This is a genomic window from Phycicoccus sp. Soil748 (genome assembly GCF_001428025.1).
Lineage (GTDB): Bacteria > Actinomycetota > Actinomycetes > Actinomycetales > Dermatophilaceae > Pedococcus.
Genome location: NZ_LMSC01000001.1, coordinates 76,637 through 132,162, shown reverse-complemented (window position 1 = coordinate 132,162; position 55,526 = coordinate 76,637). Strand labels below are relative to the sequence as shown.

Sequence of the window (55,526 nt, the reverse complement as noted above, 5' to 3'; positions counted from 1 at the left end):
TGCCCAGCGGCACCCTCGACCTCACCACCGCACACCCCGGCGGCCTCGCCATGCTCCTCGCCGGCCGCCCGACCCGCCTCTCCGACCTGGTCCGCGAGCCCGCGGCCCTCGACGAGGCACGGCGCCGCGCCCGCACCATCCGCTCCAAGACCCTCGAGCTGTCCGAGGAGCGCGGCATCGCGGCCGGGTTCATCGCGATCGGTATGGCGACGTGGACCGTCCGCGGCGCCTCCCGGCCCCCGGCCGCCCCCGTCCTGCTGCGCTCCTGCGTGCTCAGGCCCACCGGTGCCGCCCGCGAGGACTTCGACCTCGACCTCGGCAACGACGTCGAGCTCAACCCCGTGCTCGAGCACTACCTGCGGTCCGAGCAGGGCCTCGAGCTCGACAGCGAGGCCCTCGAGGACCTGGCCACCACGGGCGCCAACTTCGACCCCTACCCGGTCTACGAGCAGCTGACCAAGCTGTGCTCCGCCGTCCCGGACTTCCACGTCACCCCGCGGCTGGTCGTGGGCACCTTCTCCTACGCCAAGCTGCCCATGGTCGCGGACCTCGCGGCGCAGGGCAGCGCGCTCGCCGACCACGACGTCGTCGCCGCGCTCGCCGGTGACCCGGGGGCCCTGCGCGCGGTGCGCACCCAGGTGCCCGAGTCGCCCGCGGACGCCGACCCGTCGCACGAGCTGCTCATCCTCGACGCCGACTCCACCCAGCAGGCCGCCATCGACGCCGTCCGCTCGGGCGCCCACCTCGTCATCAAGGGCCCGCCCGGCACCGGCAAGTCGCAGACCATCGCCAACCTCGTCGCCAGCCTCGCCGGTGAGGGCAAGCGGGTGCTCTTCGTCGCCGAGAAGCGCGCCGCCATCGACGCCGTGCTCAGCCGACTCGAGGGTGTCGGCCTGGGTGACCTGGTCCTCGACGCCTACGACGGAGCCAGCAACAAGCGACGCCTGGCCCAGCAGTTCGGCGCAGCGCTGGAGCGGGGCACCGCCACCCGGGAGCCCGACACCACCGAGATCGAGCGCACCCTCGTCGAGCGCCGTGCCACCCTCGTCGACCACGCCGCCGCGCTCCACGAGGTCCGCCAGCCGTGGGGCGTCTCCGCGCACCAGGCGCAGGAGGCCATCGCCACCCTCAGCGACACCGCGCACCCGCCCACGTCCCGGGTGCGGCTGCGTGGTGAGCAGCTCGCCGGGCTCGACCGGCGCCGGGTGCAGGAGCTGGGGCGCGAGCTCACCGAGGCCGCCTCGCTCGGCGCCTGGTCGACCGGCGCCGACACCGACCCGTGGTTCGGTGCACGCATCGCCACCTCCGAGGAGGCCCTCCGTGCCCGCGACATCACGAGCCGGCTCAGCCAGGGCGAGCTGCAGGACGTCGAGCAGACCATGGTCGAGGTCTTCTCCGAGGTGAGCCTCCCGCAGGCCGAGCGCGTCAGCGACTGGGGTGCGGTCCTGGAGTCGGTGGGCCGTGTCCGCGACACCCTCGAGGTGTTCCGCCCCGAGGTCTTCGACATCCCGCTGGGCGACCTCGTCGCCGCCACCGGGTCCAAGGCCTACCGCGAGGCCGACGGCGTCGCGCTCGGTGCCTACGCCCGTTGGCGCCTTCGCCGCCAGGCCCGTTCGCTGCTGCGCCCGGGCCCCCCGCCGGCCGACCTGCACGCAGCCCTGCTCGACGCCCAGCAGCAGCGCACCTCCTGGCAGGCGATGGCCGGCGCCGGTGGGCGCCCCGAGATCCCGGTGGACCTCGACCGTGCCCGCACGGCATACCGCGCTGTCGCCGACGACCTCACCTGGCTCGGTGAGCGGCTGGCCACCACGCCCGCCGGGGGCGACCTCATGGGAGCGCCGCTGCCCGAGCTCAGGATGCGCATGGCCGAGCTCGACGCCCGGCCCGACCGGCTCACCGTGGTGCCGCGGGTCCTCGGCGTCCTTGACGACCTTCGCGCCTCCGGGCTCGGTGCCCTCGTCGACGACCTGGCCCGCCGCGGCGTCGAGCCCGACGACGTCGCCGCCGAGATGGACTTCGTCTGGTGGACCTCGCTGTCCGAGGACCTCGTCGTGCGCGACCCCCGCTACGGCGCCCACGACGGTGCACAGCTGCAGCGGGTGGCCCGCGAGTACGTCGCCGCCGACCACGCCCACCTGCAGGCCAGCGCCGAGCGCGTCCGCGCCGGTGCCGGTCGACGGCTGCGCGAGGTGCTCGCCGACCACCCCGAGCAGGAGGCGCTCGTGCGCGCCGAGGCGGGCAAGTCCCGTCGGCACCGCCCGCTGCGCGACCTGCTGCCCCGGGCGGGGGAGACCCTCACGGCTGCCAAGCCGGCCTGGGCGATGTCGCCGCTGGTCGTGGCGTCGGTGCTGCCGCCGGGACGCTGGTTCGACGTCGTGATCTTCGACGAGGCGTCCCAGATCCCGCCTGCCCAGGCCGTGTCTGCCATCTCGCGCGCCCACCAGGTCGTGGTCGCCGGCGACGAGCGTCAGCTGCCGCCCACGAGCTTCTTCACCTCCGCGGTCGACGAGGAGCTCGCCACCGACAACGACACCCTCACCGAGGGGTTCGAGTCGGTCCTCGACGTGCTCACCGCCGCGCTGCCGACGCGCCGCCTGTCCTGGCACTACCGCTCGCTCGACGAGCGGCTCATCGCGTTCGCCAACCGGGAGATGTACGACGGCTCCCTGGTCACCTTCCCCGGCAGGGGCACCGACCCGGTCGTCCGGCTCGAGCCCGTCGACGGCTCCGGGGTCGTCCAGCCGGGCGAGGAGGCCATCGAGTCGACGGAGGCCGAGGTGAGCCGGGTCGTCGAGCTGGTGCTGGAGCACGCGCGCACCCGGCCGCAGGAGTCGCTCGGCGTCATCGCCCTCGGCATCAAGCACGCCACCCGCCTCGACGACGCACTCCGCCGGGCGCTGCTCGAGGCCGACGGCGTCGGCGACTTCTTCGACGAGGACCGCCCCGAGCGCTTCTTCGTCAAGAACCTCGAACGCGTGCAGGGCGACGAGCGCGACGCCATCATCCTGTCCGTCGGCTACGGCAAGACGCCGCACGGCCGGGTGCTGCACCGGTTCGGCCCGCTCAACCTCGAGGGCGGTGAGCGGCGGCTCAACGTCGCCATCACCCGCGCCCGTCGCCGGATGACGGTTGTCTCGTCGCTGCTCGCCTCCGACCTCGACCCGACCCGGCTCAAGGCCCGGGGAGCGGTCATGCTGCGGGACTACCTCGCGTACGCCGCTGACGGCTCGCTCCCCGGCGCCCACACCGACGCTGGGTCCGTCGCTGACCCGGCAGAGACGGGTGAGGCCATGGCGCCCGCGGAGGTCGCGGACGCCCCCGCGGAGCTCCTCGACGCGCCCGACGAGGACAGCACGGCACCGGTCCCCGAGGCCGTCGCAGCGGAGGCGCTGCCGGTGGTGACCGGGGGACCGGTCCGCGCCGAGTTCGCCCGGCGACTGCGCCAGTCCGGCCTCGTGGTGCACGAGGCGTTCGGCGGGGCGGGCCACCCCATCGACCTCGCGGTCGAGGACCCGGAGCGTCCCGGTCAGGTGCTGGTCGCCGTGGAGACCGACGGCCTGGAGTACGCAGCGATGCACAGCACCCGTGACCGTGACCGGCTGCGGGGTGAGCAGCTCGAGCGCCTCGGGTGGGAGCACCTGCGCGTCTGGACGACCGACCTGTTCCGCGACCCCGCGCGGGACGTGTCGCGGGTGCATGCCGCGGTGCAGCGGGCTGCGGCGCGCCGCGCCGTCGAGGAGGCCGCTCGACCCCGGCGAGCCACGGCTGCCGCGACCCGACTCGAGCCCCAGCCGCCGGTCGTGGTCGAGCAGCAGCCCGCTCCGCCAGAGGCGCCGGAGGAGGCCCAGCTCACCTTCGACGGCCTCGAGGCTGAACCCGACGAGTTCACCCCGGCACCCGACGTCGGCGCCCGCAAGCGCCGGGTCCGCGGACGCCGGGCGACCTCCAAGCCCGAGCAGACCAAGGACGACACCGACGCCGGCTGGGGCGAGCGCGAGGACCTCTCGGCCCACGACCGGTGGCTGTTCGAGCAGCGGCCCCCGCACTGGGGCAGGGACTGACGTCCTACGCAGGTGCCGCTGGACGCCGAAGGCGCCGAGACCCGTCGGGGTCCCGGCGCCTTCGGCTTTGCTGGGTGGCTCAGACCGGCCGGTTCAGGGCGTCGCGGATCTCGCGCAGCAGGACGACGCTCTCGTCCGGTGCCTCGTCGACCTCCGGCGCCCGGGTGAACCGTGCCTTGGCCGCCTCGTACGGCTTGACCACGAAGAAGTAGACGACGAAGGCCATGAGCAGGAACGCGAACAGCGCGGTGAGGAACGGGCCTACCGACAGGAGGCCGCCCGGCTTGAAGTCGTCGAAGTTCTTGGCACCCCCGGCCTTGCCCACCAGCTCGATGATGATCTTGGTGAACGTGGTGACCACTGCGGCGAACGCAGAGCCGATGATGAAGGCGACGGCAAGCTCGACGAGGTTGCCCCGCATGATGAAGTCCTTGAAACCCTTCATGGAAATCCCGGCCCTTTCCTGGAATGAGGTTGACCAGACTCACGGTAGCGGCGCAGGCCGCCGGCGCGAACGTCCCGAGCGCCGGGCCTTCTGGCGGGGGTGCGTCAGCGAGGGCGCAGGACGAGGGACAGCTGGGGCCGTCCGAGGGCGTCCTGCTGGGCGGCGGCGAGGCCGAGGATGGTGGGCTGGTCGACCGCCACGACGACGCCGGCGTCCTTGAGGTCGTAGCCGCTGGAGGAGCCCGGGCCCTGCAGCACCGAGCCGAAGTCGGTCGTCACCACTGGGTCGACGCTGAGGACGGGTGCGCTGTGGGCGACGATGCCGGTCGGCCCCACGAGGTCGACCCGGTCGCCGGGACGCACCATGGACACGGCCCGGACGTCGGGGATGGTCACGTGGAAGGCGACCAGGTCGATCGGCTGACCGGCGAGCACGCTCTCGGGCCGGACCCGGCGCGTGGTGACGGCCTCGCCGGCGCTGAGCGCTGCCGTGACCGGCTTGCCCACGACCTGGGCGAGCTGGTGAGCGGCGTCGTCGGGGACCAGGTCGGCAGGGAACAGCACGGTGCGGACCGCCTCGGGGGTGGCGACCTCGCCGACGGCCAGCGGGCGGGCCGCCACGACGACGGCCACCAGCCGGCTCCGCTCGGGGGAGCGAGCCACCGCGACCAGACCCAGCACCGCAGCGCCCGCGCACAGGGCGGCCAGACCGCGTCGCAGGACCCGTCGACGCCAGGCCCGGCGCCGACCCGGGCCCTGCAGCCACCGCCAGGCTGCTGACAGCTCCACCCCGCTGGCCGGCCTGGGGCTCACGGCCGCGGGCCGGGTGTCGGCGAGGAGCCCATGGCTCAGGCCGGCAGCTCAAAGGGAAGGGTGATGCCGTCGAGAGCCCGGCGACAGGCGCACGTCGCGCTGTCGTCGGCTTCCGCCTCCGGCATCGCGCCCAGAGCCGACCGGAGGACGGACTTCAGGGCGTCGACGTTGCGGGCGAAGACGGCCAGCACCTCCTCGTGGGTGACCGCCTCACCGCCGTGCACGCCGGCGTCGTGGTCGGTGACGAGGGCGACGGTGGTGAAGCACATCGCGAGCTCACGGGCGATGGCCGCTTCCGGCATGGCGGTCATCCCGACGATCGACCAGCCCGCCTGCTGGTGCCAGAGCGACTCGGCCGTCGAGGAGAAGCGGGGACCGTTGATGACCACGAGGGTGCCCGAGTCGGCGACCTCGAGCCCGGCGTCGTGGACCGCCTTGGTGGCCACCTCTCGACCGCGGGGGCAGTAGGGGTCGGCGAACCCGACGTGGACGACCGAGCCCTCCGCGTCGTACACGGTGTGCTCGCGGCCCCAGGTGCGGTCGACGACCTGGTCGGGCACGACCACGGAACCGGGGCCGAGCTCGGGCCGCAGCGAACCGACCGCGCAGGGGGCGAGGACCTGCCGGACTCCGACCGAGCGCAGCGCCCAGAGGTTGGCGCGGTAGTTGACCTTGTGCGGCGGGAAGCGGTGGCCCTGGCCGTGGCGGGCGATGAAGGCGACCCGGCGGCCGTCGACCTCACCGATGACGACGTCGTCGCTGGGGTCACCGAACGGGGTGGTCACCCGCACCCGCTCGGCGTGGTCGAAGAACTCGTAGAAGCCCGAGCCGCCGATGAGGCCGAGGTCTGCGCGCGGATGCCCTGAGGTCATGCGGCCAGCCTACGCAGCGAGCGCGCTGCGGGCCGGGCGGTGAGGGGCGCTGTGGACAACAGGTGGGAGCGACGTCCCCTGTGGACGAGCGGGGCCCGGCCGGGCAGGTGAGGTCAGGCGAGTGAGACCAGGTAGGCGCGGGGCCGGGCGCCTGCGGGGTCAGGCGGCCGAACCGGCCGAGGAGCTCGAGGAGGAGCCGGAGCCCGACGAGGAGGTGGACTTCGACGCCGTACCGGTCCCCGAGGTGGACCCGGAGGTCGAGCTGCTGTCGGACGAGGAGGAGGACGACGACGAACCGCCCTCGCTCTTGGCGGCGGAGACCGAGGCGGAGGAACCGTTGCGCGAGTCGGTGCGGTAGAAGCCGCCGCCCTTGAACACGACGCCGACCGCGCTGAACACCTTGCGCAGGCGTCCGTCGCACTCGGGGCAGACGGTGAGCGAGTCGTCGGTGAACGACTGGACCGCGTCAAAGCGGTGCTGGCACTCGGTGCAGGCGTAGGAGTACGTCGGCACGGTTCCTCCAAGGGTCTGGCGGCCGGGTCTGGCCGGGACGGACGGTGGGCGGTGGGGTGCGGTCACGACCACGGTCGAGGACTGGCACTCCCACCTCTCGACTGCCAACTATAAGGCCGGGAGCGCCCTACTTCTTCCCGTCGCCGGCCCGCCCGTGCCTGCGGCCGGCCACCGCAGCGAGCGCCCGCTCCACAGCGGTGCCCGAGATCCGCTCGACCCCGGCGGGGCCGCGGTCCGCCACAGCGGCGGGTCCGCGCACGGGTCCCCGGTCCGGCCTGGGCTCGCGGCTGCGTACCGGGGTGGCCCAGCCGGCGAGCCGGCCGGCCTGGCTCACCTCGCGCACCCGCTTCTCAGCCTTGGCCCGGACGCCGGCGGTCGCGACGATGAGCAGCTGGTCGCCGCGCCGGACCGCGGTGTTGACCTCGGGGACGAATCCGTGGCCGTCGCGGACCACGAGGGTGACGTTGGCTCCCTGCGGGAGGCGCAGCTCGAAGATCTCGACGCCGTGGAGCTTGGACGCCGGCCCGACGGTGACCTGCATGAGCTCGGCGTCGAGCTCCTCCAGCGGCGTGGCCTCCACGGCGAGGTCGAGCGTGCGGTAGTCCTCGACGATCCCCAGGCGCTGGGCCACCCACGGCAGGGTCGGCCCCTGCACGACGGTGAAGATGACGACGAGGACGAAGACCAGCTCGAAGATCCAGTCGACGTTGCGGGCCCCGACGGTGAGGGGCACGGTCGCGAGCACGACGGGTACGGCGCCGCGCAGCCCGGCCCACGACAGGAACACCTGGTCGCGCCAGCCGAGGCGGAAAGGGGCCACCGACGCCAGGACCGACAGGGGCCGTGCGATGAGCAGCAGCACCAGGCCGATCACGGTCGCGGGCAGCACCTGGTCGAGCATCTTGCTGGGCGAGGCGAGCAGGCCGAGCAGGACGAAGAGCCCGATCTGGGCCACCCAGCCCAGGGCCGTCGACAGCCCCTGCACGGCCGGGCGGTGGGGCAGGTGGAGGTTGCCCAGGACGAGGGCGGCGAGGTAGCAGGCGATGAAGCCGCTGGTGTGGACCGTGGCCGCCGCGGCGTAGGCGAGGACCGTGAGGGCGACGACCCCGATGCTGAAGAGGCCCGAGGAACCGGTGGCGGCCCTCCGCATGAAGTGCGCACCGAGCCAGCCGACGGCCAGCCCGATCGCGGCGCCGACACCGAGCTCGACGACCGCCTTGAGTGCCAGCGTGAGCCAGCCCTCGGCCTCTGCCGGGTCGGCGCTGCGTGCCGCGAGGGCGGTCACGAGGATGACGACGGGGGCGTCGTTGAACCCCGACTCCGCCTCGAGCATGCCGGTGATGCGCCGGGGCAGCGGCACGCGACGCAGCACCGAGAACACCGCCGCGGCGTCGGTGGAGGACAGGATGGCGCCCACGAGCAGCGCGGTGTTCCAGTCGAGGTGCAGCACGAACCGCGCCGACAGCGCCACGACCAGCACCGACACGATGACGCCGACCGTCGACAGCACCGCGGCCGGGGCGACCGAGCGCCGGATCCCCTCCCACTTCGTGCTCAGGCCGCCCTCGGCGAGGATGAGGATCAGCGCGGCGTACCCGAGCACCTGGGTGAGCTCGTTGGAGTCGAACTCGATCCCGAACGGACCGGACTCGCCGATGGCCAGCCCGATGCCGAGGTAGATGAGCAGCGAGGGGAGCCCCGACTTCACCGACAGCCGCACGGCCGCGACCGCGACGAGCAGGACGAGGGAGCCCACCAGCAGCGCCGGGGTGAGGTCGTGCAGCGTGAAGGACGCGGACGAGCCGGCGTCCGAGGTGAGGGCGGACGCGACCGTGACGGGCGGTTCGGTGAAGCCTGTGCCCACGGCCCGTCACGTCCTTTCCCCGTCAGTGGTGCGGATAGTCTCGCAGGGTGTCTCGCGTCATCCTTGCCCGCCGCATCGCCATCGCGGTGGCGGCCCTGCTCGTCGTCGTCCTCGGAATCGTCGCGGTCCTGGCGGTGACCTGGGTCCGGCGTCCGTTCCCCGTCACCGAGGGCGAGCTGACCGTGCCGGGTCTGCAGGGCAAGGTCCAGGTCATCCGCGGCGACCACGGGATCCCGCAGATCTACGCCGACACCGCCGACGACCTGTTCCGCGCCGAGGGTTTCGTCCACGCCCAGGACCGCTTCTTCGAGATGGACCTGCGCCGCCACATCACCTCCGGCCGGCTCTCCGAGCTCGTCGGCAAGGGCGGCCTGGAGACCGACCGGGTGATCCGCACCCTCGGCTGGCGGCGCGTGGCCGAGGCCGAGCTGCCGACGCTCAAGCCCGAGACGCGGCGCTACCTGCAGGCCTACGCCGACGGCGTCAATGCCTACATCCACCAGCAGGGCACGCCGTCGAAGATGTCGCTCGAGTACGTCGTGCTCGCCCAGAAGGTGCCCGACTACCGCGTCGAGGACTGGACGCCGGCCGACTCCCTCGCATGGCTCAAGGCCATGGCGTGGGACCTGCGCGGCGACTACTCCGCCGAGCTGATGCGCGCGCGCCTGGCCGGCTCGATGCCGCTCAGCCAGATCAACGAGCTGTTCCCCGCCTACCCGTACACGGCCAACAAGCCGATCCTCTCAGGCGACGAGTGGTCGCCCACCACGGGCGCGCCCACGACCGCCACCGGTACGACGCCCACTGACGCCGGCTCGGCGATCCCCTTCTCCTCGGCGCCGGCCAAGGCCGCTTCCACCAAGGCCTCCGGCACCGACCCCGCCGTCGCCGCCGAGACGGGACCGGGGGCGCAGCGCGCGTATGCCGCCGTGTCCAAGGCGCTCGCCAGCGTCCCGGTCACGATGGGGCGGGGCGACGGCATCGGCTCCAACTCGTGGGTGGTCTCCGGCTCGCGCACGAGCACCGGGAAGCCGTTGCTGGCCAACGACCCCCACCTCGGCGTGAGCATCCCCGGCATCTGGTACCAGGTGGGCCTGCACTGCCGCACCGTCGGCAGCAGCTGCCCCTTCGACACCGCGGGCTACTCCTTCGCCGGGCTGCCGGGCATCGTCATCGGGCACAACCAGTCGATCGCCTGGGGGTTCACCAACCTCGGCCCCGACGTGAGCGACTTCTTCCTAGAGCAGGTGCGGGGGAGCACCTACCTGCGCGACGGCAAGCAGGTGCCACTGACCATGCGCACCGAGACCATCAAGATCGGTGGCGGTGGGGAGGAGACCATCACGGTGCGGTCGACGGCCCACGGGCCGATCCTGTCCGACGCGATCGACGGCGTCGCGAAGGCGGGCGAGGGACCGCCCGTCAACGGCAAGACCAGCCCCGGCGACTACGAGGTCGCCCTGCAGTGGACCGGGATCCAGGTCGGGCAGACGGCCGACGCGATCTTCGGCCTCAACAAGGCCACCAACTTCGCCGAGTTCCGCGCCGCCGCCAAGGACTTCGCGGTCCCCGCGCAGAACCTGCTCTACGCCGACACGGCAGGCAACATCGGCTACCAGGCCCCCGGAGTCATCCCGGTCCGCAGCCGCTACATGCAGAACGCCCCCGGTTACTGGATCCGCCCCGGCTGGGTCTCCTCGTGGGACTGGAAGGGCTACGTGCCCTTCGCCCAGATGCCGTACGCGTACAACCCGCCGAAGGGCTTCATCGTCGCCGCCAACCAGGCGGTCACCGAGAGCAGCACGCCCTTCCTCACCACGGAGTGGGACTACGGCTTCCGCAGCCAGCGCATCCGCGACCTGCTGGAGAAGGACCCGAAGGTCACGCCCGCGGCCATGTCGCAGATCCAGGGCGACACCCGAAGCCAGTTCGCGCCCACCCTGGTCAAGGCCCTGCTCAAGGTCGACCTCGGCAACGACGACTTCACCGAGCAGGCGCAGGACCTGTTGCGGCACTGGGACTTCACCACCCCGGCGGGCAAGAGCCCCGCGGGTGCTGCCGCCGCCTACTACAACGCCGTGTGGTCGAGCCTGCTCGACCTGACGTTCGACGACGAGCTGCCCAAGGACCTGCGCGCCAACGGCGGCGACCAGTGGATGGAGGCGATGAGCCAGCTCCTGGCCAAGCCGCGCTCGGCATGGTGGGACGACAAGCGCACCGCCGGCGTCACCGAGGGGCAGTCCGAGATCCTGCGCAAGGCCCTCGTCGACGCCCGCCTCGACCTGACCCGCGAGCTCGGCAAGGACCCCTCGGACTGGGAGTGGGGCCAGCTGCACACCCTCACGCTGACCCACCAGGTGCTCGGTGGCGACGACGTCCCCGGCATCGTGCGCCAGCTGTTCAACCGCGGGCCCATCGAGATGCCAGGTGGCTCGGCCATCGTCGACGCCAACGGCTGGGACGCCAGCAAGGGTCTCGACGACGCGAGCCGGTCGCAGGCGTTCAAGGTGGACTGGGCGCCCTCGATGCGGATGGTCGTCGACCTCTCGAACTTCGACAGGTCGCGCTGGGTCAACCAGACCGGCAACAGCGGCCACGCGTTCGCCGACCACTACAACGACCAGTCCAAGGCATGGGCCAAGAACGAGCTGTTCGACTGGCCATACAGCGCGGGCGCCGTCAAGGACGCGGGCGGCGACGAGCTCACGCTCGTGCCGGGCGGGTCCTCCAGCTAGGAAGGCGCCGGAGCCCCGTGGCCGCGGTGATGACGGCGTCCACGGGGAGGTCGTGCTCCTCGTGGGGCAGGGCCTCGCGGGCGACCTCCCACGGGTGCACGACCGCCACACGCACGCCGTCGGTGCGGGCGAGCGCCCGGTCGTAGCAGCCCTTCCCCTGGCCGATGCGCGTCCCGGCCCCGTCGACGGCGTGCGCCGGGACGAAGACCACCGCAGCGCGCCCGACCGCGTCCCTGCCCAGCGGCACGTCGGAGCCGGCCTCGCGCCAGTCGAGGTCCCAGTCGGGGAGCGTCACCGGGAGCAGCACCCGTACGCCGCGTCCCTGCAGCGCCGCGACCAGCGCCTCCGTCGGGGGCTCGGTGGGTGTCGACTCGTACGCCGCCACCCAGCCGCCGCGTCCCACCCCCGCCTCGTGGGCCACCTCCAGGGCGAGCAGCGCGATGGACTCGGCGTCGGCGGCCCGGTCGCGGGCAGGCACCCGCTCGCGCCGCAGCACACGAAGCCGTCTACGCAGCTCCGCCTTGTCACCGGTGATGGGCGGGAACGGCTCCGGGGGCGGGGTCGGGACGGACACGGGTCCATGGTGCAGCGCAGCGAACCCGAGCCGCGAGCGGGGTGTCGCGAATAGGGTGGGTCCATGAGCAGCGAGAACGCCCGACCCGTCACCAAGGCCGTGATCCCCGCCGCCGGCCTCGGGACCCGCTTCCTGCCCGCCACCAAGGCCACTCCGAAGGAGATGCTGCCGGTGGTCGACAAGCCGGCGATCCAGTACGTCGTCGAGGAGGCCGTGCGCGCCGGGCTCGAGGACGTGCTCATCATCACCGGCCGCAACAAGGCGGCCCTGGAGGACCACTTCGACCACCAGTGGGAGCTCGAGCAGGCGCTGGAGGCCAAGGGCGACCAGTTCCGCCTCGAGCGGGTGCGCGAGTCCGCCGCGATGAAGGTGCACTTCGTGCGCCAGGGCCAGCCCAAGGGCCTCGGCCACGCCGTCCACGTCGCCAAGGAGCACGTCGGCGACAACCCGTTCGCCGTCCTGCTCGGCGACGACCTCATCGACGCCCGCGACCACCTCCTCGAGGAGATGCTCAAGGTGCGCGAGGAGAAGGGCGGCAGCGTCATCGCCCTGATGGAGGTGCCGCGCGAGTCGGCCCACCTCTACGGCTGCGCCGCCGTCGACCAGCGGGAGGGCGACGTCGTGCGCATCACCGGCCTCGTCGAGAAGCCCGACCCCGCCGACGCCCCCAGCAACCTCGCCGTCATCGGCCGCTACGTGCTCGACCCGTCGGTCTTCGGCGTGCTGGAGAACACCCCGCCCGGCCGCGGCGGCGAGATCCAGCTGACCGACGCCCTGCAGACCCTCGCCGCGTCCACCGAGCCGGGCGGGGGTGTCCACGGCGTCGTCTTCGGGGGCCGCCGCTACGACACAGGCGACCGCCTCGACTACCTGAAGGCCGTGGTCCGCCTCGGCCTCGACCATGCCGAGCTGGGCTCCGACTTCGGCGAGTGGCTGGACGAGTTCGCCGCCGACCGGGCGGGTGCCAACGGCAGCAACGGCGCCGGCGCCGCTGAAGGCGCCGACGCGGCGGAGGCCACGTCGAGGTGATCTCGGTCGAGCAGCACCTCGACCGGATCCTCGGCACCGTCAGGGTCATCCGGCCCTTCGAGCAGGGCGTCCTCGACGCCCAGGGCTGCGTCCTCGCCGAGGACGTCACGGCCCGCGGCTCCCTGCCCGGCTTCACCAACTCGGCGATGGACGGGTACGCCGTGCACGCCCAGGACGTCGTGGGCGCCACCGAGGACGACCCCGTCGTCCTGCCGGTGGTCAACGACATCGCCGCCGGCAACACCAACGCCCTGTCGCTGGCCCAGGGCCAGACGATGCGCATCATGACCGGAGCCCCGATGCCCCGGGGTGCCGACGCCGTCGTCCCGGTCGAGGTCACCGACGGCGGGGTGGTCCGGGTGCAGGTCCGGGTGCCCTCCGTGGTCGGCCAGCACGTCCGCGAGGTGGGGGAGGACGTCGAGCAGGGCGTCACCATCCTGCGTCGCGGCACGCTGCTCGGCCCCGGCCAGATCGCGCTGCTCGCCGCCGCGGGCGTCGCCCGGGTGAAGGTGGTCCCGCGTCCGCGCGTGGTCGTGCTCTCCACCGGCGACGAGCTCGTCGACGTGGGCACCACGCCGGGGTTCGGCCAGATCGTCGACTCCAACTCGCTCATGCTCACCGCAGCCGTCACCTCGGTGGGGGTCACGCCGTACCGCGTGGGCGGGGTGCCCGACGACGCCCGGGCGCTGCTGGACACCCTCGAGGGCCAGCTCGTGCGGGCCGACGCCATCATCACGACCGGCGGCGTCTCGATGGGCGCGTTCGACACGGTCAAGGAGGTGCTGTCGCGGGTCGGGACGGTGCAGTTCGACAAGGTGGCGATGCGCCCGGGGATGCCGCAGGGGTTCGGCGTGCTCGGTGACGACCAGGTCCCGGTCTTCACCCTGCCCGGCAACCCGGTGAGCGCGCTGGTGTCGTTCCACGTGTTCGTCGCACCGGCGCTGCGGGCCATGGCGGGGCGGCCGGAGCCCGCCTTCCCGCCCGGCTACGTGCCGGCCGTCGCGGGGGAGGCGTTCAGCTCGGTGCCCGGGAAGATGGAGTTCCTGCGGGTCGTCCTGGACGACGACCGCGCGCGCCTCGCCGGTGGGCAGGGCTCGCACATGCTCGGGGCCCTCGCGGCGGCCGACGCGCTCGCCGTCATCCCACCGGAGGTGACGCAGGTCGAGGTCGGTGACGCCCTCGAGTGCCTGCCGCTGCTCGGGAGGGAGGGCCAGTGAGCGACGAGACGACGCGGGCGACCCAGAGGTCCGGGCTGACCCACGTGCGGGCGGACGGCTCGGCCCACATGGTCGACGTCTCGGCCAAGGACGTCACGGCCCGCCAGGCCAGTGCCGCCGGTCGGGTCCTGTTGTCCTCCAACGCAGTTGCAGCCCTGCGCGACGGCAACGTCCCCAAGGGTGACGCCCTCGCGGTGGCCCGCATCGCCGGCATCCAGGCGGTCAAGCGCACCCCCGAGCTGATCCCGCTCGCCCACCCGATCGCCGTGCACGGCGTGGCCGTCGACCTCGAGGTGGTCGACGACGGCGTCGAGGTCGTGGCGACCGTCCGGACCGCCGACCGCACCGGGATCGAGATGGAGGCCCTCACTGCGGTCGCCGTGGCCGCCCTCGCGCTCATCGACATGGTCAAGGCCGTCGACAAGCACGCCCGCATCACCGACGTCCGGGTCACCGCGAAGTCCGGCGGCCGGTCCGGCGACTGGGCGGAGCAGCCGTGAGCCCCCGGGCGGTCGTCGTCACCTGCTCGACCCGGGCAGCCACCGGCGTGTACCCCGACCGCGGGGGTCCCCTGGTCGTGGAGGCACTGCGGGGGTGGGGGTTCGAGGTCGAGGACGCGACCGTGGTCCCCGACGGCCCGGCCGTCGCGGAGGCGCTGGAGGCAGCGCTCGCGTCGGAGCCCGACCTGCTCGTCACCACCGGCGGCACCGGCCTCTCGCCCACCGACGGCACGCCGGAGGCGACCCGGGCCGTGCTCGACCGTGAGGTCAGCGGCATCGCCGAGGCCATCCGGTCGGCCGGCGTCGCCGCCGGGGTGCCCACGGCGATGCTGTCCCGAGGGCTCGCGGGCACCGCGGGCCCGACCCTCGTCGTCAACCTCCCCGGCTCGACCGGGGGCGTGCGCGATGGCCTCGCGGTCCTCGAGCCCGTCGTGCAGCACGCGCTGTCGCAGATCAGGGGCGGCGACCACTGATGGTCGTGTGGCCGGTTGAGCTCCACGGCACGACCCCTCATGGGGACGAGGTGGTCCTCGACGCGCTGCGCCGCAGCGACCGGCACGAGTGGACCCGGGTGCGCTCGCTCAACCGCGACTGGCTGGGTCCGTGGGAGGCCACCGCCCCCGAGCAGGACCCCCGGCCGGTGTCGTTCGCCGGCCTCGTCCGGCACTACCGCAGCGAGGCCCGGGCCGGCCGGATGCTGCCCTTCACGATCCGCACCGACGGACGGCTGGTCGGGCAGGTCGTGCTCTTCGGCATCTCGTGGGGATCGCTGCTGTCCGCGGCCGCGGGCTACTGGGTCGACCAGAAGGTGGCAGGGCGAGGCGTCGTGCCCACGGCCCTGGCTCTGGCCGGTGACCACGCGTTCGGTGCGCTCGGGCTGCACCGCCTCGAGGTCAACATCCGCCCCGAGAACGCCAACAGCCTCGCCGTGGTGCGCAAGCTGGCCTTCCGCGACGAGGGCGTGCGGGCTGCATACCTGCACATCGACGGGCAGTGGCGCGACCACCGGACGTTCGCGCTGACCACCGAGGACCTCGGCGGGCACACCCTCGCTGAGCGTCTGCACAGCAACCACACCAGTCACATTGGCGACACACCGCCGCACGTCCCCGAGGGGCCGAGCCGGGCCACCTAACGTCGTGTCCGTGCAGCCCAGCAGTCTCGTCTTCCTCGTCATCATCGCCGTCTGGGCTGCCTATTTCGTGCAGTACTGGGTGCGTCGTCGCGAACACCTCGCCACCGCCCGGTCCGTCGACCAGTTCTCCGAGTCGATGCGCGTCCTCGAGCGTCGCACCGCCCTGCCCGTCGCCGACCTCTCGGTGCCCTCACCCCGCTCGTATGCCGTGAGCCCGGCCCGAGCCGTCCGCGCGCAGGTGCTCGTCAAGCGCGCCGAGACCACGACCTTCACGATGACCGCCACCCCCGGCGCGACCACCCGCCCGGCCCCCTCCGCTGACCTCGAGGCCGTCGAGGGGCTTCGCGACGGGGCCTGGGGCTGGGAGGAGCCGGCGCCCGCACCGGGCAAGGCCGGTCGCGACACCGGCCACGAGCTCGCCCCCGCCGCAGTCCGTCCAGCCCGCAAGGTCCGCGGCCTGACGCTGCTCGCCTCGCTCGCCGCGGTGCTGCTCGCCCTGCCGCTGGCGGCTTTCGGGGCGCTGCCCTGGGTCGCCGTCCTGGTGCCGGTCGCTGCCGTCGTCGGCTCCGTGGCCTGGGTTCGCCAGGCCGTGGCTGCCGAGCAGGCCGCGCGCCGCGCCAGCCGTCCCACCGCCGAGCGCCCGGGCGCGCAGCGTCCGGCGCCCCGTGCCGCGGCCGTGCCCACCGCGCCCCGTCGCCCGGTCGAGCGCGAGCAGGCGACCCGCCCCGCCGCGTCCTCCGGCGCCTCGACCCAGCTCGAGTCCCACACCGAGTCCCACACCGAGTCCGAGCCCGACGACACGGTGACGGAGGCCCCGGCCCAGCCGGCTGCCTCCGCGCTCTACGACTTCCAGGAGGTCGAGCGCGGACTGGCCGCCCCGGCCACTGCTGCCCCCGCTGCGCCGCAGCCGACGCCGGCTGCGGCCGTCGAGCCCGCTGCCGAGCTGGTCGTCCCCGCCCGGCCCCTGGTCGACGAGGACGACATCCCGCTCACCTGGGACCCGGTCCCCGTGCCCCGCCCGACCTACACGATGAAGTCGCGCGCCACCCGTCCCGCCCCGACCGCCGCCGACCTGGTGGGCGACGCGGACACCGAGTACGCAGCGTACGAGCAGGAGCCTGCCCGCCGCGTCGCCGGCGCCTGACGCCCGCACCGCCGCTCCGCGCGGACGACCCCGTCGCCGCGGTGACGGGCTAGCGCCCGCCCCACACAGCCCGGGCGCCCGCGTCGCCGGCCAGGGCGACGATGACGGCCGTGCCGACGGCGCTGCCCACGACCAGTACCGCCACCGTGGTCCGCACGGCCCGGCTGGTGCCACGCCGCAGCAGCAGCCACTGCGCGAGGGTGGTGACGGCGAGCGCCGCCGCCCAGGGCAGCACCATCGAGCCGAGCGACCGGTGGTGGTTGATGAACGCCGGGTTGCCCAGGTGGGCGGCGAGGTCGTTGCCTGCGCGCGTCGTCACGGGCACGGCCACCAGCCCCACCACAGCGCCGAGGGGCACCAGGAAGGTGAGCTTGCGCTGCGCCGCCGGCCACACGCTGACCGCCACGGCGCCGAGCGCGGTGAGGGGCAGCAGCACCACGACGAGGTGGACCAGCAGGGCGTGGGCGGGCAGGCCGTTGATCTGCACGAGACCTCCTCAGTACCCGCCGCGGGTGCCGCCGGTGAGCATCGAACCGTCTGGACCCACTGCATACCAGACCTTGCCCACGCCCTGCCCGGCCACGTCGCCGGGCTTGGTGTCCTTGGCGAAGAGGTAGAGCGGGCGGCCGTCGAGGGTGACCTGCTTGGTGCCGTCGGGGAGGGTGATGGTGCCGACGGTCCCCTTGACGCCGTCGACCTTCGGGGCGGCTGAGGTGGTCGTCACCGGTGGCCACAACGCGGCGCACTGGCCGGTGCAGCTGCTGGTGCCGGAGCCGGGCTTGTCCTTGGTGAAGACGTAGGTCGTCATCTTCGAGCCGTTGACGACGATCTCGCCCAGGCTGCTCTTCGCCACGCCGAGGTCGGCTGCTGAGGAGGACGAGCTGGAAGACGAGGACGAGCCGGGCGACGAGGACGAGGAGCCGGCGGATGACGAGCTCGAGCTGGCAGAGGCCGAACCACCCGACGAGCCACAGCCTGCCAGCGCCGCGACCGCGAGGAGGGCCGCCGCTGTCGTGGCGGCCCGGGGGAGGAAGGTGTCCATGGCGCTTGGACGAGATGGCCCCGCCCGGAGTTCACCGGGCTCTCGTTCGGCGGTCGAGGTCAGGGCGCCGGTGAACGTCTGGGCGGGCTGTGTCGTCCTTTACCCCGACGGCCCCGGGCGGGGAGGATCAGGAGTCGGCACCGGTCGGCGGAGGTGGCGAGGTGGAGGCAGCGCAGCGGCAGGCGGCCCTGCAGGGCCTGCACGACCGCCATGCCCCGGAGCTGTGGCGGTTCGCCGTGCGGCTGACCCGTGACCCGCAGGTGGCCGAGGACCTCGTGCAGGAGTCGCTGCTGCGCGCGTGGCGCGACCCCGAGCTCGGCGGCCGCAGCGACGCCCAGGCGAGGGCGTGGCTGTTCACGGTGGTGCGCAACCTGGTCGTCGACCGGTGGCGCAGCGCGGCCAGCCGCCACGAGGTGGCCGGCCTCGACTGGGTCGACCCGGTGACGGGCGACCGGACCGGTGAGGTGCTGGACCGCTGGCTCATCGCCGACGCCCTGGGCTCGCTGTCCGCGGACCACCGCCGCGTGGTGGCCGCCGCCTACTACGAGGGGAGGACCGTGGCGGAGATCGCGGCCGAGCTGAGGATCCCGGAGGGGACCGTGAAGTCCCGCCTCCACTACGGCCTGCGCAGCCTGCGGCTCGCCCTGCAGGAGAAGGGGGTGACGCGCGCATGAGCCACGCCGACGTGTACGCGGACTGGGACGCTGCCTACGTGCTGGGTGCCCTCACGGGTGCCGAGCGGGCGGAGTACGAGGACCACCTCGCGGGGTGCGGCCGGTGCCGCGACGCGGTGGCCGAGCTCGCCGGCATGCCCGGGCTGCTCGGTCAGCTCAGCCCGGCTGAGGCGATGGCGGTGGACTCCGGCTCCCGCGCGCCCCTGCCCGGTGAGGTCGACGACCTCGACGTGCCGCCGCCCTCCTCGCTGATGCCCGTGCTGCCGCTGCCGCTGACCCCCTCTCGCCCCCGCACCTGGCTGGCTCCCATGGCGGCCGCTGCGGCTGCGCTGCTCATCGGGGGCGCGGGCGGGTATGCCGTGTCGGAGGCGCGGGGCGGCTCACCGGCCGACCGTCCACAGGCCACGGCGGCCGCGGGCAGCAGGTTGGCGTTCGCGCCCGTGCAGGCCTCGCCGATGACGGCCGTCGTGGACGTCGTGCCGACTGCGCTGGGGACCGAGCTGCGGGTCGAGTGCCAGTACGCCCAGCTCGGGGCGGCCGCCGGTGCGGTTGCGTCCGGGAGCGTCACGGGTACGGGCTCGGCCACGGGTCCCGGGCAGGACTATGGCGACGACGCCGGGGTGCACTACGCGATCTGGGTCGTCGGGCGGGACGGCAGCAACGCGCAGGTGAAGGACTGGACCGCCCGCTCGGGCCGGGTCATGCACCCCTCCGGTGTCACGAAGCTGCCGGTCGACCGGATCGCTGCGGTCGAGATCCGCCAGGTCGACACCGGCGACACCGTGATGCGCGCCCTCCTCGGCTGACTGGCGACCACTGGAAGGCGCGCCGGGGACCGTTTTCCGTGGGGGGTGCTGCTGGTGTTATCGTTTCGTCCGCATCAAGGGGCTGTGGCGCAGTTGGTAGCGCGTCTCGTTCGCAATGAGAAGGTCAGGGGTTCGAATCCCCTCAGCTCCACCCCGAGAGAACCCCGTCTGACCAGCAGGAATGCTGATCATCAGGCGGGGTTCTTGCGTTGTCATTCCGCCACCCACTCGGTTCGTGTGCCCCCGGCGTGCCCCTAGTCGTTCAGGCGAGCCAGTCCGGCCCGGTCAGCGGGCGTTCCGAGGTGGTGCAGGTAGAGGTTGGTCGTGGCGATCGACTGGTGCCCCATCCACGCCTGGACGGTGCCCGGGTCGACGCCGCGGGCCAGCCACAAGCAGGCAGCGGTATGCCGCAGGTCGTGGATGCGGCGACCTTCAGCAAGCGTCGACCAACCGAGCGACCGTTTGAACGCGGAGGCGTGCAACCGGTGACCCGAGGACGTCACGAACAGTGGAGCGTCGGCCTCCCTGCCCGCCGCCATCGCGACCACGAGCGGGAGGACCCGATCCGCGACCGGCACCCGACGCGACCGACCGGACTTCGTGGTCTTGATGGCGACGCCCTCCGGCTCGGCCCGCTGGACCACCAACGTGGGCATCGGCACCTCGACGAAGTCCCGGACCCGAACGGCCCGCAGCTCCGACCACCGCAGCCCTGTCCACCCCGCGACGAGCAGGAGGTCACCGAGGCGTTGGTCGATCGCCGCTGCCTTGAGGTGGATGCGTTCGAGGTCCTCCTCGCCGAAGGGGAACATCTCTGTCCTGGGACCGCTGGCCTTCGGCACCCGAGTCCGAAGCACCGGGTTGAGCACGATCAGTCGCTCCCGCACGGCCCACGCGAAGAAGGACGACAACGATGCCCGGAAACGGCGCACCGATGACTCCGCCAGACCGTCGCTCGTGAGCGTGATGAGCGCTCGGGTGACCTCGCGATCGGTGACCGCGTTGATCGAAAGGGCGGCCAGCGATTGGGGCACAAGCCGCAGGAGCGCGGCGTCGGCCGTGTAGGTCTTGGCCGACACCGAGTGAGTGCGCTCCTCGAGCCAGACCCGGAGCAGGGATCTCACGGTGGCGCGTCCCGCGCGCGGGACGACGCCGCCAGCGAGGGCCGCCCGTTCGCGCATCAGCCACGCCTGGGCGTCCCGCTTGGTGTCGAAGGTCCGGCCCGCGACGTAATCACGACCCACCTTCAGCACTGCTCGGAACCTCCCCGATGGCTCCTTGCGGATCCTCACGACGCAGTCCGTTCGATCCACGCCGTGACGTCCGCCAGCTGGTAGCGAGGGATGGACGGTGAGAGCCACGCCACGCGTGGCCCCATCCCTTGCTGGCGCCACCGGCACAACGTCGAGGCGTTCACATGGAGCAGGTCTGCGACCTCGGCTGTGGTCAGCAGACGCGGAACGGGCGTGGAGTCACCAGCCAGGGCAATGACATTCGGCATTTCCACGCCTCCATTCCCGTCCCCATCTCGCCCTCGGGTCGAGGGCTTGTCGCTCGAGGTGCGACAGCATCAACGCTGCACGCCCGAATCGGCGCAGTCCACCGATTGCAAGGGGCGAAGGAGGGTTTTGACCAGACCTTTACGTTTCGGGCAGGTCTTTGGAGCTGCGAAACGGGTGGAAGGCGCACCAGGACAGCCGCGCGGCTCGCGGCAGATGAGGACGTTTGGGATCAGTCCGTGTTCATCGCGATGGGCGGGGAGTCCATAGCCAGCGGTGGGGTCGGTCGAAGGACCCGCACACAACCTCAGGGGCCCAGCCACGGGCAGTCGTCGATCGGGTTACGCGGTGCCGGGTAGTGGATCGGGAAACGGGGACGAGGTAGGCATCGTGCTCAGGGGTAACCGAGCCGGCTTGGCCAACTTCTACGCTGGGCCCTTCCGCTGGCCGACGCTCAGGAGGTCAGCGGCGGCGGGCGCCAGTCGGGTGCCGACCGGCCACACCGCTCGAAGCCGCCGTCGCAGGTCGACACCACGAACGGCCACCTGCACGAGCCGACCGGTCGAGACGTCGTCGCGGACGGCGAGGTCGCTCAGCACCGCTGGCCCGGCGCCAGCGGCGACGGCGGAGCGCACGGCTGTGCTGGTCGAGAACTCCAGGAGTGGGGTGGCTAGGGGTGCATGCCCGGCCAGCGCCCGCTCCAGGAAGGTCCTCGTGCCCGACGTCGGCTCCCGTTGCACCAGGCGCGTAGCCGCCAGGTCTGCCGCCTCGACCATCGAGCGACGTCGCGCCCACGGATGCCCCGGCGGCACGATCAGGACCAAACGGTCTCGCGCCACCACCTGCTCCTGGAGGCCCCTGGGCAGGTCAGGCCCCTCGATGAAACCGACATCGGCGGTCCCTGCAAGCACACTCGCCGCGACCTGCGCACTGTTCGTCGCGGTCAGGCTGACTGCCGTACCCGGGTGCGTGGCAGCCAGCTGGACCAACCATCCAGGCAGAAGGTGTTCGGCGACGGTAAGGCTGGCCGCGACCCGCATCCTCCGTGCCCCCTCCGACCGCAGCGAACCGATACCCGCCTCGAGGAACTCCGCTGCCGCCAGCACCCCCCGACCCCATTCGGCAAGGAGGGCACCCGCCGGGGTCAGCGTGGAGCCGCGCGTGCTGCGGCTGACCAGGGGGAACCCGACGAGGCGTTCCATCGTCTGCACCCGCGCGCTGACGGCCGGCTGGCTGAGCCCGTGCCTCTGCGCAGCTCGCCCGAGGCTGCCTGTCTCGGCAACGTTGAGCAGCAGTTGGAGCGAGTCGAGGTCAGGTACGCGGTTCAACACAATCACTGAGTCTATGGCCAGACATCAGCCCACCTGATGAGCCCATCGGAGCAAGACGCCTACCGGTGGACGGACGGAGCATCGACAGTGGCTGGTGACCCCAGGAGGTGTCCATGACCGCCATCCACGACCCGACCCACGAGCACGCCCACTCGCGCTGGCACCTGACACGCCGCAGCCGCTGCCGGCCCACCTGCCCGCCGACCCCACGACCTGGCAGCACCTCTCCGGTGCCCGGCCTGACGGTCGTCGCGGCCGCCACAGCCATCTCCTTCGGGATCGCGCACGTGCTTCCGGCCGTCAACCCCTCGACGGCCGCGGTCGTGCTCGGCACGCTGGTGGTGAACGCCGGTCTGCACCGACCCGCGTTGCACGTCGGCACGCACATCGCCTCCCACCGCCTGCTCCGCCTCGCCGTCGTCCTGCTCGGTCTGCAGCTCGGGGTGCAGCAGCTACTGCACCTCGGCGTCGAGGGCGCCGCAGTCGTGGCCGTGACGGTCGCCGTCACGTTCGGCGGGACCCAGCTGCTCGGTCGAATACTGGGCGTCCCGCCGGCGCGGGCCCTCCTCATCGCAACGGGCTTCTCCATCTGCGGCGCATCGGCCGTGGCCGCGATGGAGGAAGTCGCTGGCGGAGACGAGGACGACACCGGGGTCGCGGTTGCGCTCGTCACCTTGTGCGGGAGCCTGGCCATCCTGCTCCTGCCGGCCGTGCGAGTCCCCCTCGGCCTAGACCCCGTCGCGTTCGGCAGCTGGGTCGGCGCTAGCGTCCACGACGTTGGCCAGACTGTCGCCACCGCGAGCAGAGTCCCCGGCGCCCTGACGTCTGCGGTCGTCGTAAAGCTCAGTCGAGTGATCCTGCTCGCGCCCCTGGTCACCGGCGTCGCCTTGATGCAGCGACGACGCACTGCGAGCTCCACCGCGGAGGGCGGCCTGCGGGCACCCACCAAGCGACGCCCGCCGCTACTGCCGCTCTTCGTGCTGGGCTTCCTCGGCGCGATCGGGCTGGCCAGTACCGGAGCCGTACCGGCATCGGTCCTGGTTCTGGCCAAGCTCGTTCAGGAGATTCTGCTCGCGGCTGCCTTGTTCGGACTGGGCACCGGAATCCAGCTCACGATGCTGCGACGCACCGGGGGCCGAGCCCTGGTGCTCGGCATGCTCTCATGGCTATTGGTCGGCACCGTCGCATTCGCTGGCGTGAGGCTCCTCGGAGCGTGAGTAGCCAGCTGCAGGCACTTTTTGGCGGCTACCCTCATGTGGAACTACCCCTTGAGCAGATGGGTGGGATCCCGCATCCTGCAAGCCCCGTCCGGTGAAGATTCCTGCTGCGGCCCAGGTCCGAGAATCCAGAAGGGGCCCTTCGGCCAAGGCCGATTCACCACCGGGCATCGCCACACAGGCGCTGGAACGTCCTCAATTCGGCATGAGAGGACGTTGCAGACGGATCTCCGGGGCATCGGTGAGAACNGATGGGGCCCCGCGCTGCGGGCGGCGCTGGCGCGCCGTCCTCGCGCACCCCACCGCACCCCACGCCACACGCAGAAGAGCAGCGCCCCGGACCCGTACCAGGACGCTGCTCTCAGCTCAGGCGACCATCACCCTCTACTGCGCTGATGACGGCGGGGGCCGGCGCGTGCCTGGCTGCCGCAAGCCCCAGCCCTCACCACGACCACAAGTCCAGTCCTCAGACCCGTTCGGCCGGCTTCCGTGCCGGCATCGCAGCCGGACGCCTCCCAGCCAAACAGGCTTGAAGTCACTGCACAGACCCGCGCGGCCACCTCACGCTGTCGGCCGACAAGTCTCGCGAGGCGTGTGCCCCCCACGTGCCCCGGGCCTTGAAGAGGAGCCCGACCATGCAGTGATTCCGATGCCAGCCGGAGCACGCCCACAACAACCGCGAAGGCCAAGGATGCCTTCGCAATGAGAAGGTCAGGGGTTCGAATCCCCTCAGCTCCACCGCACGACGAAGGACCGGACGCGAGAGTGTGTCCGGTCCTTCTTCGTTTGGTGGACGTGTGCGGGTGGTTCAGGGGACGGCCACAGCGCAGCGGTAATGGCCTGCGTTCAGTCCAGGGACTTCCCGGAGACGTAGGTCACCGCCCGCTCGACGTCCTCGACCGTCCAGGTGGGTTCGGTCGGGGACGCGAGGTTGTGCCTGCCCTCGTCATTGAGGAACCGCAGCATCGGTCCCGACGGCTGCTCGCCCATCGTGTCGGGGGTGCCGTCGTCCACCCACCTCGCGTGACCCTCTGCGTCGATGACGTAGACGACGTCCTGGTGGTGCACGTCGTACGTCAGCGGGGCGCCGGTCCACCAGTCCGTCGGGGCAGGCGAGACGTCCTCTGCCGCCTTCTGCTGGTCGACGCCGAGGAACGCCCAGAGCCTGTCGAGCGCGCGGTGGTCGCCGGTGGCCAGGGTCCAGTCCTCCTCGGCGCCGAACAGCTTCTCGTACGCCGCCAGCCGAGGCACGGTGTCGCGCGCCGGGTCGACGGTCGCCTCGACGACCTCGACGTCACCGGACAGCCCGTGACGTCTGACGGCCCGTGCGACGTCACGGAGGTTGACGCTGGTCAGCGGGCAGACCTCCTGGCAGAGCGTGAGGAAGTCACCCAGCACCACGGTCTTGCCGCGCAGGGAGGCGAGGGTGAAGCGGTGGCCGTGCTGGTCGACCAGGGGCAGGTTCGCGATCGAGTCGGGCACCGGCTCGTCCACGACCGTGCCCGAGGGGGGAGCCGCGTCGGTGCTCGGCCGGGACGTGTCGGCGCTGGAGCAGCACGCGAGCAGCGGCACGGTGGCCGCCAGGGTCAATGCCGCTGCGAGCCGCCGGCTGCGCGCCACGCGGCGTGCCGCGGTGCGGGCGGTGCCTCGCACCGCGGTCGTGCTCGTCGTCATGGGCGTGTGCCCCCTCCCGGTGTACGAGCGGTGTGGTCGCGGGCCAGCTGCGCCAGCCAGGCGTTGTATGCGGTCAGGACCGCGTCGTCGCGGTCTGCGGCCCGGTCCGCGCGGCGCGCCTCCCGGTCGCTGGCGCGAGACCACTGCACGAACAGTGCCGCCACGACGAGCAGGGTGGGGATCTCGCTGAACGCCCACGCGATGCCGCCGCCGAGCTGCTGGTCGGTCACCGGGGCCGTGCCCCAACGTGCCGGGCTGGTCGCGAACGTCCGCACGAGGAGGGTCGTGCTCGTCATGACGATCACACCGAAGAACGCATGGAACGGCATGGCCACGAACAGCTCCAGCATCCGCAGCACCGGGGTCGTTGCCCGCGGGCTGGGGTCGATGGCCATGATCGGCCAGAACAGCAGGAGGCCGACGGCCAGGAAGTGCCCCAGCATCAGGTCGTGGCCCCACCACGTCCGCATGGCCGCGTCGAACACCGGCGTGAAGTAGAGCCCGTAGAGGCTGCCGATGAACAGGGGCAGCGTCACCACGGGCCTCGCCGCCACGGACAGGACCCGACTGTGCAGGCAACGGACGACGCCGCGCCGGACCTGCGCCCCGGCGCCCTGGGCGGGCAGGGCCCGCAGGCACAACGTGACGGGTGCTCCCATGAGCAGCAAGAGCGGTGACAGCATGCTGAGCACCATGTGCTGCACCATGTGCACGCTGAAGAGCCGCATGGCATAACCGTTGACGGCGGTGGCCGTGACGGCGACGACCGTCAGGAGCCCGACGGTGAAGCTGAGCCACCGTCCGACGGGCCACGCGTGCCCGAGTCGTCGCAGGCGCGCTGCTCCCACGGAGTAGAGGAGCCAGGCGAGCAGGCACAGCAGCGGTATGACGGGGAGTGGTTGCGGGTGCCAGGCCAGGAGGCGGCCGAGCTCCGGCGGATGCATCGGCATCCACATCAGGGAGCCGCCCTGTCCCGCGGTCACGGTCGCTGCACGGCACTCGACGGCTGTGCCCGGGAGCCATCCTGTGCCGCGACACGTCGCGCGTTGAACAGGGCACGGTAGTCGAGCCAGCCCACGACGGCCCCCTCGGCGGTGACCACCGGCAACGCGTTGGTGTCGTCGCGGGACAGTGCGTCCGCGGCGGCTGCCAAGGTGTCGCTGTCACGGATGACGGTGGGGACCTCGGTCGCCAGCGAGGCCGCCGCGGCGTCGTGTCGGCCGTCTGCCAGGGCGTCCGAGACGCCACGGGCCGTGACCACGCCCAGGTAGTCGCCGTTCTGGGCCAGGACGGGGAGGACGCCGAACCGGCTGGCGGCCAGCGCCGTGGTGACGTCGACCAGTGCTTCGTCCTCCGACACCGGCTGCGGTACCGGGTCCATCACGTCGCGCACCTGCAGGCTGGGCTGGCTCGGGGCGATGGCCTCGGGACGGCCGAGCGCCACCCCGCGGCGCCGCAGCTTGAGGGTGTAGATGGTGTCGGGGGAGATGAGGTGGCTGACGCCCGTGGCCAGCACGATGGCGGCCATGAGAGGCAGGATGATGGTGTACTCGCCGGTCAGCTCGAACATGATGATCACGGCCGTGATCGGCGCGCGTGCCGCGCCGGCGAAGACCGCTCCCATGCCGATGAGGCCGTAGGCGCCGACCGGTCCGGCGATGCCCGGGGCGAGCACGTGGGCAGCCTCGCCGAACCCGGCGCCGAGCATGGCCCCGATGAACAGGCTGGGCGCGAAGACCCCGCCGGAACCGCCGATCCCGATGGTCAGGCTGGTGGCGACCATCTTCCCCAGCAGGAGGAGGAGCAGGAAGGCGACCGTGTACCTGCCGCCGACCGCGGCGCCCAGGACTGGGTAGCCGACGCCGTACATCTGCGGCAGCACCAGCAGGAGCAGTCCGAGGACGATCCCGCCGACCGCCGGACGCAGCCACTCAGGGCCACGCCAGACCCTGTCGCACAGGTCCTCGATGGCGTAGAGCACCTTGGTGAAGAGGACCCCGGCGCCCCCGGCGACCAGGCCCAGCAGGGCGAAGAGGAGGTACTCCGTGGGGTGCTTTACGGTGAAGGCCGGGAGCTGCAGGAAGGGAGTGTCGCCGAGCACGGCCCGGCCGATGACGCTGGCGGCGACCGAGGAGAGGACGACCATGCCGAACGCCTGGGCGGTGAAGTCCGCGAGGATCAGCTCCATCGCGAAGAAGACCCCGGCCAGCGGAGCGTTGAACGTGGCGGCAATCCCGGCAGCTGCTCCGCACGCCACCAGGACCCGCAGCCGGACCTCGGGCACGCGCAGGACCCGCCCGACGGTCGAACCCAGTGCGGACCCGATCTGCACGATCGGACCCTCGCGTCCCACCGAGCCGCCACCACCGATGCACAGGGCCGACGCCAGCGCCTTGACCCCGGCCACCTGGGGGGCGATCCGACCGCCGCGGTGCGACACGGCGTACATCACCTCGGGCACGCCGTGGCCCCGTGCCTCGCGGGCGAAGAAGTGCACCAGGGGGCCGTACAGCAGGCCCGCGGCGACCGGCGCAGCGACCACGAACCACCGCCCCAGCCCGGGTAGCCCCGGGTGGGCGGCGCCAGCAGCGCCGGCGTAGTCCGCGTGCCCCGAGAACAGGAGCGTGAACGTGCGGATGAGCCACCGAAAGAGGACCGCGAAGCCTGCCGCCACGGCTCCGACGGCGAGTGACAGGGCGAGCAGGCCGGCACTGGACGTACGCAGCGCGGCACCGACGCGGCTCCCCGTCATCCCCGCGAGCCTGCGAGGAGCGCCGACCCTGGTCGCGGGCAGGGGCGAGGACGGGTCAGGACTCCAAGGCATGAATTGCATGATGCAATACTTGCCCGCTCCAACACAAACCGCGGCACCGTGGCCGCGGTCCCTGCGCGGGAGGGAGGTCGGCCTGCGTGCCCGACCCCGTCAGTCCGGCGCGGTGACCAGGGTGAGGCCGTCCCTGACCCGGGCGCTGATCTCGTCGAGGTCGTGGAGGCGCTCCACGGCGTCGGTCATGGCAGCTTCGTCGTGGCGCTCGCGTGCGCGGAGCAGGGATGCCCGCGCCTGCGAGACCTCGTTGGCCAAGGCGGACCTGAATGCGTTCATCGGGTGGGCTCCTCGAGTTCGGTTGGGGTGGGGGCGCAGCGGCGGAGCATGGCGCCCGCGCCGTACGGCACGTCAGTGAACAGCTCCGCCAGGAGTCGGGCAGGGTCCAGGTCGAGCAGGTGCGCGGGTGACTGAAGGTTCTGTGACAGCACGGCGGGTCGTGCTTCGAGCGCTGAGGCGGACAGCAGGAGCAGCAGCTCGTCCGGCCCCATCGCGACGAGCTCGCGACCCCCCGGGTCTGCTGGCGCAGTCCGGCAGCTCGAGGCGCCGACCAGGAGCGCAGGCGGTGCCGCCTGCCTGAGCACCATCGCTTCGCCCTCGGCGGTGCAGGCGACGGCGGTGAACCCGGCCTCACTGCCGTCGCCTGCCGGGGCGTCGGCCACGACGACCTCGATGAGGTCCGGTCGCCGTTCCACCCGGGCGACCCCAGCCCGCTGCTCGACGGCCCACACGGTCCAGTCGCCAGTGCCGGAGCTCGACCGCACGAGGGTCGGGCCGGCCACGTGGATCGTCATTGCCGCCCACCGTCGCCCAGTCGCAGGCCGCACCGGCGCAGCACATCTCGGTTGGAGGTCCGCGCTCCTCGCACCTCGAACTCCACCCCGGCGCGGGCACAGCTGCGCTTGGCCCACAGCAGGGCCGCAACAGCGCTCGAGGAAGGGCGGTCGAGGTCCGAGACGTCGACGACCACCCGGCCTGCGTGGGACAGCAGCACGTCGGCGACGGTCGAGCGCAGTCCCAGGAGGTCCTGGGTCAGTGAAGCCTCCCTCAGCGTGGTGGAGCGGGCGTACGTGGCGGACTCGTCGATCGCGGTCATGGCACCTCCTCGAGCATCACTCGAGAGTGGCCCAGCCATGTGACGGACGCCGGTGCCGCCACTTTGCGGTTGCATGACGAATGCCCTTCGCGCGCACGGGCACCCGACGTGCGGGAGGTCGCACTGGCAGAATGCGGGTGATGGCCACCACCCTGCTCGTGCTCGAGGACGACGAGGGGATTCGCAGCTCACTGTGCCTGGCCCTGGAGGCAGAGGGGTATCGGACGATCCCCTTCGGTCTGGCCGAGGACGCCCTGGCGGAGCTGCCGCGCTTGTCGGTGGACCTCATGCTCGTCGACCTCATGCTCGGCGAGATGGACGGGTTCAGCTTCGTGCGCGAGGTGCGGCAACGCAGCGACGTGCCCATCATCGTGGTCAGTGCCCGCGCCGACACCCACGACATCGTCGCCGCCCTGGAGTCGGGAGCCGACGACTACGTGACCAAGCCGTTCCAGGTCAAGGAGGTCTCCGCGCGGCTGCGTGCCCTCCGCCGGCGCCCGCCGGCCATGACGAGGTCGGCCGAGTCCGAGTCCGTCGTGCTCGACGGCACGGACGGACCACTGGTCCTGGAGTGGTCCGCCGGCATCGTGCGACGGGGGGAGGAGGAGATCCACCTGACCACCACCGAGTTCCGCCTGCTCTGCGAGCTGAACCAGCCCTCTGGGCGGGTGCTGAGCCGTCAGGTGCTGCTGGACCGGGTGTGGGAGCGCGACTACTTCGGCGACGAGCGGATCGTGGACGTCCACATCCGCAGGCTGCGGACCAAGATCGAACGTGAGCCCGGCAGTCCGCGGCTGCTGGTGACCGTCCGCGGCCTCGGGTACCGGTTCGACCGGCGTGCGTGATGGCGCGACAGCCCCTCGGACTGCGAACACGGATCACCCTCGTCTTCGCTGCCCTCGCCCTGGCGGTCTCCACCACCCTGGCGCTAGGCACCTACCTGACCGCACGCCACTACCTGCTGGTCCAGCGCGCGCACACCGCGGCACGACAGGCATTCGTCGACGCCTCCTTCGTCCGAGAAGGGCTGCTCACCTCGGGTGCCGAGGTCGACGACGTCCTCGCGTCGACCTCGCCACCCGCCGGAGCGGTGCTCGTGCTGCACCGTGGTGGACAGTGGTACTCCTCTTCCCTGGGCGTCGACCGAGACGTGGTCCCGGCGCAGCTGCGGGACGTAGTGGCGTCCGGGGCGGCCTCCAGCGCGTGGTCCCGCCTCGACGGCGAGCCCGTCATCGCGGTCGGGACACCGCTGACGGCCGTCGGGGCAGAGGTGTTCGAGGTGTCCACCGCCAGGGAGCTCTCGTCCACTCTGGACACCCTCCGACTGGCGCTGGTGGGCTTCGCGCTGCTCACCGCGGTCGGGGGCGCCGCGATCGGGCGTGAGGCGGCTCGCCGAGTCGTCGCCCCGCTCGACGGGATCGCCACCGCGTCGGCCCGGATCGCGGGTGGAGACACACGCGCCCGTCTCCAGCCCACCCGTGACCCAGACCTCAGCGTCATCGTGGGTTCGTTCAACGCGATGGTCGAGGCGCTGCAGGAACGGCTGGACCGTGACGCGAGGTTCGCGGCGGACGTGGCGCACGAGCTGCGGTCGCCGCTCACGGCGATGACGACGACGGTGGACGTGCTGGAGCGTGCCCCGGACGAGCAGCACCGGACGCAGTCGGTGCACCTGTTGCGTCGTGAGGTCGACCGCCTCGGCCGTGCACTGGAGCAGCTGCTCGCCCTGGGCCGCTTGGAGGCCGGGGTCGGCGAGGGGCAGCGAGGACGTGTCGACCTCGTCGAGCTGGTGCGCAACACCTTGGTCCACACCCACCGCCCGGTCGAGCTGCTGCGGGCACGGGCGGCGGTGCCCCCACGCGTGGATGTGGACAAGGCCGCGATGCTCCGGGCCGTGACCAACCTCTTGGACAACGCCGACCTCCATGGCGACGGGGTCGTGAACGTCGAGGTCGGTCGGCAGGACGCGTGGGCTGTCGTGGTGGTCGACGACGCCGGCCCTGGTGTCCACAAGGAGGACCGGCTGCGCATCTTCGAACGGTTCGCACGGACCGGCTCACGAGCCGCCAGGCCGGGCTCGGGCCTCGGGCTCAGCCTCGTGTCGGAGACGTTGCGCTCCCACGGGGGCGACGTCAGCTGTACCGAGTCGCCCCAGGGAGGGGCGCGCTTCGTGATGCGTCTGCCTCTCGCCGAGGAGGGCCCCCCGGGTGGGGTCGACGATCGTGAGGAGGAGGCGTCGTGAGCTCGAGGACCTCATGGCTGCGCCTGGGGGCCGTGTCGGCGGTCCTCCTGCTCACGGGATGCGGAGCGCCTGACCACACGGTGCCCGTCACGATCACGCAGGTGCCCTATGACCTGACGAGCCCGTCGGAGGAGGCGCCCGCCACTACGGATGCGCGCGTCACGTCCCGGCCCTACGTGTACCTCGTGCGGGAGCAGGTCCTCGTCCCGGTGAAGTCCCGTAACGACCGGACCACGGACCCCGCGGTCGCGGTGACCGACGTCCTTGCGCAGCTGGCCGATGGTCCCTCGGAAGGCGAACGTGCAGCCGGTCTGTCGACCGCCCTGGGGCCAGGGACGTCCATCCGGCTCAGCGGGATCGCCGCAGGAGTGGCCACCATCGACCTCGCCCCGGGCGACCAGGTCCCTTCCGCGTCCCGCGTCCCGCTGGCCGTGGCCCAGGTCGTCCTCACCGTCACGTCCGTGCCGGGTGTCGACCAGGTCCTGGTCACGCGGAACGGCGAACCCGTCGAGCTGCCGCTCCCGGGGGGCGCCCTCACCGGTGCGCCCGTGGGAGCCAGTGCGTACACGCCCCTGACGAGAGGCGGCGCCCCCACCGCGACGTCCGAGTCCGAGCCGCCGCCGAAGTGACGGTGGATTGCATCGTGCAAAGATTCGGGATGACCAGCTTGATGGCCGCCTGGGACCACGAGGTGCCGAACACATGGGGAGAATGTTGAGTGTTTGCCGACGAATCAGAGGTTGACGACCTCGTCACCGCGCTGCTCACCGCGTCCCGGGTGCTGGTGGGGGTCTCCGCGCGGTCCTTGGCCCACCTCGACGAGTCCGTGACGGTGACGCAGTTCCGGGTGCTCGTGGTGCTGCGTGGGCACGGTGAGACTCGCCTCAACCTCTTGGCGGAGCGGTTGGGGGTGAGCCCCTCCACCGCCTTGCGGACCGTCGATCGCCTCATCGCCGCTGACCTCGTGACCCGCCGCGAGAACGACCAGGACCGGCGGGAGGTGGTCATCGACCTGACCGCCCGCGGGGTCCAGGTCGTCGACGAGGTCACCGCGCAACGGCGCTCGGAGATCCGGGCGATCGCCGAGACGATGCCCCGCGCCGAGGCGCGGCAGCTCGTCAGGGCGCTGACGGCGTTCGCCGCCGCCGCGGACGAGCCCGCAGCCGCCCTCGACGCCGCAACCGTGTGGGGCTGGTGACCCACACCGGATGACCCGGCTCCGAGGACCCCCTGCGGTCCCCAGAGCCGGGTCGCTTGGTTCCCCGGGTTCAGTCGGTCCTCTGGGTCACTCGGTCAGCCGGGTGGCGAGTGCCTCCGGCAGCCCGGAAGGAGCGGCATACCGACGTCGCAGCTCGTCCTGGTCCGGGACCAGCCCGAGGCTCTCGATCTCACGGGCGATGGCCGCCACCACGACGTCCGGTCGGTCCTCCCGAGCCCTCGACTCGCCGCGGAGCTGTGCGGCGACAACCGCGCGCGCGGTGTCTGGTGCGAGGCGGTGGTTGGGCTTCAGCTGGACGATGTTTCCGTACGACATCCGATGAGCCTCCTGTCGTTTCCGACGAACAGTGGTGAGGGCGGACGCACGACTGTGGGCTCCGCCCTCGACTCCACCCTCGCCGCCCCTCATGAAGATCGGGCGGTCGGAGACTTTGCATTCATGTGTCATCTGGCTAGCTCTGGCTACTGGGAAAAACCGTTGCGTTGTGCAATGCTTGATTAAGGCAACGATATGGTTGGGGGCGTTTGGCTATGCGGGTACACCCCGGGTCGGACTCCGAGGCGGCCGTCGACCTGCACGGGCTGACCAAGCGGTACGGCAGGCGACGAGGCATCCGGGACGTGACGCTGCGGGTGCTGCCGGGGGAGGTGCTGGGATTCCTGGGTCCGAACGGGGCAGGTAAGTCCACGACGATCCGGCTGTTGATGGGACTGCTGCTGCCCACGGCGGGGGTGGTCGAGGTGTTCGGGTCTGACCCGCGTCTGGACGTGGTGGTGCGACGGCGTATCGGCTACCTGCCCGGTGAGCTCGCCTTGTTCCCCTCCCTCAGTGGCCGCGAGCTCATCGGGCGCGTGGCGCGCGTCCGAGGTGGTGTGGAACCACGGGAGATCGACCGGCTGGTGGGGCGGTTGAAGGTGGAGCTCGACGGTCCCATCCGTTCTCTCTCCAAGGGGAACCGGCAGAAGATCGGTCTCGTGCTGGCCTTCATGCACCGGCCGGACCTGCTGGTCCTGGACGAGCCCAGCTCCGGACTGGACCCGCTGCTCCAGGACGAGTTCGAGCAGCTGGTCCATGAACGGGTCTGCGAGGGCGCGACCGTGTTCCTCTCGTCGCACGACCTGGACGAGGTGGACCGTGTGGTGGACCGGGTCGCGATCATCCGCGCGGGCGAGCTGGTCGGCGTCGACACGGTGGACAGCCTGCGCACACGAGCACCACGCCTGGTCGAGCTGCACTTCGCGGGACCCACGGACCCCTCGTCCGTGCTGGCCGTGCCGGGTGTTCGCGCCCTCGACGTGACCGCCACGAGGGTGCGGCTCGAGGTCACCGGCCAGCTCGGCGCGCTCCTGCATGCAGCAGCGCCCCTCGGCGTGGTCGACCTGACCGCCCGACCGGTCTCACTGGATGCCATCTTCCGTTCGTTCTACGAGGACGGGCCGATGGGACGGATGACCCATGCGAACTGACCTGACCCGGTTGGACCTGCGGCTGCGAAGGCGCGGTCTGTGGGCGTACGCGCTCGGAACCGGTGCCTACGCCCTGCTGATCGTCGTGCTCTACCCGTCGTTCAGGCATGACACGTCACTTGACCAGCTGATGCGGGGCAACCCCACGGTTGCTGCCCTCTTCGGCGTCTCCGGGTCCTTGACCTCGCCCGCCGGGTGGTTGAACGCAAACCTCTACGCCAACATCGTCCCCCTGTCTGCACTGCTGCTCACGATCGGCTATGGAGCGGCAGCCGTGGCGGGGGAGAACGACGATGAACGCCTCGGCCTGCTGGCCGCCCTGCCATTGAGCCGACGCACGCTCTTGGGCCAGAAGCTGTTGGCCCTGGGCGTGCTGTCGACGCCAGTGGCCCTGACGACCCTTGCAGCCGACCTCGTCGGCCGCTTCTACCAGCTCCAGCCTCCGTGGCCGGGACTTGCCGGGGTCACGCTCGGCGTCGCACTGACCGCCTTTCTCTTCGGATGCCTGGCCCTTGCCATCGGGTGCCTCACCAACAACCGGGGGGCCGCCATCGGCGTCGCCTCAGCGGCCGCAGCTGCCTCGTATGTCGTCAGCTCCCTGGCCGGCACCGTCGCCTGGGTGGACCGCTTGCGCCTGTTCTCACCCCTGTACTGGTCGGTCGGCCAGAACCAGGTCGAGAACGGTCTGTCGCTGACGTCCCTCGCGGCACTCGCCCTCACCATCGCCGTCATCGCCGGAGTCGCTGTCTGGAGCTTCGACCGGCTCGACCTGCGCTAGACCCGGACGGGTCACATCGCGGCCGGTGGCCGCGGCCACCACGGGGCGTCCTGGTCCAAAGACAACCCCAAGGGGCACAGGATGTGGACGAGGCGTGAAACGGTCTTGTCACCGGAGCCCAACGCCCTACCCGTTCCCCGAGGGACCCCAGGCCGACGCGGTCCAAGGCCGCTAGGAACATCATTTCGACTCTACCCTCACGTGAGGGTAGAGTCTGGAGCGGCGCACGGCCTCGTCGCGCCGTACGCCAGTGAGTGGGTGACGGTCCCGCTCCCGCTTCCTGCAGTCCCTCGTCGAAAGAGCTTGATGACCCACGCACCCGCCGGGCACCGCCTGCAGATCGGCGACGTCGCAGCCCGGACCGGGCTCAGCCTGCGCACGATCCGCCACTACGAGGAGGTCGGCCTCCTGCCGGAGGCCGAGCGCAGCACTGGAGGCTTCCGCCTCTACTCCGAGGACGCCGTGGCGCGGCTGCTGCTCATCAAGCGGATGAAGCCGCTCGACTTCACCCTCGAGGAGATGCGCGACCTGATCGAGGTCAGGGAGCGCCTGGCCGGTCCGAGGCTGTCGGCCAGGACCCGCGCTTCCCTCGTGGAGCGTCTGGCCACCTACCAGTCGCTGGTCGAGCACAAGCTCGCTGACCTGCGCGAGAAGGTCGACAGCGCCCAGGCCTTCGCCGACCAGCTGCGCGACGAGACGCACTAGCCACCAAGACATTCCGCCTTCGCACAACGGTGTGCCAGGGCCGGCCCCCTACGGGCCCCTCCACCCCGTCCTTCCCCAGAGGAGCACCCCCTTGTCTGCTGTCCCACCCAGTCCTGCGCCGGTCCGTGCGACCGAGCGCGCCCGCGAACGCGACGTCACCTCCGTCCGGGCCGCCCTGCGCTCGCCCCAGCGGTTGCGCACCGAGGTGCTCGGCGGTCTCGTCGTCGCACTGGCGCTGATCCCGGAGGCGATCTCGTTCTCGATCATCGCCGGGGTCGACCCCCGCGTCGGCCTCTTCGCCTCGTTCACCATGGCGGTCTCCATCGCGTTCCTCGGAGGTCGGCCGGCGATGATCTCTGCCGCCACCGGGGCCGTGGCGCTGGTGATCGCGCCGCTGGTGCGCGAGCACGGGCTGGACTACCTCGTCGCGACGGTGATCCTGGCCGGAGCCATCCAGGTGGTCCTGGGCCTGCTCGGCGTCGCCAAGCTCATGCGTTTCATCCCCCGGTCGGTCATGGTCGGCTTCGTCAACGCACTGGCGATCCTCATCTTCCTGGCCCAGCTCCCGCACCTGATCGGGGTCCCGTGGGGCGTCTACCCGCTGGTGGCCGTCGGCGTCGCCGTCATCGTCCTGCTGCCGCGGGTCACGAGCGTCGTGCCCGCCCCCCTGGTCGCCATCCTGGGCCTGACGGTCTTCACCGTCGCCGCGGCCATCGCCGTGCCCACCGTGGGTGACGAGGGCAAGCTGCCCGACAGCCTGCCGACCCTCGGGCTTCCCCACGTGCCGCTGACGCTGGAGACCCTGTCGACCATCGGCCCGTTCGCGCTGGGCATGGCGCTCGTCGGCCTGATGGAGTCGCTCATGACCGCCAAGCTCGTCGACGACGTCACCGACACCCACTCGCCCAAGACTCGTGAGGCCTGGGGCCAGGGCGCCTCGAACATCATCACCGGGTTCTTCGGTGGGATGGGGGGCTGCGCCATGATCGGCCAGACGATGATCAACGTGAAGGGCTCCGGCGCCCGGACGCGCCTCTCCACGTTCCTCGCCGGCGTCTTCCTGCTCGTCCTCGTCGTGGGCCTGGGCGACGTCGTCGGCATGATCCCGATGGCTGCCCTCGTCGCGGTGATGGTGATGGTCGCGGTCGGCACCTTCGACTGGCACAGCATCCGGCCCGCGACCCTGCGCCGCATGCCCCGGAGCGAGACCCTGGTCATGGTCGTCACCGTCGCGGTCGTCGTGGCGACCCACAACCTGGCCATCGGTGTCGTCGTCGGCGTGCTCGTCGCGATGGTGCTGTTCGCGCGCCGCGTCGCCCACTTCACCGAGGTCGTCGACGTGGCGCACCCCGACGAGGACACCCGGGTGTACGCGGTGGTGGGTGAGCTGTTCTTCGCCTCCAGCAACGACCTGGTCACCCAGTTCGACTACGTCGGCGACCCCCGGAACGTCGTCATCGACCTGACGCAGTCACACATCTGGGACGCGTCGACGGTCGCCGCCCTCGACGCCATCCAGACGAGGTACGCGGCCAAGGGGAAGAACGTCAGCATCATCGGCCTCAACGACGCCAGCCACGAGCGTCGGGAACGTCTGGCCGGGCACCTCGTCGGCTCCCACTGACGACGGGCGGCCCCGGGTCCGGTGGCATGCTGGACCCGTCGACGTTGGGGGACAGCCATGGGAGACCTTTCGGGCCGGGTGGCCCTGGTGGCAGGGGCGACGCGGGGTGCTGGGCGCGCGGTGGCCGTCGAGCTGGCGCGCGCCGGCGCGTTCGTCTACGCCACGGGCCGCTCCAGTCGGGAGTCGGGTCCCTCCGACATGGAGCGGCCCGAGACGATCGAGGAGACGGGGGAGCTCATCTCGGCAGCCGGCGGTCGCGGCTCGGCGCTCCGGGTGGACCACGAGGACGTCGAGGCCGTGCGAGCGCTCGTCGACCGGATCCGGTCCGAGCAGGGCCGGCTCGACGTGCTCGTCAACGACATCTTCGGCGGGGACCGATATGCCGAGTGGCAGACACCCCTCTGGGAACACGACCTCGAGGGCGGCCTGAAGATGCTGCGGATGGGGGTCGAGACGCACGTCATCACCGCGGCGGTGGCGCTGCCCCTCGTGCTGGACTCCGGGGACGGCCTACTCGTGGAGATGACCGACGGCACCAGCGAGGCCAACGCCGGCGACCGTCCCGGAGTCGGCTTCTACTACGACTTCGTCAAGGCCGGCGTCGACCGGCTGGTGCGCAACTTCGCTCGCGACCTGCGTGACACCTCCGTCACTGCGGTCGGCGTGACCCCCGGCTGGATGCGGTCGGAGCGCATGCTGGAGGGCTTCGGTGTCACGGAGCAGACGTGGCGGGAGTTCTGTCGCAAGGAGCCGAGCTTCGCCATCTCCGAGTCACCCACCTACGTGGCCCGCGGCGTGGCTGCGCTGGCCGCCGACGAACACCGAGGGCGTTTCGTCGGTCAGGTGGTCACCGCCCGCCAGCTCGCGGACGCCTACGACGTCACCGATGTCGACGGCTCGAGACCGGACTGCTGGGGCCTCATCGCGGACCACGGCTGGACGGAAGAGGATCCGGACACCATCGAGAGGTACCGCTGACGCTCGGTACGCTGCGGCGGTGACGGCGACCGCGACGACCTCCCCGGCCGTGCTGGCCGTCGACCTGGGCGGCAGCGCCATGAAGGGGGCCGTCGTGGACGGCGCCGGTCGTGAGCTCGCCACCCGTACGGTGCCCACGCCCGACCAGGACGTGGTGGCCGGCCTGACTCGACTCCTGGGCGACCTGTCGGGCCTTGCGGCCGACGCGCGTGCCACGCCGGTCGGGGCGGGCGTGGTCACCCCCGGCTCGGTCGACGAGGAGCGCGGCGTGGTGCGCTACGCGTCCAACCTGCGCTGGCGGGACCTGCCGCTGCGCGACCTGCTGGGCGAGGCGACGGACCTGCCGGTCGCGGTCGGGCACGACGTACGCGCCGCCGGGGTGGCGGAGCAGCTGTTCGGCGCGGGGAGGGGTTCGGACAGCTTCGTGCTCGTGCCGCTCGGCACGGGGGTGGCAGCCGCGGTCGTGGTCGACGGTCGCGTGGTGACCGGGTTCACCGGTGCCGCAGGGGAGTTCGGCCACATCCCCCTGGTGCCGGACGGCGAGACCTGCCCCTGCGGGCAGCGCGGCTGCCTCGAGGCCTACGCCTCCGCAGGCGCCCTCACCCGACGGTATGCCGCGCGGGAAGGCCGCGTGCTGACCGCCGAGCAGGTGGTCGCTGCCCTGGGGTCCGACCCCACTGCGGACCGCCTCTGGGACGAGGCCGTGACGGTCCTCGCCCAGGGCCTCGACGTCCTGACGATCCTGCTCGACCCCCAGGTGATCGTGCTCGGGGGAGGGCTCTCGAGGGCGGGCGCCACGCTCCTCGAACCGCTCACCGCGAAGATGGATGACGGTCTCGCCTGGCGCGACCGGCCCCCGGTCGTGCTGACCGAGCTGGGCGACCGGGCCGGCCGCCTGGGGGCAGCGGTGCTCGCCTTCCGGGCCGCGGGTCGCAGCGACCTGGACCAGCCATGACGATGGTCGAGATCTGCGTCGACGACGTCGCCGGCGCCCGCACCGCTGAGGCCTACGGGGCCGACCGTGTCGAGCTGTGCGCCGACCTGCTCGAGGGTGGGACCACCCCGAGCATCGGGATGGTGGGGACGACGCTGGCGAGCGTCCGTCGGGTCGGCGTGCAGGTCCTCATCCGCCCGCGGGGTGGTTGCTTCAGCTACGACGCCGACGAGGTCGCCGCGATGCTCGCGGACATCGCGGCGGTCCGCCGGCTCCCGACCGCCGTACGGGTCGGGTTCGTGGTCAACGCCCTCACGCCGGACCGTCGGGTCGACGAGGATGCCACCCGCGAGCTCGTCACGGCCTGCGGTGGCTCGCCCGTCACCTTCAGCCGGGCCTTCGACGAGGTGCCCGACCAGTACGCCGCCCTCGACGTGCTCGCCCGGCTGGGAGTGCACCGGGTCCTCACGGCAGGCGGGCCGGGCCCGGCGGCGGACCACCACGACAGCCTCCGAGACCTCGTCCGTCACGCGCGGAACCGCCTGACCGTGCTCGCGGCCGGCGGTGTCCGGTCGGGGAACGTCGCCGCCCTGGTGGAGCGCACCGGGGTGTCCGAGGTGCACCTGCGCGCACCGGCGTCGTCGCCGACTCCCCACGGCACGCAGCCCTACGGCACGTCCGCCGACGAGGTCCGCGCGGTCCTCGCGGCCGTCGGCAGGATGGACCCATGACACCGAGGGTCGCCATCGCGGGCATGGCCATCGAGTCGAGCATCTATGCCGCCCACCGGGCCGGGTACCGCGACTTCGACGTCCGCGAGGGGCACGCCGTGGTCGAGCGCTACGACTTCCTCGCCCCCGGGACACCGCTCGGCGATGCGGCCGAGTGGGTCGGCGTGTTCTACGCGCGCTCGATCCCCGGGGGCCGGGTGCGCCGCGACGTCTACGACGACTTCCGCAGCCGCATCCTCACCGGCCTCGCCGAGGCGGGTCCGCTCGACGGCCTCTACCTCGACATCCACGGCGCCATGAGCGTGGAGGGGATGGACGACGCGGAGGGCGACCTGGTCGACGCGATCCGCGACGTCATCGGCACCACGCCGCTCATCTCGGCCCCGATGGACCTGCACGGCAACGTCTCCGAGCGCCTCGCCCTCGGCGTGGACCTGCCAACGGCATACCGGCTCGCACCGCACGAGGACGCGTGGGAGACGCGCGAACGGGCGGCCCGGAACCTCCTGCGCTGGCTGGACCGTGGCGGTCGCCCGCACCGCGCCTGGGTGCGCGTGCCGATCCTGCTGCCGGGGGAGAAGACGTCCACCCGCGTCGAGCCGGCCCGCAGCCTGTACGCCGGGCTCGCCGACGTCGAGCGCCAGCCGGGCGTCACGGATGCCTCCATCTGGATCGGGTACGCGTGGGCGGACGAACCTCGTTGCCACGCCTCGGTTCTGGTCAGTGGGGGGGACGCGCAGGTGGTCGCGGTTCACGCCGCCGCCCTGGCCCACCGGCTGTGGGACGCGCGGGACGAGTTCGCGTTCGTCGGCCCGACGGGCACGCTGGTGGAGGGGGTCCGGGCCGGGCTCGGGCACGTGGCCGGCGGCGGGGCGCGTCCCTACCTGGTCAGCGACAGCGGCGACAACCCCGGCGCCGGAGGCACGGGTGACGTGACCTGGGCGCTGACCGAGCTGCTGGCCATGCCCGAGCTGACCCGCGACGACTCGCCCGTCGTCCACGTGGCGTCGATCTTCGACGAGGTCGCCATCGAGGAGCTCTTCGCAGCCCGACCCGGCGACACGGTCGCAGTGACCGCGGGGGCGAGGGTCGACGACCGGGTCTGTGGTCCGGTCCGCATCGAGGGCGAGCTGGTCAGCCTGCACGAGGGCGACCCCGACGCCGGCCGCATCGCGGTGGTCCGCTGCGGCGGGATCCGCGCCGTGGTCACCGAGTTCCGCAAGGCCTTCCACGACACCGCGGACTTCCGGGCGATCGGCCTCGAGCCCACCGACGCCGGTGTCGTCGTGACCAAGATCGGCTACCTCGAGCCGACCCTGCACGACATCGCGCAGGGCTGGACGCTGGCGCTCACACCAGGCCCGGTGGACCAGGACCTCGAGCGTCTCGGGCACTCCCGGATCATGCGGCCGATGCACCCCTTCGACGCCTTCTCCGAACCGCCCGACCTCGCGGTCCGCGTCCTGCACGAACCCGACTGAGCCGTCCCGCGGCAGGGGACAAGGGCCCTAGCCGCGAAGTCGTGACGACGCCACAGTGGCGCCATGGGCGGGGAGGAGAGCAGGCAGGGTACGGCGCTCCCGACGAGCCTCGACATCGCGCGGGCGGCGCACCTCGACCCGATCACGGTGGTCGCCGAGAGGGCGGGCATCCCGGTCGAGCGGCTGGAGCCGTACGGGCGCCACGTCGCCAAGATCGACCTGCGAACCATGGCCGACCTCGCCGACCGGCCGCGGGCGCGCTACGTCGTCGTCACCGCGATCACGCCCACCCCGCTGGGTGAGGGCAAGACCACGACGGCAGTCGGGCTCGCGCAGGGGCTGGCGGTGCTCGGGCACCGCGCGACCCTCGCCCTGCGCCAGCCGTCGATGGGGCCGACCTTCGGCATCAAGGGCGGCGCCGCCGGGGCCGGGTACAGCCAGGTGCTGCCGATGGAGCAGCTGAACCTGCACCTCACCGGGGACTTCCACGCCGTGACGGCGGCGCACAACCTCCTCGCCGCCATGGTCGCCAACCACCTGCACCACGGCAACGAGCTCGGCCTCGACCCCGCCAGCATCTCCTGGCGACGGGTGCTCGACGTCGACGACCGGGCCCTGCGCAACATCGTCGAGGGGCTGGGCGCGCGAGTCGACGGGGTCACCAGGCAGTCGGGGTTCGACATCACGGCGGCCAGCGAGGTCATGGTCATCCTCGGCCTCGCGACCTCACTGCAGGACCTGCGGGCGCGGCTCGGTCGCATCGTCGTCGGGTTCACCCGTGACGGCCACCCGGTCACCGCCGAGGACCTGCAGGCCGCGGGAGCCATGGCGGTCATCCTCAAGGACGCGTTGCAGCCGAACCTGTTGCAGACCACCGAGAACACGCCGGTGCTCGTGCACACCGGGCCCTTCGGCAACATCGCGACCGGAAACTCCTCGGTCATCGCTGACCGGATCGGGATCCACACCGGCGACTACCTGCTCACCGAGGCGGGGTTCGGCTCCGACATGGGAGCCGAGCGATTCTTCAACCTCAAGTGCCGGGTGTCGGGGCTGCAGCCGGACGCCGCGGTGCTCGTCGCCACGGTGCGCTCGCTCAAGGCGCACTCGGGCCACTACGCCGTGGTCGCGGGCCGGCCCTTGCCGCCGGAGATGCTCGAGGAGCGACCGCGCGCGGTGCTGGCCGGCGCGGACAACCTGCGCCGCCACATCGAGATCGTCCGGTCGTTCGGGGTGTCCCCGGTGGTGGCCGTGAACTCGTTCCCCTCCGACGCGCCTTCCGAGGTCGACGTGATCCGCCGGGTGGCGGAGGAGGAGGGTGTGCGCGTCGCGGTCTCGACGCACGTCGCGGACGGCGGCAAGGGCGCACGCGACCTCGCCCGGGCAGTGGTGGAGGCCTGCGCCGACGAGCACGACTTCCGCCCGACCTACGAGCTGGACGCACCGCTGCGCGACAAGATCGAGGCCTTGGCGACCGGCGTCTACGGTGCCGACGGGGTCGACTTCGCGCCGGCGGCCGCGAAGGACCTCGACCGGTTCGAGCTGCTCGGGTACGGCGCCTTCCCCGTGGTGGTGGCCAAGACGCACCTGTCGCTGTCGTCCGACCCCAGCCTGCGCGGCGTCCCTCGTGGCTGGCGGATGCCGGTGCGGGAGGTGCGTGCCGCGGCCGGCGCGGGCTACGTCTACGCGATCAGTGGTGACATGCGGACGATGCCGGGACTGCCCAGGCACCCGGCAGCCACCCGCATCGACCTCGGCGAGACCGGTGAGGTCGTCGGGCTCTTCTGACCACGCACCGCGCTGACGGTCCGGTCGGGGCACAGCCTCCCTTCAGGATCGGCGGCACACAGTGCAGGTATGACGGAGCTCGGCCCGCAACCGCGGGCCAGGGCGCTCCGGGAGCCGGCCAGGTCGGCTGGCTCGACACGGGTGCACTGGCCGGCGATGGGGGCTGCCGCCGCCGCCCTCTGGTGCGCCGCCTGGTTCGCCGCCGACGTCCGCCGGGGCGGCGCGTCCTGGCACTTCTTCGTCCTCGGCGGGGGAGTGCTCGGCGACCTCGATGACGGCTCGCGGGCGGGGCTGCACGTGTATGCCGAGCACCCGCTCCTGCAGATCGGCCCCCTCGCCCTCGCCGCAGCCTGGGGCCTCGCGCGGGTCACCGACGGGCGGTCGCTGTTGGCCGCGCAGGTGGTGGGAGCGGGACTCGGCGCCGTCGTGCTCCTGCTCGTCCGCCGCGTCGCCCTGCGGGCGACGACCTCGGCGGGACGAATACCGGAAGCCGTTTCCAAGGAGAAGTTCCTCGTCGCCGCAGCGTGTTTCGCGCCGGTGTGGCTGTATGCCGCGGTCTCCTCGGTCCACCTCGACGACGTCCTCGCGCTGGCCTTCGGCCTGTCGGCACTCGCCCTGGTCCAGTCGGGTCGTCCCGTCTTGGCCGGCCTGGCGGTCGCCGCTGCGGTGGACTCCAAGCCCTGGGCACTGCCTCTGGCCGTGGTGCTCCTGGCCCTCGCCTCACAGCGTGCGCGCTTCGTCGGTGAGGGGGTCGCTGCCGTCGGGGTGCTCGCGGGGTGGCTGCCGTTCTTCCTCGCCGATCCCCGGACCGTCCGTGCTCTCCACTACACGATCGTCAACACCGCGATGTCCGGCCTGCGCGTCCTGCACGTGACGTCGGCGCGCACCCCGCCCTGGGACCGGCCACTGCAGGCCCTCGTGGGCGTGGCGCTCGGCCTGGCGGCCCTGCGCCGTGGACGGCTCACCGGCGTGCCCCTGCTGGTCATGGCCAGTCGGCTGGCGCTCGACCCCGGGACGAACCGCTACTACACGGCGGGGGTCGCCGCAGGGGCGCTGTTGTGGGACCTGACGGGCTCGCGCCGGCGCTGGCCGTGGTGGACGCTGTCGGTGCTGCTGGTGCTGCACCTCGCGCGCTGGGTGCCTGCACTCAACCCGGTGCACGGACCGGCCCTGGTCCTGTTCGCCGTCCTCGCCGCCGCATCGGTGCTGTGGGTTCCTAGGTCCCGGAGGGTGATTCGACCCGCCGGATCATGGTCCACCCGGTCCAGCCCCGCTCCTCGAGCAGCTCCAACAGCCGTGGCGCGCAGGGCACCAGCTCGAGGAAGGCCGCGTCGAGCAGCTCCACCAGGTCGTCGCTGATCGGGAAGGGGTCCTCCACGCCCTCGGACTCTGCGGCGGCCGCCTCGATGAACGCGACCGCGCGGTCGGCCAGCTCGGGCAGGCGCAGGTCATCGGGGCCGACGTCGACCATGTCCGCGAGGTCGCGGTAGAGCTCGCGGATCTCGGGCACCTCGACCTGCTGCCGCTTGATCGACATGAGCCCAGCGACCTGGTCGGGCATCTGTGCGGCGATGAGGATCCAGCTGTCGCGCTCGACCTCGATGAGCCGCTCGCGAAACCCCAGCTCCCGCAACCGGTCCAGGTAGGCGACGACCTCCCCAGGCAGGGCGAGGCTCTCACCGGCCACGAGCTGGGCGACGCGTTGCCGGTGGCGTTGGCGTTCGCGGATCTCCGCGCGCAGGCGGCGGTCGATGTCGTCGACCGCCGCCGCGAACTCGTCCTCTTCCGCCTCGAGCAACGCGCGGACCCGTGACAGGGGCACGCCGGCCTCGGCGAGCGTGCGGATCCGGATCAGCTCCACGACGGCCGCGGCGTCATACCGCCGGTAGCCCGAGTGGTCCCGCTCGGGCTCGGGCAGCAGGCCCTTGGCGTGGTAGTGCCGCACGGCACGCACGGTCACCCCCGCGTACGCGGCGAGCTGGCTGATCGTCAGCATGCCGCCATTCCACCACCGAGCCGGGACGGGTCCACGCACATCCGTCAGGCGGCCTTGCGGCGATAGGTCGCCATGGCGAGCAAGTAGGCCACGACGAGGGCCCCGACACACCAGGCGAGGGCCACCCAGATGTCGCCGCCGACCGGCTGCTCGGCGAACAGCCTCCGGATCGTGTCGACGATCGAGGTCACCGGCTGGTGCTCGGCGAAGGCACGCACCGGCCCGAGCATGCTCGCGGTAGGGACGAAGGCGGAGCTGACGAACGGCAGGAAGACCAGCGGGTAGGAGAAGGCACTGGCCCCGTCGACCGACTTCGCGGTCAGGCCGGGGACGACCGCCATCCAGGTCAGCGCCAGGGTGAACACGAGCAGGATGCCGCCGACGGCCAGCCACGCCAGCACTCCTGCACCGCTGCGGAACCCCATGAGCAGGGCGGCGAGCAGGACCAGCACCAGCGAGATGGCATTGGCCAGCACCGAGGTGAGGACGTGTGCCCACAGCACCGAGGACCGTGCGATCGGCATCGACTGGAAGCGTTCGAAGATGCCGCTCTGCAGGTCGAGGAAGAGGCGGAACGCGGTGTAGGAGACGCCCGTGGCGACGGTGATGAGCAGGATGCCGGGCAGCAGGTAGTCGACATAGCGGCCCGGCCCCGCCGAGATGGCGCCGCCGAAGACGTAGACGAACAGCAGCAGGAACGCGATCGGCATGACCGCCGTCGTGATGATCGTGTCGAGGCTGCGGGTGACGTGGCGCATCGACCGCCCGAGCAGGACGGTGGTATCGGCGGCGAAGTGAGTGCTCATGCGTGCTCCTGGGTGAGGGCGAGGAAGACGTCCTCGAGGGTGGGCTGTTTCTCGACGTACTCGACCTGTGCCGGGGGCAGCAGCGCCTTGAGCTCGGCGAGGGTGCCGTCCACGAGGATCCGACCTTCGTGCAGGATCGCGATGCGGTCGGCGAGGTGCTCGGCCTCCTCGAGGTGCTGGGTCGTCAGCAGGACCGTCGTCCCGGCCGAGGCGAGCTGCTGGACCGCGGCCCAGACCTCGACGCGGGCCTGCGGGTCCAGCCCTGTGGTGGGCTCGTCGAGGAACACGACCGGCGGGTCGCCGATGAGGCTCATCGCGAGGTCGAGGCGCCGTCGCATGCCGCCCGACCAGGTGGAGACCCTGCGACCACCCGCCTCCGTGAGCGAGAAGCGGCGGAGGAGGTCGTCGGCGACCGTCCCGGGTGAGCCGACGTGGCGCAGCCTCGCGACCAGGACGAGGTTCTCCCGTCCGGTGAGCACCTCGTCGACGGCGGCGAACTGACCCGTGAGGCTGATCGACCGGCGCACGTCGGCAGGTTGCGTGGCCACGTCGTACCCGGCGACGGTGGCGGTGCCGCCGTCGGCGGCGAGCAGGGTAGACAGGATCCTGATGACGGTGGTCTTTCCTGCCCCGTTGGACCCGAGCAGGGCGACGATGCTGCCCGGCGGGACGTCGAGGTCGACGCCACGCAGGACGTGCAGGGCCTGGAACGACTTCTGCAGGCCCTCGACGTGGATGGCGGCCGGTGGTGGTTTCGTGGTCATGCCACGAGCGTGCAACCTTGACCCTGCGTCAAGGTCAAGCACCAGTTCGACCGGGGTGCAGCCGCAAGCCGGGCTTGGGTGGGTGGTTGCGAAAAGCGCTGTCCTGCAAAGGTCCTGCGAGCGACCGCACCGTGTTCGACCAGTTCGCCGCTGGGGGCCGGAGGTCTAGCCGCAGGACCTTGAGCACTGGTCGCGGGTGGCCCGTTTCACCTACGGCCCCCACCGTGAGGGCCAGCAGGTCGGGAGGTTCGAGGTGCCCGCAGGCACAGGGCTGGACGAGCTGCGGGTCGTCGTCTCGCCGGCGCAGGGTCAGGCCGACGTGCCGGTCGCCGTGACCACCTTCGACGTCGCGGGCTTCGAGCCACTGGTCCTGTGGGGAGGCGTGGCCCTCCTGCTGGTCAACGTCCTCGGCGCCGTGGTCCTCGCGACGTCGCCGCGCAGTCGTGGGCGGGAGCCGATCGACACCCTGGCCGGACAGTCCGCCTCACTGACCGCGACCCGTCACTGACCTGGCGCGGTGTAGCTGACGTCCTGATGGCTGGCGGCGTCCACGTCCTCGGGGCTGAGCAGCACGACGGTCCGCACGTGCGTCAGCCCGCTGGCGTTGACCGCCATGGCGAGGGCGGCGGCCGCCCGGTTGTCCGGCAGCTCGCAGACCGTGAAGACGTCGTCGTCGCCGAACGCGAAGTCGAACGAAGCCATGCTCCCGCCTGCGGCCTGTGCCGCGTCGGAGATGACCTTGGCCCGGGCGCTGCCGCCCTTGGCCAGGACGCCCTGCATCCCGGAGCTCTCGTAGCGGGCGATGAACAGGTAGCGAGCCATGGCATACCTCCTGGGTGTCGACGAGGCCCGGCACCTCCAGCGTCGCCACCGCGAGGGTGTGCCGGATCCGCCATGCGGGTGAGATCCGGGGCGCTCGCCTCACCTCAGTGGATGGGCCTGCCCGCGCTCCAGCACCACCACGCGGTCACGGAGCCCCTCACGTTCGGCCGCCTGCGTGAAGTCGCTCAAGGGTGAGGTGAAGACGTCGTAGTCGTCGAAGTGGATGGGGATGGCCGTGCTCGGGTCGATGAGCCGCACGGCCTCCACCCCCTGCTCGGCGTCCATCGTCACCATGATCCCGAGCACCTTGGTGCCGCCGAGGTGGAAGAGCCCGAGGTCGACCTCGGGGTACCGCTTCGGGATCTGCTCCAGGTCGTCGTACATGAGCGTGTCGCCACTGACGTAGATCGTGGAGACCGCGGCGTCGTCGGCCTGCAGCACGCTGCCCATGACGTCGGGGAGCACCAGGTCGCTGATGCCGGGGCCGTGGCGGCCCGGGCAGGAGGTGATGCGCAGCCGGCGGTCGCCCTTGCGCACCGTCGCGGTGTCCCAGGTGTCGAGCCCGACGGCTTGGCTGAACCCGACCTCGTGCAGCTGGTCGCGGGCCTGGGGCGTCGTGACGACGGGCAGCGACCGGTCGAGCTTCGCCTGTGCGACCTGGTCGAAGTGGTCGCCGTGGTAGTGCGAGAGCAGCACGAGGTCGAGCGGTGGCAGCTCCTCGACCTCCATGGCGGGGTCGGTGAGGCGGGTGGCGTGGAGGCCGTGGCCGAGGTCGACCTTCTCGTGTCGGTGGACGAACGTCGGGTCGGTGAGGATCGTGAACCCGCCGTAGCGCAGCAGCACCGTCGCGTTGCCGATGAAGCGCACCGAGTCCTCCTCGCCGGTGTCGACCTGGTTCGGGGGCAGCTGCAGCTCGATGTCCATGGGCGCTCCCTACCCACCCCGCGCGAGGCCATACCCTGGCCGGGCGGGGACCTTGGCCCCTTGGCGTGGCCTGGTGGCGAGCGTGGACTGGTCCCGTGACCGGGCTCAGCAGACGTCGTCGGCTCGTTGCGGTCGCCGCGGTCGTGGCGGCCCTTCCCTTGGCTGCCTGCGGCGGCACCGACGGAACGGGCGGCGGCATGATGGGCGGAGGGTCGCGCGCCGGGACGGGGATGATGGGCGACAGCGGCATGGCCTACCGCCGGCTCACCTGCGCACCGCCCTCAGCCGTACCGGGCGAGGTGGTGCGGGTGCAGCTGTCCGACATGGGCATGAACGCGGTGGCCTCCGGCGACGCACCGAGGGGTGCGCGGATGGTGCTGCGCGCCACCCCGACGACGATCACCGCCGGCACGGTCTCCCTCCTGGTGGAGAACCTCGGCTGGCGCACCCACGAGCTGGTGGTCCTGCCCCTGGCGGCAGGTGCCGTCGAGGGCCGACGGGTGCCCGGTGCGGACGGCAAGGTGGACGAGGCGGGAAGCCTCGGCGAGGCCTCGCGCTCGTGCGCGGCCGGGGAGGGTGACGGTATCGAGTCGGGCGCCGTGGGCTGGGTGACCCTGGACCTCGCGCCGGGCCACTACGAGCTGGTGTGCAACCTCACGAACCACTACGCCGACGGCATGCACGCGGAGCTGGTCGTCCGCTGAGACCTCGCCCTGGCCCTCGCGCGAGACCGCGCCCGCGTCCTCACCAGGTGATCTCCTGGCACCCGGTGTGGGTGTCGGGCTCCACCTGCAGCGTCGCGTGCTCCACCCCGAACGACGCGCGCATCACGCGGCCGGCCTCGTCGAGGACCTCGTGGGCGTCGACCCCGGACGCGGTGACCAGGTGGGCGGTGGCGACGTTCATGCCGGACGTGAGCGTCCACAGGTGCAGGTCGTGGACGTCGGTCACGCCGGGCACCGCACCGAGTGCGCCGGCCACCTCGTCGGGGTCCATGCCGGCGGGCACGTGCTGGCCGAGGACGACGAGCACCTCGCGGCCCAGGGACACCGCCCGGACGGCGACGAACGCGGCGATCGCGAGCGCGATACCGGTGTCCCACCAGGCGCTGCCGGTCCAGGCGACGAGCGCGCCGGCGGCGACCACGCCCAGCGACCCGAGCGTGTCCGCCACGACCTCGAGGTAGGCGCCCTTGACGTTGAGTGACTCCGCGGCGCCGCCGCGCAGGAGCACGAGGGAGACCAGGTTGACCACGAGCCCCAGGGCGCCGACGACGAGCATGGGGCCGGAGGCGACGTCGGCACCTCGGCCGATCCGGCTCACCGCCTCGACCGCGATGTAGACCGAGACGGCGACCATGAGCAGCACCGCGAGGCCCGACGCGAAGACCTCGGCGCGGTAGGAGCCGAACGTCCGCCGGCCGGTGGTGTCGGCGCGGGTGGCGATCCGCGTGGCGAGCAGCGCAGCCCCGAGCGCGACCACGTCCGCGGCCATGTGGCCGGCGTCGCTGAGCAGGGCCAGCGAGCCGGAGGTGAGGGCGGTGACGAGCTCGACGACGAAGTAGGCGGCGACGAGGACGAAGGCCACCTGCAGCCGCCAGCGGTGGGCGGTCCCGGCGTGGCCGTGCGCGTGCGAGTGGCCGCCGCTCACGTGGCGGCCTGCTCGAGCGGGTGCATGGCTCGATCGTAGGCGTTCGGTCCGTGGCTCCGGCCGGGCCTGGCTCAGTCGAGCAGCGTGCCCACGTGGGCCAGGCGCTCCGGCACGAGGGTGTACCAGGCCCACGTGCCCCGGCGCTCGCGCGTGAGCAGGCCGGCTTCCACGAGGATGCGCAGGTGGTGGCTCATGGTCGGCTGGCTGAGGCCCACGGCCTCGGCGAGGTCCCGCACGCAGGCCTCACCGGCGGGTGAGCCCCTGACGATGCCCAGCACCTGGAGCCGGGCGGGGTCCGCCACCGCCTTGAGGAGGGCCGCCCTGCGCTCGGCCTCCTCCCGCGGCATGGTGGCACCGACGCGGACGGCGGGCAGCTCCTCTGCCCGGGAGCCACGGCGCGCGCCGGAGCCGGTCACGGCAGGACCCGCCGCCGAGTCAGCCATCGCACCTCACCCCTTCCCTCCATCGAGGATTGTCGATGGAGGGAAGGGGTGGCGCAAGCCGTGCACGCTGCCCGGTCCCTGTGCTGCAGTAGGGAGGTGGACGCAGCCGAGGTCGCCGACCGGTTCGGGCTGGGGCGCGCCCTGCGGCTCTCCGACGGGCCGGTGGCCCGCGGCCGGCAGGGCGAGGTGTGGCGCCTGGAGACCAGCGACGCCGTGTGGGCCGTCAAGGTGGGGCACGAGCGGCGTACCGAGCGGGATGTCGCGACCGCGACCGCCTTCCACGAGGCGGCGTACGCAGCCGGCGTGCCGACGCCGGTCGTGGTGCGCACCGTGGACGGCGCGGTGCTCGCGGACAGCGGGCCGCACCAGGTGAGGGTCCACGGCTGGGTGGACCTCGGCGCCCCCGACCCGCTGCTCGACCCCGCCGTGGTGGGGGCCGTGGTGGCAGCCGTGCACCGGGTCCCGTACGACGGCGGCGGCGAGCCGGACGCGTGGTCGCACACGCCGGTCGGCGCCGCGCGCTGGGACGAGCTGCTCGCCCGGCTGCGTGCGGCGCAGGCGCCTTTCGCCGAACCGCTCGCAGGCCTGCGCGACGAGCTGGTCGCACTGGAGGGGTGGATGGAGCCGCCGTCGCAGCTGCGCACCTGCCACCGCGACCTGTGGGCCGACAACGTGCTGCCCGCCGCGGACGGTGGGGTCTGCGTCGTCGACTGGGACCAGAGCGGCCCGGCCGATCCGAGCCACGAGCTCGCCTGCGTCCTCTTCGAGTTCGGGCGCACCGACCCCGGCCGGGCCAGGGCGCTCACGGGCGCCTACGCCGAGATCGGGGGACCCGGTGCGGTCACGCGCCGCGGGCACTTCTCCATGCTCATCGCCCAGCTCGGCCACATCACCGAGACGGCCGCGGGCGACTGGCTGGCGCCGAACCGGCGGTCGCCGACGAGGGACGACGCCGAGGCGTGGGTCGGCGAGGTCATCAGTGAGCCGCACACGAGGCGGGTGCTCGACGACCTCCTCGCCGCCGTGGCCTCCGGCAGCCAGGACACCGGCGGGAGCGTCGTGACCCCCGGCAGGCAGGACACCGGCGATGCGGCTCCGCCTGTGTGAGAATCCTGGCACGAGCCGAAATGCCGCGATCGAGGCAAAGGGGGGCCGGTGGTGCAGAGCCGGGGCGTGCGCATCCTCGTCGCCGAGGACGACGAGGACATCCGTGTCCTCGTCGAGCGCATCTTCGCCCACGTGGGGGTTGCCGTGAGCTCGGTCGCCGACGGCGCGGCGGCGCTGCGGGGGCTCGCCGACCAGCCGCCGGACTGCCTCGTCGTCGACCTGCGGATGCCCGACGTCGACGGCATGGACGTGCTGTCCGAGCTGGCGAGGTCGGGCTCCACGGTGCCGGTGGTCCTGCTGACCGCCTCGGTGGAGCCCGAGGTGGAGGTGCAGGCGTTGGCCGCCGGGGCCGTGGCAGTGGTGCGCAAGCCGTTCCAGACCAAGGTGCTGGTGTCGGTCGTCGCCCGGGCCATCCGTGGTGCCCAGCCGGATCGTGAGCTGCCCCCGCGGCTCGTCGAGCTGGCCGGGGCCTGAGCTCAGGGTCTGTCCGGCTGGTGGGTCCTCGAGCCGGCGGCCGGCGGGGGCGTCGCGCCGGAACCGGTGTCGACCTGGACTCCCAGCCGTGACTCGAGGCGGCCCAGGGTGTCGAGCGCGTTGGTGAGGTCCTCGAGGACGTCGCCGCCGGCCACCCCACTCGTGGCGGACTCGTGAGCCAGCTCGAGGTGCCCGCGCAGCGCCGCGAGGATGTTGCGCACCCGGTGGTCGACGTCGTCAGCCACCGGCCACCGTCCCACCAGCCTCCCGAGCGGCCGGGGCGACGGGCGCCACCCACCGGTAGCCGATCCGCGTCTCGGTGCGGATGAAGCGCGGCTCCTTGGAGTCGTCGCCGAGCTTGCGCCGCAACGAGCGCAGGTGCGCCCGGAGCGTCTGTAGCGTCTCCTCGCCGTGGCCGGCCCCCCAGACCTTGCCGATGAGGTACTGGTGGGTCAGCAGCTTGCCGGGCTGGGACACGAACAGCTGCAGCAACCGCCACTCCGTGGGGGTCAGCCGCACGGTCGCTCCCTCGAGCGACACCGACTTCAGGCCCAGGTCGACCACCAGGCCGTCCGAGGTCACCGTCGACGAGTCGGGGGTGGCGCCGGCGCGACGCAGCAGGGCCCGCACCCGGGCCCGGAGCTCGCCGAGCCCGAACGGCTTCTCCAGGTAGTCGTCGGCCCCCTCGTCGAGCGCCTCGATCTTGCGCTGCTCCTCGCCGTCGCCGGACAGCACCAGCACGGGCACGCTGCTCCAGGTGCGCACGCGCCGCAGGACCTCGGTGCCGTCGATGTCGGGCAGGTTGAGGTCGAGGACGATCAGGTCGGGGGAGCCGGCGGCGGTGAGCGCCACGGCGTCCAGGCCCGTGCGCGAGGACTCGACGTCGTACCCCTCCCGCTCCAGGGCGCGGGTCAGGGCCGTCACGATCTGTGCCTCGTCGTCGACCACCAGCAGCCGGGCCATGGGCCCGAGTCTAGGTCCACGTCTTCACGGCATCTTCACGCAGCGGCTGGGGCAGGGCGTCGCCTCCTTCATGCGCGGCGGGGCACGATGGGGCACGGCACCCCCCGGGTGTCGGTCACGGCCCTGGGTTTCCCCTCCACGGGGCCGCAGTGACCGGACGGGCTCGATGGGACCCCCTGCACCCTTCGAGCCCGTCCCCGCCCCGGATGAGGAATGCTGGTGTCATGCCCCTCGCGCTCATCGCCGACGACGACGCGGACATCCGCGAGCTGCTCTCCCTCGCGGTGGGTCGCACGGGTGCCCAGACGGTCGTGGCGGAGGACGGCCGCGAGGCCGTGCACATGCTGGAGACGTTGTCCCCCGACATCGTCCTGCTCGACGTCCAGATGCCCGGTCTGAGCGGCATCGAGGTGTGCTGGTGGATCCGGCGGCAGCGGCACCTGCTCGAGGTGCCCGTCATCCTCGTGAGCTCGCGCACCTCTCCCTTCGAGATCGACGCCGGGCTGCTCGCCGGGGCCAACAGCTACATCACCAAGCCGTTCAGCCCGGCCCACATCATGGCCGTGGTGACCCAGCTGCTCATGGAGCGCACCGAGCTGCACCCGCCGTCGGTCGTCGTCATCCCCTCGCTGCCGGGCATCCCGGGCGACTGACCGTGACCGCGAGCGCTGCCGCGCGACCCTGGGGAGCGTCGGTCCGCCGGTGGCGCCGGGGCGTCCTCGGTGCGGCGCTGCTGCTGCTCGTCTTCGTCCTCATGCTCGGGTCCGTGGCCCTGGCCCCGCGGGGCGGCACCGTGGCCGCATGGTGGCCCGCGGCCGGGGTGAGCGCCGGCGCGGTGCTGCTGGCCCGTGGCCCCCGGCGTCGCTGGGTCATGGTCGGCGGCGTCTGGGCCGTGTGCTTCCTGGCCAACCTCATCGGGGGTCGCGCCACGGGCGCCGCCCTGGGGTACTCCGTCGCGAACACGGCCGAGTGCGCGGTGGTGGTCGTGCTCATGACCGAGCTCGGCGGCCCCGGTCGCTCGCTGCGCACCATGGCCGACTTCTCCCGGCTGCTTCTCGCCTCGGTGGCCGGTGCCCTCGTCGCGGGCGGTGTCGGCGGCCTGACGGCGGCGACGCTCACCGGCGGCGACCTGCTGCTGGCCTGGCGGGCCATCGGTGCCGCCCACCTGGCCGCCCTGCTCGTGATCCTGCCGCTGTTCCTGGCGCGGGCGGGTGCCGTGGCACGACCGCTCTGGGAGCTGGTCGTCCAGTGGGCGGCGCTGCTGGCCGTCTCCTCCGTCGTCTTCGGCCTTGCCAGCGGGCTGCCGGTCGCCTTCGTCGCCATACCCGTCCTGGTCTGGGGCGCGCTGCGCAACTCGGTGCGCACGACCGCCATCCAGCTGTTGGTGCTCGGGGTGGTCGTCAGCCTCTTCACCGCGCACGGCACCGGTCCGTTCGCCCTCACCGCCACCGGCGGCCGCGTCGACCCCGACGAGGTCTCGGGGCTGGTGCAGGTGTTCCTCGCCGTGTGCGCGTTCACCGTGCTGCCCCTGGCGCTGACCGTGCAGCAGGGCCGTGACCTGCTGGCCCGGGTCACCGACAGCGAGGAGCTGTTCCGCCAGGGCTTCGCCGACGCGATGCTGGGGATGTTCATCCTGCGCTGCGAGGACGACCACCCCCGCGCGGTGGAGCTCAACGACGTCGCCGCCCGCCTGCTGGGACGACGGCGCGAGGAGCTCCTCGGCGGTGGTGACTGGCTCGGGCACTTCCTGCAGCCAGGCCGTGAGGAGGTCCGCGAGGGGCTGCTGGCGCTCATCGCCGGCGACCGTAGGGGCTGGCGCGGTGAGGTGCAGCTGGCCGGAGAGCCCTCCCGGTGGCTCGAGCTGGTGTTCTCGCCGCTGCGCCGTGACGCCCGTGACCACATGTTCACGGTGCAGCTCGTCGACACGACCGAGCAGCACGCAGCCCGCCAGGTGCTCGAGGCGGCCCTGGTCAAGGAACGTGAGCTCGTGCGCGACCTGCACCGGCTCAACGACTCCAAGTCCACCTTCGTGTCGTCGGTCAGCCACGAGCTGAGGACACCGGTGACCAGCGTGGTCGGCTACACCGAGATGCTCATGGACGGCATCGGTGGTGAGGTGAACGCCGACCAGCGCGACATGCTCACCCGCATACGCCGCAACGGCCAGCGCCTCATGGTGCTCATCGAGGACCTGCTCACCGCCTCCCGCCTCGAGTCGGGCACCTCCCGCCTCGAGCTGAGCGACCTCGACCTGCGCACCTGCGCACAGGAGGCGGTCGACGGCCTGCACCCCCTCCTGCGCGACCGCGACCTGTCGGTCGAGCTCGTGCTGGACGCCGAGCCGCTCATGGTGCTCGCCGACGCCGCGCAGGTGGAGCGGCTCCTGGCCAACCTGCTCAGCAACGCCGTGAAGTTCACGCCCGACGGTGGGTCGGTGACCGTGACGGCCGGGCGCGCGGGCCGGCTGGCGACCCTTGCCGTCGCCGACACCGGCATGGGGGTACCCGAGGACGAGCAGGACCAGCTCTTCAGCCGCTNTCTTCCGCTCCTCGACGGCCCAGCGCCGT

The 55,526-nt window shown here is 72.3% G+C and carries 56 protein-coding genes, 1 tRNA gene and 1 pseudogene (1 of these 58 cut by a window edge); 31 read left to right on the top strand and 27 right to left on the bottom strand.

Features of this window, described 5'->3' with window-relative positions; all coding sequences use genetic code 11:
* Nucleotides 1-4,061 carry the 3' portion of an AAA domain-containing protein gene (locus tag ASG70_RS00615; RefSeq protein ID WP_056881930.1) on the top strand. Its footprint begins 145 nt before the window's first position, so the window shows 4,061 of its 4,206 coding nt (coding positions 146-4,206); its start codon lies beyond the left edge, outside the window; the stop codon is at nt 4,059-4,061.
* A gap of 79 nt (nt 4,062-4,140) precedes the next feature.
* On the opposite strand, the gene mscL is transcribed toward ASG70_RS00615, so the two are convergent.
* The 5 genes from mscL to ASG70_RS00590 all read right to left on the bottom strand — a co-directional run bounded on the left by mscL (nt 4,141) and on the right by ASG70_RS00590 (nt 8,567).
* Nucleotides 4,141-4,506 (bottom strand): large conductance mechanosensitive channel protein MscL, encoded by a 366-nt coding sequence (gene mscL / locus ASG70_RS00610; protein WP_056881929.1) that lies wholly within the window; start codon nt 4,504-4,506, stop codon nt 4,141-4,143.
* 104 nt (nt 4,507-4,610) lie between these two features.
* Nucleotides 4,611-5,318 carry an SAF domain-containing protein gene (locus ASG70_RS00605; RefSeq protein WP_162253874.1) on the bottom strand — a complete coding sequence of 236 codons (708 nt, stop codon included), beginning with the start codon at nt 5,316-5,318 and terminating at the stop codon, nt 4,611-4,613.
* A gap of 35 nt (nt 5,319-5,353) precedes the next feature.
* The gene (locus ASG70_RS00600; protein ID WP_056881927.1) at nt 5,354-6,190 is read right to left on the bottom strand and encodes an S-methyl-5'-thioadenosine phosphorylase; all 837 of its coding nucleotides are present in this window, start codon (nt 6,188-6,190) and stop codon (nt 5,354-5,356) included.
* 159 nt (nt 6,191-6,349) lie between these two features.
* The gene (locus ASG70_RS00595) at nt 6,350-6,703 is read right to left on the bottom strand and encodes an FmdB family zinc ribbon protein (RefSeq protein WP_056881926.1); all 354 of its coding nucleotides are present in this window, start codon (nt 6,701-6,703) and stop codon (nt 6,350-6,352) included.
* Nucleotides 6,704-6,830: 127 nt separating this feature from the next.
* The gene (locus ASG70_RS00590) at nt 6,831-8,567 is read right to left on the bottom strand and encodes a potassium/proton antiporter (RefSeq protein ID WP_082589851.1); all 1,737 of its coding nucleotides are present in this window, start codon (nt 8,565-8,567) and stop codon (nt 6,831-6,833) included.
* Between the two features lie 47 nt (nt 8,568-8,614).
* Between ASG70_RS00590 and ASG70_RS00585 the strand changes: the two genes are divergently transcribed.
* The gene (locus ASG70_RS00585) at nt 8,615-11,302 is read left to right on the top strand and encodes a penicillin acylase family protein (protein ID WP_056881925.1); all 2,688 of its coding nucleotides are present in this window, start codon (nt 8,615-8,617) and stop codon (nt 11,300-11,302) included.
* Here ASG70_RS00585 and ASG70_RS00580 read toward each other — a convergent pair.
* Nucleotides 11,271-11,876, bottom strand: coding sequence for a 5-formyltetrahydrofolate cyclo-ligase (locus ASG70_RS00580; protein WP_056881924.1), 606 nt, complete (start codon nt 11,874-11,876; stop codon nt 11,271-11,273). The genes ASG70_RS00585 and ASG70_RS00580 overlap by 32 nt on opposite strands.
* A gap of 63 nt (nt 11,877-11,939) precedes the next feature.
* Between ASG70_RS00580 and galU the strand changes: the two genes are divergently transcribed.
* The 6 genes from galU (at nt 11,940) to ASG70_RS00550 (ending at nt 16,901) form a co-directional block, all read left to right on the top strand.
* Nucleotides 11,940-12,905, top strand: coding sequence for a UTP--glucose-1-phosphate uridylyltransferase GalU (galU, locus tag ASG70_RS00575; protein WP_056881923.1), 966 nt, complete (start codon nt 11,940-11,942; stop codon nt 12,903-12,905).
* On the top strand, nt 12,902-14,122 hold the full coding sequence (gene glp, locus ASG70_RS00570; RefSeq protein ID WP_056881922.1) for a gephyrin-like molybdotransferase Glp: 1,221 nt from the start codon (nt 12,902-12,904) through the stop codon (nt 14,120-14,122). Before galU ends, glp begins: the two co-directional genes overlap by 4 nt.
* Before the next feature lie 68 nt (nt 14,123-14,190).
* The gene (moaC, locus tag ASG70_RS00565; protein ID WP_082589912.1) at nt 14,191-14,622 is read left to right on the top strand and encodes a cyclic pyranopterin monophosphate synthase MoaC; all 432 of its coding nucleotides are present in this window, start codon (nt 14,191-14,193) and stop codon (nt 14,620-14,622) included.
* On the top strand, nt 14,619-15,095 hold the full coding sequence (locus ASG70_RS00560; RefSeq protein WP_056881920.1) for a molybdenum cofactor biosynthesis protein B: 477 nt from the start codon (nt 14,619-14,621) through the stop codon (nt 15,093-15,095). Before moaC ends, ASG70_RS00560 begins: the two co-directional genes overlap by 4 nt.
* Complete coding sequence (locus ASG70_RS00555) at nt 15,095-15,757, top strand: GNAT family N-acetyltransferase (RefSeq protein WP_056881919.1); 663 nt, start codon at nt 15,095-15,097, stop codon at nt 15,755-15,757. The genes ASG70_RS00560 and ASG70_RS00555 overlap by 1 nt, the downstream gene beginning before the upstream one ends.
* Before the next feature lie 10 nt (nt 15,758-15,767).
* Nucleotides 15,768-16,901, top strand: coding sequence for a hypothetical protein (locus ASG70_RS00550; RefSeq protein ID WP_056881918.1), 1,134 nt, complete (start codon nt 15,768-15,770; stop codon nt 16,899-16,901).
* 49 nt (nt 16,902-16,950) lie between these two features.
* Here the strand turns inward: ASG70_RS00550 and ASG70_RS00545 are convergent, their stop codons facing one another.
* Both ASG70_RS00545 and ASG70_RS00540 read right to left on the bottom strand, forming a co-directional pair.
* Entirely contained in the window at nt 16,951-17,388 is a 438-nt protein-coding gene (locus ASG70_RS00545) for a DUF2231 domain-containing protein (RefSeq protein WP_056881917.1), read from the bottom strand.
* 9 nt (nt 17,389-17,397) lie between these two features.
* Nucleotides 17,398-17,943 carry a hypothetical protein gene (locus ASG70_RS00540; RefSeq protein WP_056881916.1) on the bottom strand — a complete coding sequence of 182 codons (546 nt, stop codon included), beginning with the start codon at nt 17,941-17,943 and terminating at the stop codon, nt 17,398-17,400.
* Nucleotides 17,944-18,104: 161 nt separating this feature from the next.
* On the opposite strand from ASG70_RS00540, the gene ASG70_RS00535 reads away from it, so the two are divergent.
* From ASG70_RS00535 to ASG70_RS00525, 3 genes are all read left to right on the top strand, one after another.
* Entirely contained in the window at nt 18,105-18,617 is a 513-nt protein-coding gene (locus ASG70_RS00535) for a sigma-70 family RNA polymerase sigma factor (protein WP_056881915.1), read from the top strand.
* Nucleotides 18,614-19,423, top strand: a complete 810-nt coding sequence (locus tag ASG70_RS00530; protein ID WP_056881914.1) for an anti-sigma factor — start codon at nt 18,614-18,616, stop codon at nt 19,421-19,423. Before ASG70_RS00535 ends, ASG70_RS00530 begins: the two co-directional genes overlap by 4 nt.
* Before the next feature lie 78 nt (nt 19,424-19,501).
* Nucleotides 19,502-19,574 (top strand) — tRNA-Ala (locus ASG70_RS00525).
* A 103-nt stretch (nt 19,575-19,677) separates the two neighbouring features.
* Here the strand turns inward: ASG70_RS00525 and ASG70_RS00520 are convergent.
* The 3 genes from ASG70_RS00520 to ASG70_RS00510 form a co-directional block, all read right to left on the bottom strand.
* Nucleotides 19,678-20,667 carry a tyrosine-type recombinase/integrase gene (locus ASG70_RS00520; RefSeq protein WP_235531276.1) on the bottom strand — a complete coding sequence of 330 codons (990 nt, stop codon included), beginning with the start codon at nt 20,665-20,667 and terminating at the stop codon, nt 19,678-19,680.
* A gap of 44 nt (nt 20,668-20,711) precedes the next feature.
* Complete coding sequence (locus ASG70_RS20280; RefSeq protein ID WP_056881912.1) at nt 20,712-20,924, bottom strand: AlpA family transcriptional regulator; 213 nt, start codon at nt 20,922-20,924, stop codon at nt 20,712-20,714.
* 423 nt (nt 20,925-21,347) lie between these two features.
* On the bottom strand, nt 21,348-22,253 hold the full coding sequence (locus tag ASG70_RS00510) for a LysR family transcriptional regulator (protein ID WP_235531275.1): 906 nt from the start codon (nt 22,251-22,253) through the stop codon (nt 21,348-21,350).
* Between the two features lie 113 nt (nt 22,254-22,366).
* Here ASG70_RS00510 and ASG70_RS00505 point away from each other — a divergent pair, with 113 nt between their 5' ends.
* Nucleotides 22,367-23,470: a YeiH family protein gene (locus tag ASG70_RS00505; RefSeq protein WP_082589844.1), complete on the top strand. Its 1,104-nt coding sequence runs from the start codon at nt 22,367-22,369 to the stop codon at nt 23,468-23,470.
* Between the two features lie 846 nt (nt 23,471-24,316).
* Here the strand turns inward: ASG70_RS00505 and ASG70_RS00500 are convergent.
* The 6 genes from ASG70_RS00500 to ASG70_RS00475 all read right to left on the bottom strand — a co-directional run bounded on the left by ASG70_RS00500 (nt 24,317) and on the right by ASG70_RS00475 (nt 29,064).
* Nucleotides 24,317-25,144 carry an SCO family protein gene (locus tag ASG70_RS00500; protein WP_056881910.1) on the bottom strand — a complete coding sequence of 276 codons (828 nt, stop codon included), beginning with the start codon at nt 25,142-25,144 and terminating at the stop codon, nt 24,317-24,319.
* Complete coding sequence (locus ASG70_RS00495; protein WP_200949155.1) at nt 25,141-26,127, bottom strand: cytochrome c oxidase assembly protein; 987 nt, start codon at nt 26,125-26,127, stop codon at nt 25,141-25,143. Before ASG70_RS00495 ends, ASG70_RS00500 begins: the two co-directional genes overlap by 4 nt.
* Complete coding sequence (locus tag ASG70_RS00490; RefSeq protein WP_056881909.1) at nt 26,124-27,896, bottom strand: chloride channel protein; 1,773 nt, start codon at nt 27,894-27,896, stop codon at nt 26,124-26,126. Before ASG70_RS00490 ends, ASG70_RS00495 begins: the two co-directional genes overlap by 4 nt.
* Nucleotides 27,897-28,067: 171 nt before the next feature.
* Complete coding sequence (locus ASG70_RS00485; protein ID WP_056881908.1) at nt 28,068-28,247, bottom strand: hypothetical protein; 180 nt, start codon at nt 28,245-28,247, stop codon at nt 28,068-28,070.
* On the bottom strand, nt 28,244-28,762 hold the full coding sequence (locus tag ASG70_RS00480; RefSeq protein WP_056881907.1) for a hypothetical protein: 519 nt from the start codon (nt 28,760-28,762) through the stop codon (nt 28,244-28,246). The genes ASG70_RS00485 and ASG70_RS00480 overlap by 4 nt, the downstream gene beginning before the upstream one ends.
* The gene (locus tag ASG70_RS00475) at nt 28,759-29,064 is read right to left on the bottom strand and encodes an STAS domain-containing protein (RefSeq protein WP_056881906.1); all 306 of its coding nucleotides are present in this window, start codon (nt 29,062-29,064) and stop codon (nt 28,759-28,761) included. The genes ASG70_RS00480 and ASG70_RS00475 overlap by 4 nt, the downstream gene beginning before the upstream one ends.
* A 140-nt stretch (nt 29,065-29,204) precedes the next feature.
* Between ASG70_RS00475 and ASG70_RS00470 the strand changes: the two genes are divergently transcribed.
* The 4 genes from ASG70_RS00470 (at nt 29,205) to ASG70_RS00455 (ending at nt 32,504) form a co-directional block, all read left to right on the top strand.
* Nucleotides 29,205-29,909 (top strand): response regulator transcription factor, encoded by a 705-nt coding sequence (locus ASG70_RS00470; RefSeq protein ID WP_056882060.1) that lies wholly within the window; start codon nt 29,205-29,207, stop codon nt 29,907-29,909.
* Nucleotides 29,909-31,306 (top strand): HAMP domain-containing sensor histidine kinase, encoded by a 1,398-nt coding sequence (locus ASG70_RS00465; protein ID WP_056881905.1) that lies wholly within the window; start codon nt 29,909-29,911, stop codon nt 31,304-31,306. Before ASG70_RS00470 ends, ASG70_RS00465 begins: the two co-directional genes overlap by 1 nt.
* The gene (locus ASG70_RS00460; RefSeq protein WP_056881904.1) at nt 31,303-31,935 is read left to right on the top strand and encodes a GerMN domain-containing protein; all 633 of its coding nucleotides are present in this window, start codon (nt 31,303-31,305) and stop codon (nt 31,933-31,935) included. The genes ASG70_RS00465 and ASG70_RS00460 overlap by 4 nt, the downstream gene beginning before the upstream one ends.
* A gap of 89 nt (nt 31,936-32,024) precedes the next feature.
* Entirely contained in the window at nt 32,025-32,504 is a 480-nt protein-coding gene (locus ASG70_RS00455; RefSeq protein ID WP_056881903.1) for a MarR family winged helix-turn-helix transcriptional regulator, read from the top strand.
* Between the two features lie 87 nt (nt 32,505-32,591).
* Here ASG70_RS00455 and ASG70_RS00450 read toward each other — a convergent pair whose 3' ends face one another.
* Nucleotides 32,592-32,840 carry a hypothetical protein gene (locus ASG70_RS00450; RefSeq protein WP_056881902.1) on the bottom strand — a complete coding sequence of 83 codons (249 nt, stop codon included), beginning with the start codon at nt 32,838-32,840 and terminating at the stop codon, nt 32,592-32,594.
* Nucleotides 32,841-33,055: 215 nt separating this feature from the next.
* On the opposite strand from ASG70_RS00450, the gene ASG70_RS00445 reads away from it, so the two are divergent.
* From ASG70_RS00445 to ASG70_RS00405, 9 genes are all read left to right on the top strand, one after another.
* Nucleotides 33,056-33,991, top strand: coding sequence for an ABC transporter ATP-binding protein (locus tag ASG70_RS00445; RefSeq protein ID WP_056881901.1), 936 nt, complete (start codon nt 33,056-33,058; stop codon nt 33,989-33,991).
* The gene (locus tag ASG70_RS00440) at nt 33,981-34,769 is read left to right on the top strand and encodes an ABC transporter permease subunit (RefSeq protein WP_056881900.1); all 789 of its coding nucleotides are present in this window, start codon (nt 33,981-33,983) and stop codon (nt 34,767-34,769) included. The genes ASG70_RS00445 and ASG70_RS00440 overlap by 11 nt, the downstream gene beginning before the upstream one ends.
* A 306-nt stretch (nt 34,770-35,075) precedes the next feature.
* Nucleotides 35,076-35,474, top strand: coding sequence for a MerR family transcriptional regulator (locus ASG70_RS00435; protein WP_056881899.1), 399 nt, complete (start codon nt 35,076-35,078; stop codon nt 35,472-35,474).
* A 91-nt stretch (nt 35,475-35,565) separates the two neighbouring features.
* Nucleotides 35,566-37,098 carry a SulP family inorganic anion transporter gene (locus ASG70_RS00430; RefSeq protein ID WP_056881898.1) on the top strand — a complete coding sequence of 511 codons (1,533 nt, stop codon included), beginning with the start codon at nt 35,566-35,568 and terminating at the stop codon, nt 37,096-37,098.
* Nucleotides 37,099-37,155: 57 nt separating this feature from the next.
* The gene (locus ASG70_RS00425) at nt 37,156-38,076 is read left to right on the top strand and encodes an SDR family oxidoreductase (protein ID WP_056881897.1); all 921 of its coding nucleotides are present in this window, start codon (nt 37,156-37,158) and stop codon (nt 38,074-38,076) included.
* A gap of 19 nt (nt 38,077-38,095) precedes the next feature.
* Nucleotides 38,096-39,031, top strand: coding sequence for an ROK family protein (locus tag ASG70_RS00420; protein ID WP_235531274.1), 936 nt, complete (start codon nt 38,096-38,098; stop codon nt 39,029-39,031).
* Nucleotides 39,028-39,741, top strand: a complete 714-nt coding sequence (locus ASG70_RS00415; RefSeq protein ID WP_056881896.1) for a copper homeostasis protein CutC — start codon at nt 39,028-39,030, stop codon at nt 39,739-39,741. Before ASG70_RS00420 ends, ASG70_RS00415 begins: the two co-directional genes overlap by 4 nt.
* Nucleotides 39,738-41,222: a M81 family metallopeptidase gene (locus tag ASG70_RS00410; protein ID WP_056881895.1), complete on the top strand. Its 1,485-nt coding sequence runs from the start codon at nt 39,738-39,740 to the stop codon at nt 41,220-41,222. Before ASG70_RS00415 ends, ASG70_RS00410 begins: the two co-directional genes overlap by 4 nt.
* Nucleotides 41,223-41,285: 63 nt before the next feature.
* Nucleotides 41,286-43,010, top strand: coding sequence for a formate--tetrahydrofolate ligase (locus tag ASG70_RS00405; protein ID WP_056881894.1), 1,725 nt, complete (start codon nt 41,286-41,288; stop codon nt 43,008-43,010).
* A 1,216-nt stretch (nt 43,011-44,226) separates the two neighbouring features.
* Here the strand turns inward: ASG70_RS00405 and ASG70_RS00400 are convergent.
* The 3 genes from ASG70_RS00400 to ASG70_RS00390 are packed head-to-tail and all read right to left on the bottom strand — an operon-like array spanning nt 44,227 to nt 46,576.
* Nucleotides 44,227-45,006 carry a MerR family transcriptional regulator gene (locus ASG70_RS00400; protein WP_056881893.1) on the bottom strand — a complete coding sequence of 260 codons (780 nt, stop codon included), beginning with the start codon at nt 45,004-45,006 and terminating at the stop codon, nt 44,227-44,229.
* A gap of 44 nt (nt 45,007-45,050) precedes the next feature.
* The gene (locus tag ASG70_RS00395) at nt 45,051-45,812 is read right to left on the bottom strand and encodes an ABC transporter permease (RefSeq protein WP_056881892.1); all 762 of its coding nucleotides are present in this window, start codon (nt 45,810-45,812) and stop codon (nt 45,051-45,053) included.
* Nucleotides 45,809-46,576 carry an ABC transporter ATP-binding protein gene (locus ASG70_RS00390; RefSeq protein WP_056881891.1) on the bottom strand — a complete coding sequence of 256 codons (768 nt, stop codon included), beginning with the start codon at nt 46,574-46,576 and terminating at the stop codon, nt 45,809-45,811. The genes ASG70_RS00395 and ASG70_RS00390 overlap by 4 nt, the downstream gene beginning before the upstream one ends.
* 196 nt (nt 46,577-46,772) lie before the next feature.
* Between ASG70_RS00390 and ASG70_RS00385 the strand changes: the two genes are divergently transcribed.
* Nucleotides 46,773-47,084: a hypothetical protein gene (locus ASG70_RS00385; protein WP_056881890.1), complete on the top strand. Its 312-nt coding sequence runs from the start codon at nt 46,773-46,775 to the stop codon at nt 47,082-47,084.
* Here the strand turns inward: ASG70_RS00385 and ASG70_RS00380 are convergent.
* Nucleotides 47,078-47,398, bottom strand: a complete 321-nt coding sequence (locus ASG70_RS00380) for a GYD domain-containing protein (protein ID WP_056881889.1) — start codon at nt 47,396-47,398, stop codon at nt 47,078-47,080. The two genes, ASG70_RS00385 and ASG70_RS00380, sit on opposite strands and share 7 nt — an antisense overlap.
* 99 nt (nt 47,399-47,497) lie before the next feature.
* The gene (locus tag ASG70_RS00375) at nt 47,498-48,322 is read right to left on the bottom strand and encodes an MBL fold metallo-hydrolase (RefSeq protein WP_056881888.1); all 825 of its coding nucleotides are present in this window, start codon (nt 48,320-48,322) and stop codon (nt 47,498-47,500) included.
* A 95-nt stretch (nt 48,323-48,417) separates the two neighbouring features.
* Here ASG70_RS00375 and ASG70_RS00370 point away from each other — a divergent pair, with 95 nt between their 5' ends.
* On the top strand, nt 48,418-49,026 hold the full coding sequence (locus tag ASG70_RS00370) for a hypothetical protein (protein ID WP_082589838.1): 609 nt from the start codon (nt 48,418-48,420) through the stop codon (nt 49,024-49,026).
* Between the two features lie 40 nt (nt 49,027-49,066).
* Here ASG70_RS00370 and ASG70_RS00365 read toward each other — a convergent pair whose 3' ends face one another.
* Together ASG70_RS00365 and ASG70_RS00360 are read right to left on the bottom strand one after the other, a co-directional pair.
* Nucleotides 49,067-49,972 carry a cation diffusion facilitator family transporter gene (locus ASG70_RS00365; protein ID WP_056881886.1) on the bottom strand — a complete coding sequence of 302 codons (906 nt, stop codon included), beginning with the start codon at nt 49,970-49,972 and terminating at the stop codon, nt 49,067-49,069.
* Between the two features lie 71 nt (nt 49,973-50,043).
* Nucleotides 50,044-50,415, bottom strand: a complete 372-nt coding sequence (locus tag ASG70_RS00360; RefSeq protein WP_200949154.1) for a helix-turn-helix transcriptional regulator — start codon at nt 50,413-50,415, stop codon at nt 50,044-50,046.
* A gap of 96 nt (nt 50,416-50,511) precedes the next feature.
* Between ASG70_RS00360 and ASG70_RS00355 the strand changes: the two genes are divergently transcribed.
* Both ASG70_RS00355 and ASG70_RS00350 read left to right on the top strand, forming a co-directional pair.
* A complete protein-coding gene (locus ASG70_RS00355; protein WP_056881885.1) occupies nt 50,512-51,522 on the top strand; it encodes an aminoglycoside phosphotransferase family protein in 1,011 nt (336 codons plus the stop codon).
* A gap of 48 nt (nt 51,523-51,570) precedes the next feature.
* Nucleotides 51,571-51,996 carry a response regulator gene (locus tag ASG70_RS00350; protein WP_056881884.1) on the top strand — a complete coding sequence of 142 codons (426 nt, stop codon included), beginning with the start codon at nt 51,571-51,573 and terminating at the stop codon, nt 51,994-51,996.
* Nucleotides 51,997-51,998: 2 nt separating this feature from the next.
* Here ASG70_RS00350 and ASG70_RS00345 read toward each other — a convergent pair whose 3' ends face one another.
* On the bottom strand, nt 51,999-52,241 hold the full coding sequence (locus tag ASG70_RS00345) for a hypothetical protein (protein WP_156399747.1): 243 nt from the start codon (nt 52,239-52,241) through the stop codon (nt 51,999-52,001).
* Complete coding sequence (locus ASG70_RS00340) at nt 52,234-52,959, bottom strand: response regulator transcription factor (protein WP_056881882.1); 726 nt, start codon at nt 52,957-52,959, stop codon at nt 52,234-52,236. Before ASG70_RS00340 ends, ASG70_RS00345 begins: the two co-directional genes overlap by 8 nt.
* Before the next feature lie 224 nt (nt 52,960-53,183).
* Between ASG70_RS00340 and ASG70_RS00335 the strand changes: the two genes are divergently transcribed.
* On the top strand, nt 53,184-53,612 hold the full coding sequence (locus ASG70_RS00335) for a response regulator (RefSeq protein ID WP_056881881.1): 429 nt from the start codon (nt 53,184-53,186) through the stop codon (nt 53,610-53,612).
* A 2-nt stretch (nt 53,613-53,614) separates the two neighbouring features.
* Nucleotides 53,615-55,496, top strand: a pseudogene (locus ASG70_RS20275) (histidine kinase dimerization/phospho-acceptor domain-containing protein); the annotation flags it as partial.
* Nucleotides 55,497-55,526 lie beyond the last annotated feature (30 nt).

Excerpts from the sequence above, each read along its gene's own strand:
- ASG70_RS00450 (WP_056881902.1), bottom strand. The coding sequence starts at position 32,840 with ATGTCGTACGGAAACATCGTCCAGCTGAAGCCCAACCACCGCCTCGCA.
- ASG70_RS00485 (WP_056881908.1), bottom strand. The coding sequence starts at position 28,247 with ATGAACGCATTCAGGTCCGCCTTGGCCAACGAGGTCTCGCAGGCGCGG.
- moaC (WP_082589912.1), top strand. The coding sequence starts at position 14,191 with ATGGTCGACGTCTCGGCCAAGGACGTCACGGCCCGCCAGGCCAGTGCC.
- ASG70_RS00555 (WP_056881919.1), top strand. The coding sequence starts at position 15,095 with ATGGTCGTGTGGCCGGTTGAGCTCCACGGCACGACCCCTCATGGGGAC.
- mscL (WP_056881929.1), bottom strand. The coding sequence starts at position 4,506 with ATGAAGGGTTTCAAGGACTTCATCATGCGGGGCAACCTCGTCGAGCTT.
- ASG70_RS00500 (WP_056881910.1), bottom strand. The coding sequence starts at position 25,144 with ATGACGACGAGCACGACCGCGGTGCGAGGCACCGCCCGCACCGCGGCA.
- ASG70_RS00530 (WP_056881914.1), top strand. The coding sequence starts at position 18,614 with ATGAGCCACGCCGACGTGTACGCGGACTGGGACGCTGCCTACGTGCTG.
- ASG70_RS00600 (WP_056881927.1), bottom strand. The coding sequence starts at position 6,190 with ATGACCTCAGGGCATCCGCGCGCAGACCTCGGCCTCATCGGCGGCTCG.
- ASG70_RS00335 (WP_056881881.1), top strand. The coding sequence starts at position 53,184 with ATGCCCCTCGCGCTCATCGCCGACGACGACGCGGACATCCGCGAGCTG.
- ASG70_RS00465 (WP_056881905.1), top strand. The coding sequence starts at position 29,909 with ATGGCGCGACAGCCCCTCGGACTGCGAACACGGATCACCCTCGTCTTC.
- ASG70_RS00400 (WP_056881893.1), bottom strand. The coding sequence starts at position 45,006 with ATGCTGACGATCAGCCAGCTCGCCGCGTACGCGGGGGTGACCGTGCGT.
- ASG70_RS00360 (WP_200949154.1), bottom strand. The coding sequence starts at position 50,415 with ATGGCTGACTCGGCGGCGGGTCCTGCCGTGACCGGCTCCGGCGCGCGC.
- ASG70_RS00475 (WP_056881906.1), bottom strand. The coding sequence starts at position 29,064 with ATGACCGCGATCGACGAGTCCGCCACGTACGCCCGCTCCACCACGCTG.
- ASG70_RS00395 (WP_056881892.1), bottom strand. The coding sequence starts at position 45,812 with ATGAGCACTCACTTCGCCGCCGATACCACCGTCCTGCTCGGGCGGTCG.
- ASG70_RS00445 (WP_056881901.1), top strand. The coding sequence starts at position 33,056 with ATGCGGGTACACCCCGGGTCGGACTCCGAGGCGGCCGTCGACCTGCAC.
- ASG70_RS00375 (WP_056881888.1), bottom strand. The coding sequence starts at position 48,322 with ATGGACATCGAGCTGCAGCTGCCCCCGAACCAGGTCGACACCGGCGAG.
- ASG70_RS00425 (WP_056881897.1), top strand. The coding sequence starts at position 37,156 with ATGGGAGACCTTTCGGGCCGGGTGGCCCTGGTGGCAGGGGCGACGCGG.
- ASG70_RS20280 (WP_056881912.1), bottom strand. The coding sequence starts at position 20,924 with ATGCCGAATGTCATTGCCCTGGCTGGTGACTCCACGCCCGTTCCGCGT.
- ASG70_RS00540 (WP_056881916.1), bottom strand. The coding sequence starts at position 17,943 with ATGGACACCTTCCTCCCCCGGGCCGCCACGACAGCGGCGGCCCTCCTC.
- ASG70_RS00440 (WP_056881900.1), top strand. The coding sequence starts at position 33,981 with ATGCGAACTGACCTGACCCGGTTGGACCTGCGGCTGCGAAGGCGCGGT.
- ASG70_RS00490 (WP_056881909.1), bottom strand. The coding sequence starts at position 27,896 with ATGACGGGGAGCCGCGTCGGTGCCGCGCTGCGTACGTCCAGTGCCGGC.
- ASG70_RS00505 (WP_082589844.1), top strand. The coding sequence starts at position 22,367 with ATGACCGCCATCCACGACCCGACCCACGAGCACGCCCACTCGCGCTGG.
- ASG70_RS00435 (WP_056881899.1), top strand. The coding sequence starts at position 35,076 with ATGACCCACGCACCCGCCGGGCACCGCCTGCAGATCGGCGACGTCGCA.
- ASG70_RS00415 (WP_056881896.1), top strand. The coding sequence starts at position 39,028 with ATGACGATGGTCGAGATCTGCGTCGACGACGTCGCCGGCGCCCGCACC.
- ASG70_RS00470 (WP_056882060.1), top strand. The coding sequence starts at position 29,205 with ATGGCCACCACCCTGCTCGTGCTCGAGGACGACGAGGGGATTCGCAGC.
- ASG70_RS00340 (WP_056881882.1), bottom strand. The coding sequence starts at position 52,959 with ATGGCCCGGCTGCTGGTGGTCGACGACGAGGCACAGATCGTGACGGCC.
- galU (WP_056881923.1), top strand. The coding sequence starts at position 11,940 with ATGAGCAGCGAGAACGCCCGACCCGTCACCAAGGCCGTGATCCCCGCC.
- ASG70_RS00390 (WP_056881891.1), bottom strand. The coding sequence starts at position 46,576 with ATGACCACGAAACCACCACCGGCCGCCATCCACGTCGAGGGCCTGCAG.
- ASG70_RS00480 (WP_056881907.1), bottom strand. The coding sequence starts at position 28,762 with ATGACGATCCACGTGGCCGGCCCGACCCTCGTGCGGTCGAGCTCCGGC.
- ASG70_RS00410 (WP_056881895.1), top strand. The coding sequence starts at position 39,738 with ATGACACCGAGGGTCGCCATCGCGGGCATGGCCATCGAGTCGAGCATC.
- ASG70_RS00405 (WP_056881894.1), top strand. The coding sequence starts at position 41,286 with ATGGGCGGGGAGGAGAGCAGGCAGGGTACGGCGCTCCCGACGAGCCTC.
- ASG70_RS00380 (WP_056881889.1), bottom strand. The coding sequence starts at position 47,398 with ATGGCTCGCTACCTGTTCATCGCCCGCTACGAGAGCTCCGGGATGCAG.